The organism is Vibrio sp. R11-SG3-ISO3-SZ (assembly GCF_059834345.1).
The window spans coordinates 1-55,899 of record NZ_JCBDGX010000018.1; the positions used below are offsets into that span (position 1 = coordinate 1).

Sequence of the window (55,899 nt, forward strand, 5' to 3'; positions counted from 1 at the left end):
AGAGCGCAGCAATCTCACCAAAGGCCAACCACAGGCGATAATGGCACCGAGTAAGGTCAGAGAGAGGCTGTAAAGACTGGAAGACCAACTCCAACCAATCACCAAGCCAACATTCGCATCGTAGAGGTCACCAAGGCTTGCCGATACCGCTGGCATCAACTGCTTCGCGAGCACCATGCCAAAGGCGTTACCACACAGCCAGCTCACCAAGACTAGCGCCACTAATTCAATGCACAGCGACGCTGCCAATTGAACGCCACTGACACCGGTTTGACGAAGTACACCCACTAATGGCTGGCGTTGAATTAAAGAGAGCGACATCGCTTGATAGAAAATAAACAGCCCCACTACGAACGCCATCATACCCATTGCACTGAGATTGACGTGGAACGCCTCCGTGAGCGCTTCGAGTTCAACCCGAGAGTTGCGCGTCAAGTTCATGCCGTTGGGCAAGAGCTCTTTCAACCGCTCGACTTTCTCGAGCGGCATCTCACCACACGCAATGACCGACAGACCAGAACTGCGTTCAATCATTCGTACCAACGACATGTCCGCGACGATACGAGTCCCGTGGATCAAATTTTGCTTATCAACGATGATCGGCCCTAATTTACTGCCATCGCCAAGTTCGACAAAGTCGTTATTATGCCAACGCATGTGTTCAGCCAACTCAGCACTGACCATAATTGGGTATGGCGGCTTCATCAGTTCAAGAATTGAAGCGCTTTTTAAGCGCGTCGCCGGGGTATCTTTGAGCATGAACATAGGATCCATACCCACAACGACGAGATCGCGGTAATCTTTGGTTCTAACGCGAACGAAATCAAACGGCGCACATTGATGAAAGCCTTCTCGGCGCAGTTGAATGTAAAAACCTTGAGGAATTTTGTTGGTCGCGTGTTTGGGGCGGATGCGATAAGGCAAAGGATTAGAAAAGAGTTTTTCGCCATGCGCGTAGCTTTGTCTCGCATGCTCATTGATCGCGGTTACGCCAACCAATAACGAGACGCCCAGTGTCAGGCCAAGCCAAACAAGCAGAATTTGAAAAGGATAACGTCGGTAATGCCCCAGTAATGCCTTAATGACGGGCCATAACATGGAGTAGCCCTCCTTGCAGACGTACCTTTCCTTGCATGTGTTCAGCAACGCGTTCACTGTGCGTCACCAACAGCAGAGTGCAATCTAGTTGGCGGCTCAATGAGGTCAAAAGTCGCATCACGGCTTCGGCATTGCGCTCATCCAAGCTTCCTGTTGGCTCATCAGCAAGCAGCAATTTGGGCTCCATATAGAGCGCACGAGCAATCGCGGCTCGCTGCTGCTGACCGCCCGATACCTCTTCAGGGTAACGACCAAGCAGCGGCATGAGATCCAACGCCGATAAAATTTGTCGCCACAATCCGGCGTCTTCTGGTAAGCCTTTCAATTGCCGGCAGAAGCGGATGTTATCGGCAATATTAAGAGTGGGTAGTAAGTTATACTGCTGAAAGATAAGACCAATGTTATTGCGACGGTAGAGGGTGCGCTCGCTTTCAGTTGCGCTGTCCATCGACATATTAGGGAAGCGAATGATGCCAGAATCAACGACATCCAGCCCAGCAATCAGATTGAGCAGGGTACTCTTGCCAGCCCCACTCTCGCCCATTAATGCAATTTGCTGCCCCTGGTTTAATAACAACTCAGCACCTTGTAAGACAGGGTGAAACTCACCGCCGTCGACATAGCCTTTACATAGGTCTGTAAGTTGTAGCATTAACCGTCTCACCTTTGATAGAAATGGGACTGTGAATCTACACTAAATTGTGATGAGTAGAAAGTGTTTTGGAGGGGAGATCACAACATATGCATCAAACCCCACCACTTCGCTGCACGATGTCTAATTTTCGATCAAATTTCGAATCCACTTTTTACTTTTGGTACGGTATATGGATCCAAACCACTTGATCGCTTCTTCGGTTAGAAACAGCAGATAAATCCACTGAGGTTCCATCCCAAGGCCGATAGCAGCAAACGCGGCCAAAGGAATCCCAATCAGCCACTGCGCGACAAGATCTTGATAGAGGCAGAACTTCACATCGCCCCCCGCACGCAATACACCTACGATCAGCATCATGGGGACAGAGCGAAGCACAATCCCTACACTCAAAATCACAATGAACTGATCGGCCAACGCGCGGGTCTCATCGGTGAGAGCACTGAAGGCACCAAGCACCGCCCCTTGAACCATATAGAGTAAGATAGCCACGATCACGCTGACCGCTACATTCAATATCGTGACGCCAATCGCTTGGTAATAGACTTCTTTATACGCTTTAGCACCTATTTGATTGCCGACCAACACGGCCGCTGCATTGGACATACCAATCAACAAACCGAGAGAGATCGACTCAACCGGCGTCATCACCGAGAGCGCCGCCAAACCCTGCACGCCAGATTGTCCCATAATCGCGTGATAGACAAACAGTCCTCCAGCCCAAGCAAGAAAATTAAAGGTCGTCGGCAGAGAGAGTTTTAAGAAGCGCACGACTTTGTCTAGCTTTAGGATAGCCTTGATGTCATCGACACCAAAAGCCAGTAAGTGTTGACGTAGATAGAGATAACCATACAAGGTGCCCACTTCAATCGCACCACTGAGCACGGTAGCAATCGCCGCCCCTTTGATGCCCATGGCTGGCATGCCAAATTGACCAAAGATAAGCACCCAGTTAAGAAAGATGTTCGCAACAATGCCGATGCCACTAAAGAAAGTACTAATGCCGGGGCGATGCATGGCGCGCAAACCCACAGACATACTGGCTACGCAGGCCACAGCAAACATACTCACCGAGGTTAACACCAAGTAGTCGCTGCCCAGTTGATTGACCTCTTCAGAATCCGTTGTCAGCGCCATAATCTCACTCGGAAAGAGGAGGAAAAACGCTGCGGTCAACGCCGCAAATACCATCGAAACAAGCCAAGTTAACGCCGTACTCTGCCTTACCCCTTGCTGATCACCGGCGCCCCAATACTGCGCCGTAAGCAGTGCGCCTCCGGTGGTCACCCCAACCAGCATAATGGTGGTCACGAATGTCGCACGCGCGGCCACACCCACCGCGGCGATCTCCGCTTCACCTAACTGACCCAGCATGATCACATCCACCAAGCCTCGGCTAGAGAACATAATGCTTTGCAAGGTGATGGGCAGCGCAATAGCAATAAGGCGACGAATAAAATCGCCACGAGTGTGCGACAAAACCTGAGAAATGAACAAGAGCACGTCCTTTTTGGTAAGGTGATCAAAGCGTTGAGCGGTGGGTTTGGGCAGAGCTGCCACTTGTCGCTATTATAGGTGTGAATCACTTTGTTGCTCAAGACCATAAGGAATGTCGATGAAAAAAGTGTTGGTGCTGGGCGGATCTGGCTATGTCGGGTCACAACTGCTTCCTCAGCTGTGCGAACAAGGTTACAGCGTCACTTCTGCTTCGCGAGATGTTTCGGCATTGAAGGCGCGTATCCCACCGCATCCCAACCTCACCTTGACTTACTTAGACCTGGCAGATCGCGCAGAGACCATCAAACTAGTGCGCGCCTTTGATATCGTCCTGTTTTTGGTACACGGTATGGCCCACGGTTCAGACTTTGTCGATTATGAAATCAGCTTGGCAGAACATTTTCGCGACGCACTTCGAGTGAGCCAAGTGAAACATGTGATTTATTTAAGTGCGCTCCAACCGCAAACAGGCAACTCACAACACCTTAAAGCGCGTTTGATGACCGGAGAGATCATCCGTCAAGCGGGTGTCCCTATCACCGAGTTACGTGCTGGCGTCATCATTGGTCCTGGCTCGGCGGCGTTTGAGATCATGCGCGACTTTGTTTACAACCTGCCTATTCTCATCGCGCCTAAATGGGTCGATTCAAAAGCGAATCCCATCGCATTGGCGAACCTTAATCACTACCTACTCTGCCTGATCAAAGAGCGAGTGACTCAGCATCAATGCTTTGAAGTGGGCGGCCCAGATGTGTTGACCTATCGAGAACAGTTTCAGGTTATCGGTCAAGCGGCGGGCAAACGGGTTCGACTTGTCAGCACTGCGCTGCTCACGCCTAAGATGGCCTCGCGTTGGCTCGCCTTGGTGACCTCTGTTCCTGCGTCGGTCGGCTCAGCGCTTCTGGCGGGGCTGTCTCATGACTTTGTCGCGGATTCAGCCGAGATACGCACTCGCTACCCACAGACCTTAATTGACTTTCAAACCATGATTGAGCGCGCGATAGAGCAAGAGGGAGAATTCGTGCGCAGTAACGTGTGGGGGTATGACCCTGCGGCGCTCAATCGCTGGCAACCGGGCTATGGCTATTACCCGAAACAGGCAGGCGCAACGATAAAAACGCCACTCACTTCCGACGCGCTATGGCAAATCATTCAAACCATCGGCCAACCCGATCAGGGTTACTTTTTCGCCAATGGCTTGTGGCGAACGCGCGAATGGCTTGACGTCTTGTTTGGCGCTGGAGCGCCGATTCGGCGTCAACCTCTCGGACCAGAGCTTAAAGTGGGTGATTTTATTGACTCGTGGAAAGTGATCCGTTGTAAACCAAAGCGTTTTCTCTCATTGCTGTTTGGTATGAAAGGGCCTGGTTTAGGTCGTTTGGAATTTTCTATTGAGGATGATGGTACCCAGCGCACACTCAGCGTTACCGCTTGGTGGCACCCGCAAGGTTTTTGGGGATTAATGTATTGGTTTGCCATGATGCTGCCTCACCTGTTTATCTTCAAAGGCATGGTGAGAGCTATTGTGAGAAAGGCGGCGACATAGAGCGCGAAAAACAACGCCTTGCGTGTCAGCAAGGCGTTGTTTTTATGATTAAGAGCTCAGGCTAAGCCGTCAAGCTAAGGGGAATTTCGGGCAACTGCGTTCCACGATTGGCAGGAAAAATCAGATATTCACCGTGGTACTTCACATTCGACTTGTAGTCGGTCACCTTGTGCACCAAAAAGCCTGCGGCTGTGGCTTTCTCAACGAACTCGGCGTGATTACCGCGAACAAACCAACTCATCGGCTTAACTAAAGCCTCGCCTTCAAAGCAAGCGTCACATTGATCCGCGCACAGTGCCAAGGAGTTTTGCCCTTCCGTAAAGAGTTGCACCTTACCCACACCCACTAAGGGTTCTGAGGTAGAGACTTCCCAATCCGCGTTCTCCATCAGATCCAGGAACTGCTCAATATCACTGTCTTTCAGCGTTCGTTCCTCACCACTAAAGAAGGTACCGTACAGCTTAGCGATGCGTTTAAACGTGAACAACAGCCCTGCTTCGTTGCCTTTTGAGCGCCCCATTTTTTGCCAACGTGTTAGGTCATTACCAACCACGCGATGAAAACGCTGCTCTTTAAGCGCTCGGGTCACCCAACGCACTAAATAGTGATTGTTGGCGACCGGAGCGTCGGTCAGCTTTCCTAAACGATGCTGCGCATCGAGCTCTTCTAGCGCAAGTGTGACTAACTTGCGCATCTCAATTGTGTATTCAGACATTACGCCTTTCTTCCAAAAAATCCATACAACGCGGCAGAGAGTATCGAACATGCCGTCATGGTCGCTATCATCGGCCAAGTCGCATCACTTGGCAACATCGCAACCACCACGCCAATCACGGAACCTGTACCAAAACGCAGCGTGCCCGCCAATGATGACGCCGTACCCGCCATCGACGGATAGCCGCTCAACAGCAGCCCCATACTGTTACTGCCGATAGTCGATAACGTACCGATAAACAGCACCACAAAAGGTACAGTGCCCCAAAGACCAAGATCCAGCATCCAGGTTATAAACATCCCAATGCCGGCGAGCAATTGCACCGCAAGGCCAAACCTCAGCATCGTGTGCGAGCCGACTTTACGTACCAAGCGGCCATTGATGCTGGTCATAATGATCATCGCAACGATGTTCAAACCAAACAGATAACCAAAGTGATCTGGGCGTACGCCATAAATATCAATGTAGACAAACGAGCCTGCGGTCAAAAAGGCAAACATACCGGCGAATGAAAACGCACCGGAAAAAATCAACCCCATCGCCACAGGGTTGGCGCACAATCGGGCATAGTTTTGCATCGTGGTGCGAAAACGCAGCGGCTGACGCTTCTCCACTGGCAAGGTTTCTGGAATTTTCCAAAGCACCAAAGCGATCACGATGGCTGCAAAAATTGCCAGGATCCAAAAAATTGCTCGCCAGCCAAACCAAATGGCGACGTGACCACCGATCATCGGTGCCACCAAAGGCGCTATGGTAATCACTAAGGTCACAAATGACATGGTGCGCGCGAAATCCTCACGATCAAACATGTCACGGACAACAGCTTGAATAATGACGGCCGCCGCAGCGCCCGCAAAGCCTTGCGCGGTGCGCACCCAAGTGAGCGCTTCAATACTTGTGGTGGTTGCACTCACCAATGAGGCCAAACCAAAAAACAGCACGCCAAGGATCAGCACCGGGCGACGACCATAGCTGTCCGCCAATGGACCATGAATCAACTGACCAATAGCAAAGCCCGCGGTATAAGCCGTAAGGGTGATTTGCACCGCGCCACTTTCGACACCGAGATCGGCAGCGATGGAGGGCATCGCGGGCAAATACATATCAATCGCCAGTGGCGTTAAGGCACCAATGGCGCCCAAAACCAAAAACAACAAAAAGCTCAACTGAAGCGTGTCGGTTTTGGTCATAGCAGTATCAGACATAAGTCTCCTATCCGATAGCGAAAAAACGAGCCGCAGAAAGGCGGCTCGTCAAAAGAAATGAAGTTAACCGGACTATATTCAACCGATTGAGCCCAAATTACTAGTTCCTATTAGGAAATAAAGCTCTTCCAAATTGGGGTATTAATTCCAAATAGAATCAATTTCTGCTTGAGTCAAGTAACGGTATTCACCCGGTTCAAGCGAATCATCCAGCGCTATAGCACCGATGCGTTCACGGTGAAGATGCTCAACCTTATTGCCCAGTGCAGCAAACATGCGTTTCACTTGGTGGTACTTGCCTTCAGTAATCGTCAGCAGCACTTCGTGCTCATCCGCGTTGACTATCTCTAGTTTCGCGGGCAGCGTCGGCTCTTTCTCATTGCGCAGTTCGATACCGTGGGCGAGTTTTTCTGCATAGTCGTCACCGATAGGATCGGCGAGCCACACTCGGTACGTTTTCTCACACTTATGTTTCGGTGAAGTGATGCGATGCGACCACTGGCCATCATCGGTAATCAACACTAAACCTGTGGTATCGACGTCTAATCGCCCAGCAAAATGCAGGTTTTCAATCTTCACTTCATCTAGCAGCACAAACACTGTGTGATTAAAACCGTCTTCATGAGAGCAGACAAATCCCTCAGGTTTGTAAAGCATGATGTATTTTGGTCCTGGTTTGCCGATTTCACGACCCTGCCACTCGACGACGCACGTGTCGGAAACTTTAACTGCACCGCTTTTTTGCACCACATCGTTGACCGTCACTTCGCCACTTTTGATGATTTTCGTGGCTTCTTTTCGCGTCGCACCTAAGGCATCGCAGAGAAATTTGTCTAAACGCATTTTTACCTCACTCTGTGTTCGCCGCGCAGTATACAGAGTTCACTGCGCGCTGCGAACCCTTTACGCTTGCGCCAGCAACTCAATCACCAATGAGCGGAGCCACTGATTCGCTGGGTTATTATCCAGCTTCTTCGGCCAATTGACCCATAGCGCGACCTTGTTGATCTCATAAGGTACAGCCATGATTTTTACAGGAAGAGCCTCTTGAATGCGGATTGCTGCATTTTTCGTACAGATGCCAATTGCATCTGTATGTGCAATGGTGTGCAACATCGAGTACAAAGAATTATGTTCGCTATGGATTTTACGCTGTGGGATCGGCTGTTTAGCCAAAGTGTCGGCGGCACGTGAATTGAAGCGCAATAAATTTAGAAAAGCATGGGATTCCGAAAAATACTCATCATAACTAATCGTATCACCGATACGGGGGTGATTCTCGTTAACCACGCACACCATCGGCTCCTGATGAGCCAATATTGACGCAACACCACCAAGATGAGGGGCCACAAAGTCGACTACCAAGTCAACCTCTCCCGATGCCAATGCATCGTATGTTTCATCCTGATCCGGAGGTAATGCCACGCAGATAACCTGAGCTCGTCCCTTGTTTTTTTCCGCTAAACGCATAATAAGATCAGACATATACACATCGGGCACAAAAACTCGGAAGGTACGATCCGTCTCACTTGCCGAAAAATTCTCATAACCCAGTATTGTCCGCTCTATCGCATAAAACGGCGTCGAGACTTGTTTGAATAAATCATGCGCAACATACGTCGCTTCAACACCGACGTGTTTGCGTTGGAACAAGGTTTCTCCAAGTTGGGTATTGAGTCGCTTAATCGCGTGACTTACGGCAGAGGGGGTCAAATCCAACTCTTCTGCGGTTGTCGTATAAGAGCGACTTTTATAAACACTCAAAAATACTCTGAGCAGATTGAGGTCAAAATGGGTTGCCTTAGGCATTACCTTACCTTCTGAAGTCAGAACAATGAGTTCAATAAAGCAAAAAATGCCCCTGCATAGCAAGGGCAAAATATATCAGTTGTGACAAGCGATCTTAACGGTTGATCGGTGACACACCTGTTTTCGATTTACCAAAGCTGTATGGGCTGTGGTCTTGTGGTAATGCCATCTTGAACCAGAACTCAAAATCATCTAGGTAAGAGGTCAATGCACCCATCTTGCTGATATCACCCGTCACTGTGGCTTTACCTGACTTCAACAGGTCTTGAAGTGTGGTTTGCTGAAGTAGCATTAAAGTGATATCGCTACGGTTCACTGTTAGTATGAAATCAGCATTTGGCGCATCGAAACCTTCAATATTACTCATACGACCGTTGCGCGCTTCAATCGCATATTTAGTATTTTCGTCAGGAATCACCAGGTTCGCGTTCATATTGAAGCCATCCATTGCCGCTTTAGGGCCGTTGAAACGTACAGCCATAAAGTTCAAGAAATCACGCGTAGGCATCGCTTGGATCAAATCCGGTGTTGCCGCTTTAGTTGATTGGACTGGTACAATACCTTGTCGCAACTCAGCCGCGCCAGCTAAGAAGACATTTCGTTCGCCAGATGATTCAGATTGGTAACCTAACTGCTCAAAACAGTCCGCTTGAAGGTAACGACCTTGCATGTTTTCTGGGTTCGCAAACACAACATTGTTGACCACCGTTGCACACCAACGATATTCACCGTTATCAAACGCTTTCTTACCTTCTGCAAGAATCGCTTCTTCGCCCATCATCTCTGTGTACTTCTTCGCTTGATCAACAGAGTTAAGGTGTAATAGTGTCGCTGGGTTCATGTCGAAATAACCAATGTACTTGTTCGCTACGGCTTTCGCGTTACGGTGGTAAGAGCCGTGATAGCCACGAGTGTACCATTGATCAGCCAGTGGTTTAGGTACGAAGAATTCATCTTGAATGTCTGTGATGCTGACACCATGGTTAATCAAACGTAGCGTTTCATCATGCAAGTAACCATACATGTCGCGCTGACCACGCAGATAATCTTGGATATTTTCGTTGCCCCAACGTGGCCAACCGTGTGATGCAAACAACAGTTCGGCTTCACCACCAAATAGGTAGAGCGCTTCGTTGATAGAATCAGCCCATTGCAGGGTATCACGCACGAACGCACCGCGCAGTGTATAAACGTTGTGTAAACCTGAAACCGTAGTCTCGGCCCCCCAATACGCTTTGTAAGCAGGAATGTAAGTGTTCATTTCTGATGGCGCTTCCGTGTCTGGCGCGTTTTGAAACACCATTTCTAGGCCATCAACGGTAATAGTTTCGATATCTTCTTCCACTTGATGTGTTGGAAGGATCAGAGACAAGCCACCATTTGCAACACCTTTACCAATCGCTGCATCGACTTGGCCAAGCTCACTCTTCTCTAGTGTGTTGCCGTATTGATAAACAACGCGACGCGCCATCACGTTACCTGCAAGTACGTTTTCAGAGATCGCAAAGTCTGAGAACGCACGAGGCGCAAGAATTTGCACTTCACCGTTATCCACTTGTTCTTGAGAAACAATACCTTTCACGCCACCAAAGTGGTCACCATGAGAGTGTGAGTAAACAACCGCTTTAATCGGTAGCTCACCGCCTTTCGCGTGCGCTTTGAAAAGCTCGTAAGCCGCAGCTGACGTTTCAGGAATCGTTAGAGGATCGAACACAACCCAACCGTTGTCAGAGCGAACAAAGCTCACTTGCGCCAAGTCGTAACCACGAACTTGGTACACTTTACCAGGAAGAATCTCAAACAGACCGTGCTCCATGTTCAATTCAGCTTGGCGCTGCATGGATGGGTGGATAGAGTCGTAGTCTTTACCTTGCAACAGGTAATCATAACTCCCAAGTTCCCACACTACGTTGCCTTTTGCGTCTTTGATCTCTAAGTCATCAACACGTGCGATAAAACCTTTACGAGCCAACTCCCAATCTTCTTGGTCAGCAAAAGGTAACGCTTCACGCAGTTCCTTTTGGAACACAGCGGTATGCGCGCTCGCAGGCTTTTGATCGGGAGTAAATGTAGGGAGTGATGCTGATGCTGACACTGCGCCAGACATGGTCGCTGTGATCACCATCGCTAGAGTAGAAAGTTTCATACGAACCTCTATTTATATGAGTAAATTGGATTAGGCGAATGCTTTTGTCATAAGAGCGGTAAACTCTTGTGATGTATCTAAGTTAAAGAACAGGCCAAGTTTGTCGGCGCTAGCAAAGTCTATTTGTCCGCGGACTAGTGCGGTCATCACGTCAATATCGGTCACTATGATGCCTTGATATTCCGACTTCGGTACTTCATGCGCCAGCACGTTGATCTGATCGCCATCGGCCACAAAACGATAGAAATGTTGGCCAGAGGCTTCAAAAAGAGTGATATCGAACACTTCGCCTTGATAGTGCGATTGCAGTTTTTGCATCAGAATGAACTGAACGGTCGACCAGTTGCTGTTTGCATAAGTTTGCACGTCTCCACGCTGCTGAGCTTGTTGAAATGCAACGGCCACCTCAAATGTGCCTTGAGGAATCGCAAACACAGCACCATCTACCGCGCCATCAGCCAAACACGCGTAAGCCTGTTGACCTGCCAGCATTCCAGCCATGATTCCTGCGATAAGCTTAAGCTTCATGATGCGTCACCCTTTTGATTCGTTGAAAGCATCATATCAAGCAGATCGATGAATAAGAACCAAGCTAACCCAGAGTGAAAGGTGAATTAAATTCACATCAAACCACCCTCTCCGCTTCGCAACACAAGATGTGTATAATCGTTCAAAATTTCCAAGCTGTTCGACGCCATGTACACCCTCAGACCCTACCAAGCAGACTCCGTCAAAGCGGTAATCCATTACTTTCGCGCCAATCAAACCCCTGCGGTGCTTGTGTTGCCAACGGGTGCAGGGAAAAGCTTAGTCATCGCAGAATTAGCGCGTTTGGCAAAAGGGCGCGTCTTGGTGCTGGCACACGTCAAAGAGTTGGTTGAACAAAACCACGCCAAGTACGAAGGTTACGGGTTAAAGGGTGCGATTTTCTCTGCCGGACTTGGCCGCAAGGAGACCGATCAGCAAGTGGTGTTTGCCTCAGTGCAATCGGTTGTGCGCAATTTGGACGCGTTCAGTCACCAATTTTCGCTACTGGTGATCGATGAATGCCACCGCGTACCAGATGACAAAAACACCAGTTATCAAAAAGTTATTCACCACTTGAGCGAGCTTAACCCGGGCATTAAAGTGCTTGGGCTCACCGCCACACCCTATCGCCTGGGTATGGGTTGGATTTACCAGTACCACACACGCGGCTTAGTGCGCAGCGATGAACCGAGGTTCTTCCGCGATTGCATCTTTGAACTGCCTATCCAATATTTACTTGATGAAGGATTTCTAACACCTGCCACGCTGCTCGATGCCCCGGTACTGAGCTATGATTTCTCGCAACTCAAACCCGCTAGTACCGGGCGCTATAAAGAGTCAGAACTTGATATGGTGATTGACAATGCCAAGCGCGCTACGCCACAAATCGTCGAGCAAATCATCCAGCACGCTGAGCACAGGCAAGGCGTAATGATATTCGCCGCCACGGTGAGACATGCGCAGGAGATCTTTTTGCTTCTCCCTAGCGATCACACCGCGCTGGTCATCGGCGATACGCCTACTCCGGAGCGTGACAGTATCATCGAACGCTTTAAGCAGCGCCAAATCAAATATCTGGTCAATGTCTCGGTGCTGACGACGGGCTTTGATGCGCCGCATGTGGATCTGATTGCCATTCTTCGCCCAACGGAATCGGTCAGTTTGTATCAACAGATTGTCGGTCGTGGGCTACGTTTATCACCGGGAAAAAGCGATTGCTTGGTACTTGATTACGCAGGCAACAGTTACGATCTCTATCAACCCGAAGTGGGCGACCCTAAACCAGACTCGGACAGCGAAATCATCACCATCCCCTGTCCGGCTTGTGGCTTTAACAACAACTTTTGGGGCAAGCTCGATAGCAATGGCTTTTTAATTGAACATTTTGGCCGTAAGTGCCAAGGGTATTTTACCGATGAAGAGACGGGCGCGCGTGAGCACTGCAACTACCGCTTTCGCGCAAAATACTGCGGTGATTGCGGCGCCGATAATGATATTGCCGCGCGTATTTGCCATGAGTGTGACGCCACCTTAGTCGACCCAGATAAGAAGCTTAAAGAGGCGTTAAACCTTAAAGATGCTTTAGTGTTTGAGTGCTTGGCGATGGACTTTTCGCTACACAAAGATGGTCAAGGTAAAAACCAGCTCCGGGTCAGCTACGTGGGTGACAACGATGCCAAGGTGCATGAATTTTGGTCTCTCACCACGCCTAAACAGAAAAAGACCTTCAAAGATCGCTTCGTTCGTCCGCATTTGGCGGACAAGCATCGCCCCTTTGATACCCTATCACCGAGTAAAGTGGTCGATAACCAACACCGCTTTCGCCCGCCGCAGTTTGTGATTGCGCGTAAGGTTGGGCGCTTTTGGAAAATGCGCGATAAAATCTTTGACGATGAGCTGAGCGGATAATTCACTCAAGGTTCATCTTGTTGCGTGTATGCTCATGTTGATTCTGAACAGAGGAATATACTGATGAATACACTGAGAACACCCCGTATGAGTCAATTTTTACCGGCTTCCTTTCTTCTTGCTAGTGCCGTCTTCTTTTCGCTGCCCAGTGCGGCGCAAGACGGCCACGCCCTAGTTCAAGATGAGTACCACCCGGGAACCCGCGTCGATCTCGATGGCGATCAAGACGAAGTGTATAGAGCGGTGCAAAATGGCGACATTCGACCCTTTTCCGAGATGTACGCAGCGGTCGAGCGCGACTTACATGGTAGAATCATCCAAGTTGAATTGGATCAAGATGATGGCATTTGGATTTATGAGCTCAAACTCAACCAAAATAACAACATCATTAAAGTTGAGTACAATGCAGCCAGTTTAGAAATGCTGGAAATTAAAGGCCGACACTTTCGCGACGCGCTTAAACCCACTGAATAAGGAGCCTCGGTTACAATGAAAATATTGGTGATTGAAGACGACCTTCGCCTTGGGCAACAAATTCAAGCGTCTTTTGACGATGCAGATTGGGTCAGTGAGTGGTCTGCCGATGGTGAGGATGGTCTCTATCGTGCCACCAGCGAAGAGTGGGACGCGATTGTATTGGACTTGGGCCTACCCAAACTGGATGGGCTTTCGGTGTTGAGTGGCATTCGCGCCAACAACATCAATACCCCAGTGGTGATACTCAGTGCCCGTGACGCGCTCAGCGAGCGAGTAGAAGGACTGAATGCTGGCGCCGATGATTACCTCACCAAACCGTTTGAGATGGTCGAGTTGATCGCCCGCGTGCGCGCCCAGCTTCGCCGAGCCTCTGGTAATGCTTCACCCGTCATGCAGGTGGGTAACCTGAGCCTCGATACCCGCAGCTCTACCGTACTCTGGCAGCAAACCCCCGTCACACTAACGGCGCTAGAATACAAAGTCGTCGCCTACTTTATGCACAACCCAGACAAAGTCATCTCTCGCACCGAACTGGTCGAGCACATCTACAAACAAGATTTTGATCGTGATTCCAACACCATTGAGGTCTTTATTGGCCGTATCCGCAAAAAAATCGCGCCTGACGTCATCAAAACCGTGCGTGGGTTAGGATACCAGCTCAATGCCTAAGCTCCGAGTCGCCAACCTTAAAAAGCTCAGCCTAAAAAGTCGCCTGGTCTTTGCCGCTATCATCTGGCTCACGGCGATGATCATCGCCGCCGGCGTGACTGTACCGACCCAAGTTCTGCACTATATGGTTGAGGACAGCCGCGATCAGCTCTCTATTTATATGGATGAAATGGCGGGTGCGCTTAACGTCAATGACCGAGGTGAACTCTCGCTCTCTTCGAGCTTATCCGATCCTCGCTTTACTCGCCCTTATAGTGGTTTCTACTGGCAAGCGAGCACTGATAGCGACACGCTGCGTTCGCGCTCTCTGTGGGATCAGACACTGACCTTCAAAGGCGCAAAAAAACACAAAGGCAAAAGCGCTGTATTTGGGGCAAAAGGCGAGAAACTCATCACCATGGATTCGGCCCTCTATTTCCCCGATTACAACGGCCCTATTCAAGTGACGATTGGCATGGATGAACAGCCCATCGAAGCGACCGTCACCGAGTTGATGGGTCAGCTGTGGCTGATTCTCGGCTTACTCTATCTTGGGCTTCTGACTGTCATTATGCTGCAAGTAGAGTGGTCATTAAGCCCACTGGGCAAGATGAAGAAAGAGTTGGCCGAGCTGCGCCGTGGCGAAAAAAATCGCCTTGATGAAGCCTACCCCAAAGATGTAGCTCCGGTGATCAGTGACCTCAACGCGCTGCTGTTTCACTATCAAGAGCTTCTCGAACGCGCCCGTCATCACGCTGGGAACCTCTCGCATGCCTTAAAAACGCCGCTGTCTGTGCTCAAGAATGAAATCCGTCAATTGGGGGAGGTAGAACAAGCGAAGCTGACCCCAGCCATCGATCAAATTCAGCACCAAATTGATTATCACCTCGGACGCGCGCGCATGGCCGGCGCCAAAAACATTCTCGCGGTAAAATCCAATCCCGCCGAGCGCGTCGATGCCATCACACTCGCGTTTGACAAAATATACGCCAGCCGGGGCTTAACCGTCATCAATGAACTGGATTCCGATATTGAGCTTGCCGTGGAACAAACCGACCTCGACGAGATGCTGGGTAATCTTTTGGAGAACGCCTATAAATGGGCCAGCAGCATGATCAGAATCTACAGTGTGGATGTCATCACTGATGAGGCAAAACGCGAAGCCGACGACGGACATCAACTCTCCATCGTGATTGAAGATGATGGCCCCGGAATTGCCAAAGAGCACATTCAGCAAGTGCTAAAACGCGGCGTGCGCTTGGACGAGCACACCCCTGGCTCGGGGCTAGGTTTGAACATTGTACAAGAGATGGCACACAGCTATCGCGGCGCACTGAGCTTAGAAGCGGGTGCTCAAGGTGGATTGAAAGCCATCCTCACCATGCAACGTGCGAGTGCAACCAAGAAGCACAAGCGCTAAGCCGTTGAAACAAAATAGGCGAAATTGTCGCGCGCACGGCGAATATCTATTGCGAGAAAACGGTATGGATGGTAGTATCCGCGCTCGTTTTAAGAGTTACGACCAATTTCTCTAAAGCGCACACCACATCTGCAAGGTCGCATTGCGAGATGTGAAGTTAATTTTTTCATATTTGAGAGTAATTACTATGAAATTTGAAGCAGTAGTACGTACTGAACTAGGTAAAGGTGCGAGCCGCCGCCTACGTCACGCTGGTAAATTCCCTGCTATCGTTTACGGTGGCGAAGCTGCACCAGTATCGATCGTTCTTAACCACGATGACATCGTTAACCAAATGGACAAGCCTGAGTTTTACGAAGGTATCGTTCTAGTGATCGACGGCGCTGAAGTGAAAGTTAAGCCACAAGACGTTCAACGTCACGCTTTCAAGCCAAAAGTTGAGCACATGGACTTCATCCGCATCTAATTCCTCCTACCAAGGAATAGCCGGATTGTAATCCAGCCTTTTGCATAAAGAATATCGGCCTTACCAACCGAGACTTCTAAAAATTCGAAACCCCGATGCTACCAACATCGGGGTTTCACCGTTTTTGGAACAAATAAAATCGTTGCTGTATCCCCTATCGCACTCTGATCGCTAATCCAGTATTATCAACGCGTCTACCCAAACACTTGTACACCATGCTGAACAAAGAACAACTGCGCACCGAGCTCCTAGAGATCCTTTTCACTCAACGCCAAAATGCATTAGATGCGGCGGATATCGCCCATGATCTTGCTACGCATGAACAAAGTGTTGCAGAAACACAGTACGATACCGTTGGACTAGAGGCCGCGTACTTAGCACATGGCCAATCGCAGCGTGTGGCTGAATTTGATATAACCATTAATCGCCTTAAGTCCCTGCCGCTTGTTGATTTTGACGAAGAAGATGAGATCAAACTCGGCGCGATAGTGACGCTCTCAGATGACATGACGTGTTGGTTTTTACCTGCATGTGGTGGCTACAAACTCGATAACGACCGCGTTGTTGTCATCACTCCTCAGTCGCCACTAGGAAAAATGCTTGATGGAGCGGAGATTGAAGAAGTCCTGCAAGATGGTAGAGAAATAAGAGGTATCCAGTAAGAGTTTCATCAGATTTCCTTTGAGCAACTACCTCTTTACTATTTGATGCCGCATTTCAACTAACTGATGTTCACCCACAATCTCCACTTCTTTGATGAACTCAAAGCCAAACCTTTCATAGTAATTTCGAAGATAACTATGAGCGTGGATCACAATAGACTCAACACCATTACTCTGCGCATAACCCATCAAAGCCTGGACAACTTTTGAGGCAACTCCAGCCCCTCGATATGCTTTTGTGACCGCTACCCTAGCCAAAGTACACGTACTGCCCTGTTTCACTGTTAGGCGAGCAGTGGCGATGGGTTTATCTTGTTCCACAACTAACGCGTGGATTGACTCTTCATCTAGTCCATCAAGGTCTAATTCTTTAGGGATCTGTTGCTCAAGTGTGAACACCTGATAGCGGATAGTTTGAGCTCTCTTTATCAACTCGGCATCATTCCCAATAGTGACTTCCATTGCTATGTATCTCCAACAACAAACACATGGCCTAACCAAATGTGAAACTGACAACCGCATAGTAAAAATGCCACGCGGGATGAATCCCTCTTGAACAATTTGTCGTATGCCTAGCTTTTACCTATACTAACTGCGCATCATTAATACGCATGGAAACACTTCATGAAAAATATATATAGCACACATGCACCTAAAAAGGCGACAAACCTTAGTTTAAACAGTGAGTTACTTGCCGAAGCTAAGCGCCTAAACATCAACCTATCAGCAACAATGGAGAAGGCTTTGGAAAAAGAAGTAAAGCAACAATTGAAAGCCGAATGGTTAGAACAAAACGCCGAAGCAATTGAAGCGTGTAACGACTTAACTGCAAAACACGGACTATTTTCTGATTCATACCGAGTATTCTAATGTCACAATTTACACTTTATAAAAACAACGATAAGAGCGCCGCAAGCACTTACCCGTATTTTGTTGATGTTCAAAGCGAGTTGCTCGATTCACTAAATAGTCGCTTGGTCATTCCCTTAACTCCTATCGAACGGCTAGAGAACAAAGCCCCTAGCCATCTGTGCCCTACGATCCATATTGATGAAGGTGACTTTGTGATTCTTACTCAACAAATGGCTAGTGTACCAACTCAAATCCTCACGACCCCAGTCAACGATCTAAGCACATTTAGAAACGAAATTATCGCTGCTATCGACTTTCTGATTACTGGTATATAACGCTAATTTGACCGTTAGATGCGAAATTATCTCACCCCTCAACAACCACATCACTCTGGTCGAATTAAAAGCCACTACAATGCAGCACATTTTAAGAGATGAAACATCAATGACTGCTTCTTGAAGCCAATGGTCAAATTCCATAAGTAGACTACGTCTTGCTCAACTTACAGAAAAGATCACTCGTTCACCCGATGCATGATCATCCAGATCCAAAATCACACCTGAAAAAGTTTTGTCTTCTAACGCGGCTAAGATCACGTCTTTCTGTGTGGTCATGATGCGGCTTAAGAACGGTTTTATAGCAATCGTTGCTAACGCCAATGGAACACTCACCGTACTTTCTTTCACTTCGTTCGTGTAGGTCTCGATTCTGAACATTTTCATCGCTTACTCCATAATCAACCAGTGCCATATCAAGATACTGCAAATTTTGGAAAGTCGACTTGATGTATCTCAAGTACTGCATCGGCCACTCAAACCGTATCTTGCGTCAATCTCTCTCAAGCATAACGTTGGAGTAGCCTATAGCTTTACGAGCTTATTTGTTCATTGGCAGAAGGTTTCAATATAGAGCGCTTCAACCTTGTCTCTTGCCCATTGAGTTCGGCGTAAGAACTTCAGCGACGATTTGATGGAAGGATTGTTATAGAAACAGTTAATTGGAATCTCTGCATCCAACCCCTCCCAGCCATAGTGCTCTTGTAAACGTACAAGTATTTTCTCAAGGGTTAAACCATGTAACGGGTTATTGGGTTGCTCTTGGCTCATTGTCAGCGATTCCTAGTCAGGTAAAGGACGAAGAGTTTAGCAGATTAATGTGAACCGGTGTTCCTAACTCTAGATCCGATTAACCGTGATATCTGATACATATCCATTGCCTACCTGTTGCAAGGCACTATGTATCATCTCTGCTACCTCGTCCGGATGCATGAACGAATGAGTATCTAGCGATTTCCCACTTGTCGGCCAAAACTCAGTATCCATTCCGCCAGGATAGACAGCGACCACCTTCATCGGCTTGCTTTTTAACTCCAGCCTGACCGATTCAATCAAACCTTTCACTGCCCACTTTGCCGCACAATAGGTGGATTCACCGGCTTTCGGTTGAAGAGCTGCAGTAGACATCACCATTACAATTGTCACCGGTTTATCTTGATACCGACGCACGGCCTCTCGTAGCACATTGATCGCCGAGTGCAGATTGTTATCAATCAGTGTGCGGATTTTATTGGGCTCTTGATCATCAATCGCTCCAAAGTAACCAGAACCAGCACAATGAATAATGGTATGAGGCGGCGTCTTTATATTTGAAAACAGCGACTCTGTCTCAAAATGATCAGTGAGGTCGCAAGCATAACAGGCTGATGTGGTCGGTATGCCATCCAATACGCTTTCGAGTTTTTGCTTGCTCCGGCCAGTAATGAGAACGCGCTCTCCCTGCAACGCATAGCGCTTTGCCAATGACGCACCTAAACCGCTGCTCGCTCCTGTTATCACTATCATAAAAACTCCTGTTTAATCTTAGAAAAACGTGTAATCAGCTATTTGTGTGGCCATTCACGCCGAAAACCGTTCATCATGGTTGCGATCAATTCCTTTAACGTTTCGTCGTCACTGCGACGTGAGTATGCTCTAAGACCTGTGAACTGGATCTGGAACCATTGTGCAAGGTGCAGTGGGTCTTGCTCTTCTACCTCACCGTTGGCAATCGCTTGTTCGAACAATGTGACAAGAAAAGCTTCAAATTGATTCGCTAAGCCCTGCGTTTGCGAGCGAAGCGTATCAAATCCTTCGTCAAACTCACTGGCCGATTTAACTAACATACAAATGGCACTGGGATTTGTATGGCGCTGCGTGATCACTACATCTAAAACAAACGCTTCTAACGCGGACAAAACCGCTGAATGTTGCGCTAAGTGATCCTCAAACTGGGCCTGAAGATTCGCGACGTACATCTTTAATGCTTCACAATACAAGCCTTCTTTAGAACCGAATGTCGCATAGATGCTACCAGGGCGAAGGTTCACATTCTCTTGTAAATCTCGGGTAGACGTCGCGTGAAAGCCTTTCTTCCAGAATAGATCGGATGCGACCTTCACAACTTCCTCACGTTGAAATTTTTTTGTATTCGCCATGATTAACCACCATTTTTGAACATGTGCTCAATTTTATATTGAGCGACCGCTCAAAATCAACTATGCTGACTCTGTCGAACTTAATCAACATCACTACCAGGAGATGAAACATGGCAGAATTTAAACTATACACCGCAGAAAACGCGCCAAAAGAGTCCAAGCCTCTAATCGAAAACTCAGTGAAAGCATTTGGGATGCTACCCAACCTTCATGCTGTGATGGCTGAATCTCCAGCACTGCTGGAGGGGTATCAGGTATTACATGGTCTGTTTCAAAGCACCTCATTCAACGCAGAAGAATTGACGGTCGTTTGGCAAACCATCAACGTCGAACATGGCTGTCACTACTGTGTACCAGCTCATAGCGCGATTGCAGCGTCAATGAAAGTGGACCAAGAGATTGTCGATGCGTTGGTTAACCAAACCCCACTGGCGAACCAAAAACTAGAGACGCTTCGCGAAACAACACTGCAGATGGTGCGTCAGCGTGGCGTGATTGACGATACGCAGATCGAACAATTCTTTGCGGCTGGTTATAGTCAGCAGCAGCTGTTGGAAATCGTACTTGGACTTGCACAAAAAGTAATGAGTAACTACACCAATCACCTCGCTGATACACCGATCGACGCGCCTTTTAAAAAGTTCGTCAAATAACCCGCATTCCATTAGTAGCGCTGGTTCTGAATCACAAAACCAGCGCACATTTCTGCTGATGTAAAAAATGCGGCAATTCACCTCGCCATTCTTTTCCGTTTTTCTTCCTACATTAACCTTTAAAATAGCGGCTGAAGCATCGCAACCCAAAGCACCCAGCTTGGAGGCTAATTATGGATCCTCACGCCCAGCACTTACTTCAACACCTTTGCCAAGAGTACGACTCGCTCTCAGAACTTCATCAAACGACTCCATTTCCCGAGTTTTCCGCCACCATAAGTCATGAACACGGACATTGCTTGGTTCACTGCCCGCTCGGCAGCCAGAGACTCTCCATTGTTTCGGTAAATTTTGCCCCCTATGTTCGTGGTCAAGGTGTGTTAAAGCGGTTTATTCGCTACATTCAAAGCCACCCTTACCAATATCGAGGTGTTGAGGTGGCCACCATACAAAACCAGAGCCTAGCAAAACGGCTATTAAATCTTGGGTGGCAGTACAAATCACTATTCAACAAAATGTTTAGACGCCAGGCGCCAACGTTGATCTGTGACTTCGACCAAATGACTTGAGCGCATCTTCTGTACATAGCTCATGATGAAATTGAATAAGGCTGGGTTTTACTCTAAAGAAAAAGTGATCTACATTGGGACTTAGGAAATTTAGAAGTATAGATGGCTAAAAATGACAACATTGACGATTCTTGATGGAGGAATGGGAAGAGAGCTCAAGCGCATTGGCGCACCTTTTTCTCAACCACTTTGGAGTGCTCAAGCCCTAATTGAGGCGCCTCATTACGTGAAACAAGCCCACGAAAGCTTCATCGATGCAGGCGCTGAAATCATCACAGTAAATAGCTACGCGTGCGTACCGTTTCACCTGGGTGAAACCTTGTTTTCAGAACGAGGGCCCGAGCTGGCCAAGTTGGCAGCAAAGCTCGCTCGACAAGCCGCTGACGAAAGCAAACGTGACGTTCTTGTCGCAGGTGCTATTCCGCCTTTCTTTGGCTCATATCGGCCTGAATTGTTCGACGCCGAGAGAGCCGGCGATTTGACTCACGCGTTGTATCACGCTCAAGCGCCTTATGTTGATCTCTGGCTGGTCGAGACGATTTCAAGTTTGGAAGAAGCGCGCGTGATAGCAAAGGCAATGAGTATCAGCGACAAGCCCGTCCACTTTGCTTTTACGCTTATCGATGAAGTCACTGAGGAAGCAAAACTTCGTTCTGGTGAGTCGGTAAAAGAGGCGGTGACTCTAATGCTAAGCCGCCAAGCAGATGGTCTGTTTTTTAACTGTTCGATTCCCGAAGTGATCGAACAAGCACTTATCGACACGACTTCGGTCATCAACGCCCATAATACTACGATGACGCTAGGGGTTTATGCCAATAGCTTTTCGCCTATTCTATCGGGGCACCAAGCCAACGGTACACTCCAACAAATGCGACACTTTTCACCGCAAGAGTACTTACAGCTCGCCAAAGTATGGGCGAAACGTGGCGCGAGCGTCATTGGTGGCTGTTGTGGGATTGGACCTGAGCACATTGACCACCTCTCAGAGTGGCAGCATACTCTGAGGTATCGCTAGGTGGGTTCCAACGCCCACCTGTCGACAAACAATGTGATAGCGATGTGAGATAGCCTAGCTTTAGCCTCTGCACTGAGGTGTGCTATCACTCGACACTCTGATTCAGTTCTTCAATCGGCTCTTCGTGCAGGTATGCCTCGATCGGTTCAGGCCTACCCAATCCAAAACCTTGCAGATGAGAAGCGCCTAACTCTTGCATAAAAGCTTGCATATCCGCACTTTCAATCCCCTCAGAGACAAGGCTCATTCCTTTGTCTTTGCATAGCTGAACCAGATAAGTCACCAAGTTTCGGCAGGACGCATCGTGCTGACAATCTTCAACTAAGCTTTTATCGAGTTTAATTTGATTCAGTGGTTGTCGAAATAAGCTTATGATTGAGCTGTAACCTGCGCCAAAATCATCCAGAGATATCTCAAATCCCGCCTGTTTTGCTTTTGAGATTTGGTCATGACACACCGTACTACTATCGAGAATGTGAGACTCCGTCAACTCCAATACGATCCTCGAAGTCGGCACCTTGTATTGATTTGCAATCGACACGATATCGGTCACGAAGTCTGGATCTCTCAATTGAATCACCGACACATTAATATTGACCTTAGGTCGATTATCACTATCAATGGGGCAACGACGCACAAACTCACACGCTTTACTAAAGACTAGCTTTCCCAATGCAGAAATGAGACCACGCTGCTCGGCGAGTGGAATAAATTCAACCGGCGACACATAACCTAAGTCATGATGTGTCCACCTGGCGAGAGCCTCATAACTGATGACTTGATTCGTTACACTGTCAAAAATCGGTTGCACAGCGATGGTGATGTCTTCATTTTCTATCGCCGATCGAATCGAATCTTTGATAACAAACCAGCGGTCAATAGCATTTTTCACATCCCCTTGATAGACGGTGATCCCGCCATTATCAGACGCATAATCGGTAATCTGATAAAGAAGACTTAATGGGCTATCGCGATCCAAATCGCATTCATACAAACCGCCGACTGCAACATCATCGGTCAGCAGATGCTCATCGACATAGATCTCGTCATTGAACGCTTCAAGCAATGATTTCAACGCCAGAGTCAATGCCTCAACAGATAATCCAGATAGCGTTCTTAATACAAATTGGGTTTCGGAAACTCGATAGATTTCGTAGTCACTTTGTTGTTCATTTACCCATTTGACTAACCGCGCAACGACTTCTTTCGCGAAGCTGCCACCCCAAAGTCGATCGTAATCTTTGAAATTATCCACAGACACAGTGATAAGCACAGCACCATCCTCATTATGTTCGATATCCTCGATCCATTTGAGTCTGTTGTACAACCCTGTGTCCCCATCGTGATAGGCGACACGATAGAAATACTCTCTTAGCAACTTTTGTTCACTGATATCACGGTGAGAGCCGACCATATAACTGCCTCCCTCATCGGCAACAATGACGCCCGTTGCCTCAAGCCAAATGTACCCATTGCTCTTTGTTTTCACGCGGTACTCGGTGACCATTTCGCGAGAGTCGCCTTGCTCATGCTCGTCCACACGTTCACTCAACAGTGCTTTGTCGGTAGGATGAACCAATGACAACCACTGTTCCAAAGTAATCTCATCGGAGGGCAGATCAAACTGACTATAAAAGTGCTGGTTGTAGTGTCGAATCACTCTATCCCTTCCCATAAACCATGAACCATCTCGACTCATATCGAAAATATGGCTCATTTTGCTTAGCAGCAATTCGATCTCTTTTTCTTTCATTCCGTACTCCATCAACGCTTCAACCAGTCTCTCGACGTCATTTTTCGCTGCGTGCCATCCTTGACCACAACAGACTTATTATAGTTGTCAATACGTTAGGTTGCCTAATATCGTCAAACACTTACCATAAATAAATGAGAAATGTGACCGATTAACGAATCGACGACAATTTTTCATATATACGGACTTCATGGATAAAAAGATGACTGTGAACGGAGCAATGTTTGTAGGCATCATTCGCGCTGGATGTGACTGACATGCACAAGGTTAGTTAGCTTGATAGCCGGTTTAATAAGCAACTGGGCACTACCGACAATAAATAACCAAGTACCACCCAACATAAGTGCATCGTTTAAGAAAAAAATACTACCGACCAAAAACCAAATCGCTATGAGTAAATCGTTGACTGCCCCGAGGGCGTCATAACGCCTTTGAACAACAAGGTGACGCTTTCCCAGACCCAAATCGAGCTCATCCACATATTCATTCATGCTCACCTCCTCGGCTCAGTGTTGGCCAGTCGACCAATTGGACACGCTCTCTCAACAAGTTGACACTGACGAGCAAAGGGACTGCAACCAAAAATCCGATCCCCCCCCAGAGCCATCCCCAGAAGGATAACCATACGAAGATAACCAGTGGATTCAAATTGAATCGTCGGCCGAGCAGCGTCGGCGTGACGAATTGGCTCTCAACTAAGTTCAACACTAAATAAAGCGAGGTCGCCGCCAACACTAAGCTCAAGGAATCAAACTGCAAGTAGCCCACAAGAGTAAAACTTAAGGCTGAAATGAGCGGTCCGACATAAGGGGCAAAATTCAGCATGCCTGCCAATGCCCCCCAAAGAAAGGGGTCAGTCATCCCTAATATCCAGAACACTAAGCCCACCGCGACACCCAACCCTACGTTGACCAAAGTGATGGTACTGACATAACGCGAGAGATCGCTTTGCAACGCTTTAACTAACCCCACGACTTGTTTTTGCTGCGAAAAGCTATCCAGACAATGTACCATCTGCCTGTATAAACCACGTCCGTGATTAAGCATAAAATACACCATAAACAGCACCATCATCGCGTTAATAACGATGGCGGGCGTTGCCGTTGCTAAGCTTTTCAGCAACGAAAAGAGCGTACTGTCACCCATGTCATCCATATCACCGGCTATCGATAGCGACTCTCCGGTTTGCTGTTCTGTGGTCTTGGCCACTTCGCTCACTTCCTGAGTGACACTTTTTACGATATCAGGCAGTTGTGACCACCACTGCTTGACGGGCTCTGACATAGCCGAAAAACCTACCAACGACACGCCCACTAAGCAAGACAGCACGAGAACAACGACTAAGGTTCGAGGCATCCCCTTGGATTCAACGTAGTTGATAAAAGGACTACACATTAGTGCAATAAAACTACTGACAACCAGCGGCATCAAAAACGCTTTCGCAAAGTAAAGAGCCGGCACTACCGTGACAACGACAAGCAGTACCGATAGGACGAGACTCATGGAAATGGTGATACGACTTTTCATCGAACTATCTACTCCCCGCGAGGCGTGGTAACACAGACCGGACAACGAGTCGACTGAAGGACCTCGAAAGTGACGGACTCAGAATGGCTTGATGTGCCACAGCTGCACCGTAAAGCGCCATTCCACCAAAGGCAAAACAAGGGTGCCTATCAATGAAACGAGCCGTTAAGTGCCGACATAATCGGTAATGCAGTAAACACTGATTGAGTGCCACTTTACTCTCCATTCGAGTGAGCTCGGTTTCCTTTTTCAACTGCTTGAGTGAGCGCATCCCAACCCTCCTTAATTTGCTGTTTAGTGTGTGTATAGCCCACAAGCCTCAGTAACTGATTTTGTCGCCATATCAGCAAGATAAGGCTCAAACCAAGTGAACATAGCGCAGTCAAAACCGCAAGCGGGAGTTGGGATGTCCACCAATAAATGATGATGCCGAGTGAAACCGAAAGACTAAAAATAAAAAGCACCAACAACAGCACAAATAGGATCGAGCATAGCAGCGCCGATCCCAACGCTCTTGCACTCAATTGACTTTCTAGCCGAAATAGCTTCGCGCTCGACAGCAGCCAAGAGCGAATGAGGACGCTCAAGCGTTCTGATTCTGCTGCGATGCCAGCCAAGTCGTCCCAGATCTCCTGAGGCTGTGATCGATGAGGCTCGCTCAACTGCGCTTTCTCCATCTCTGAGTCGATACCTACACTGTCACTGTGTTGTTCGTCTTTTGTCATTCGGTTACTCACTGGTTATGCTGTTTAAACAGGTGGATTCAAACGCGCAACGTGCCTGTTGCGCGCATCAATCGTTCAGTATTTGTCTCAGTGCTATTTGATCAATTTAGATACTGCCCAACCAGCTAAAAACGCACAGCCGATACTCAACAGTGGCCTCTGCTTAATGACATCGCCCGCTGAATGAGCGACCTGCTCTGCTTGGTGACTGCTTTCACCCCACTTTTGTTGTGCTTCTTGCTTGATCGCATTAACGGCTTCGAACGCCGCTTTTTCTGCGAGTTCGTACGCCTCTTCCAACTGCTCTTTCGATTTCTCTGCTGTTTCTTTCGCTGTTGTTTGTTTTGCTGTTGTTTGTTTTGCTGTAGCCATGGAAATCTCCTAACAATGAGTAATGAGTTCAAAGTAGAACAAGCGAGAACCGTGCCACCCATAAACTTATTTCCACACCTCATCAAATAATGACTTTAAATGCTCTCATGGTTGAATGTTAATGTAATTTTTTCTTTGTTAAGCCAAAAAGTCGGTAAATTTTTCATGGCATATAGAGAAAAAATAAAAATATCACCATAAAGAACAACACTAAACAAACAACTCGTACTGGCATATTACCTGCACCAATAAAACAGATGATTTTTAAAAATTGAAATGTGAGAAATAATATTGATGAATCATGAGAGGTATCAATGAAGTTAACTACCCATACGCTAGAGAATATGCTGACCTCTATTATCCATCATCATGCCCGTAGTCTAACTCTGCTTAAAAAACGGCCCAACAATACATTAACGAGAAGTGCTCATCGCTTTGTCGTTGTAGAGCAAGCGCTAATGAATCGAGTCGCCAAGCTGCTTTTCAAACAGAAGTCTCAGCAGGTATTGTCACGCCTTGCTCACGCACAACGTTCTCACTCAAAAGATGACCAATCGTTTGATGACTATCAGCACATGTATCATGCGAATACCCAACTGATCATAGCTCTTCGCACTCATTTGCGAGAGATAACGGATCGTTCATTGACCCTGCAAATTTCGTATTGGGTCGCGGCGATGCAGATGGAAAATGATGAAATAGAAAAGCAGCTCCAACTCTAATTAAGTTCAGCTCCCATGTGATGAAGATAATAAGATAGGTAAGGGCGTTCCCTCTAGGGAAATAAATTTATTCTAGACTAAAAAAGGGAGGTTAACCCTCCCTTTTTGCTTACTAAAAATTAAGAAAAAGATTAACAATCTTCATCTTCAGCCTTCAGCTCTTCTTTAATATTCTCACAGCTGTCTTCAATGGCATTTTGAGTATCTTGTACGGCCTCATCCATTTTTTCACCGGCTTTTTCCATCGGGCCTTCTTCACTGCAAGCCGCTAAGGTAAACATTAATCCCAGTGGGATTACCCATTTCATAATAGAGTGATTGTTTTTCATATTTCGCCTTCCTATGTCAGTTATCAATTTTTATTAACGTCTACTTGTAAAGTACATCACCAAAGAAACAATCAGAGACAAAACAAACAAATAGAAGATAAGTTGTGCGATAGTGGCTGCAGCACCTGCAATGCCTGTAAACCCTAAGAGTGCAGAAACCAACGCCAACAGCAGGAAAATAAATATCCAACGAATCATCACAAACTCCTTATTGGAACGTATTGCATTAACGTACGGGATTTGAATGCGATGACGTTTCTATTGAACAATTTCTAGCTTGTCGATAACGCGTGTCACATCATTGGTGTTGCTGGCAATCAAGATAGCCAGATCGTGTTCGGCGTCAGAACTCACTTGTCCGGCGAGCGTCACTGCTTGCTCTTGCGTGGTAACTTCTATAGCACTGCCACTGACGTTGGTATCCAACAGTAAGCGGGTTTTGACAATTGCGGTGATTTTTGTGTCTGTCATCGCTTCGAGTGTCTCTGAAGTAGCGTCGGCAGGCGTCTCAGAAACCGTGAGCTTATTTTCTACCGATTTGACACCATCTAGACCAGAAACAAGCTCCTGTGCGAGGGCCTTTTTCAAATCGTTGTTAACAGAACCTGTGAGCGTCACCACACCTTCATTAACATCCGTGTTGATATCAAACGAATTGAGGTTGCTATTTAGAAGTAGTGTTGTTTCTGCCTTCCCATCCAACCAAGCATCTTTTGCCTCTTCTTGCCAATTATTTTCCGCATATACGGCTGTTGGAACGGAAATCAATGTCGTTAAAGCGATCGCTGTGGCTAATTTATTCATTGTTACTCTCCATAATTGACGTTGCTAATGAGTGTTCACTTTTGCCACTGTCACGTTGCAAACCTCACGCCAAAAACGTAACCATCTGAATGTTAACGATTTAGATTATTTTCCTAGCAATACCATCTTTCATAAGTCGAAAGGTTTTGAATTATTTACACACCGCACATGTAACATTTTAGTGTTCACTTTCACCAGCGATCGTTTACTGCACAAGTCGTTGAACTCAACTCATATTGTTTCTGGTTCGGTTATTTTCGTGTATTTGAATGAATGATGACATTCGCATTCCTTGTACCTATACAATAATGCGCGTACATTGACTCTATCAAAGTAAAAAGGACAACGTTTATGTCGCTACCCCACCTGCTTATCCAGTTGTCTGATCCTCAATTAAGCGACATGATTCATTCCAGCTCTGAGCTGTCGAATTTTAATGTCACCCTCTGCTCTCACACAGACGATTGGATTACACTACTCGAAAATAAACAGCCCGATGTCGCATTGATTGAAGTCACGCAGCTTAACCATGACGACTACCAACGTCTTCGTACTCGAGATCTGTTCGACTCGATGGAGATCATTTTGATTAGCTCAGGCGATCCGCATGACAACATCGATGCCCTCCCTCATCTAGGCGCCGTTTTCCATTATAGAAAGCCGGTTAATATGTCTGTCTTAAATGAAACTTTGAGTGAAATCAGCCAGTTCTATCAGCAAAGTCAAACCAAGGGCGAAGCCATTACCACCAGCGACTTAGACCAGTTTGGTCTGTTGCTCGGCTCCTCTTCGCAAATGCACGACCTGTACAGGACACTGCGTCGCGTCGCTCGAACCGAAGCGAATGTCCTTATCGTTGGCGAAAGCGGCTCTGGTAAGGAGCTGGTCGCTCAAACAATTCACCTTGCGAGCAAGAGGAAGCAGCAACCGTACGTTGCCATTAACTGCGGAGCAATTAGCCCAGAGCTCGTCGACAGTGAGTTATTTGGGCATGTAAAAGGGGCGTTTACTGGCGCAAATAAACCGCATGATGGTGTATTTAAGCAAGCACAGGGCGGTACCTTGTTTCTTGATGAAGTGACTGAAATGCCGATTGAGCATCAGGTTAAGTTATTGCGCGTCCTTGAAACAGGAGAGTATCGTCCCGTTGGAGACAGCAAAGTTCACATCGCGAATGTACGTGTCATTGCCGCCACAAACCGTGATCCTAAAGAAGCCATCGAGCAGCAACTCTTTCGCGAAGATCTCTATTTTAGGCTTTCTCATTTCCCCATTTACGTCCCACCACTTAGAGAACGTGGGAATGATATTGTCGGCCTAGCGAAGCATTTCATTGCTCACCGCAATGCAAATGAAAACCAAGTAAAAACCATTCTTGACAGTGCGCTTGATAAAATCGCCGCTAGCCAGTGGCCTGGTAATGTGAGAGAGCTAAAACATACCATAGAGCGCGCTTTCATACTGGCCGATGACGTCATTGGTGAAGAGCACCTAGTGTTTGATGCGCCTCCACTAGAAACAGGGTCCCCCATCGAAAACCTCGTCCCCGCAGGCGTTGCACTGGAAACGCTAGAGAAAGCTGCTATCTTGAATACGCTTGAAGAAACTGAGGGCAATAAAACTGAGTCGGCAAACAAACTCGGTATCAGTGTCAAAACGCTCTACAACAAGCTTGAAAAATATCAAGATGAGTAAAACAACATGCTTCCCCAACCACATTTTCTCTCTTAAGGGACTTATAGCGGCTTAAACATTGTTAAGTGCTTTGGCACCAATACGTCGCTTGTGTTGCTCATTTTCTCCAAAGCATCGGCGCGCGATACACCATTAGCGCCAGCAGAATCATTCCACAGCCAATTTGGTTGGAGAAAGTCAGCCTCTCTCCGTACACGCTGACACTTAACGCCACAGTCCACACAGGCTCCAAAATCATGATGAAGGCGGCACTCGCCGTCGCCATGTACTTTTGCGCCGTTGTCTGCATTAAGTATCGAAGGCTGGTCGCTAATAACGTGCTCGCTGTGAACCACGCCCAAATATCCGCATCGACGGTATCTGGCCAAACCTCGAACCAAGCACTGGCAATCCCGGCCATCACTCCCGTGACAAAAAGCTGCAAGGTCGTCAGAAGCAACGTTGGTACTTCACGTGCAATTCGACTGTTAACGTTAAAGTGAAGGGCCAACATGAGGGCTGCACAACCAAACCACATTTGACCCTGTGACAACTGCCAAGACTCACTAGGATCGTGCGCCAATAACGCAAGACCCAACACTGCAAACGGAAGTGCGAACCAGAACCACCGCTCGGGACGTGTGCGAAACAGTACCCAAGCTGTCAGCGGGACCAAGAGCATGGAGAGACTCATGATAAAAGCCCCTTGACCCAGCGCATGACTGATGTCAATCGCGTGAATCCAGCACAACAGTGCCGAACCCAATAACACCCCAACGCCAGCGGATTTCCCGCAGGCCGCTAACGCTGTCTGCTTCCATGCTTTGTAGCAAAACGGCATCAAAAACAGAGACGCCAAGATAAAGCGACTACTGATAAAAGCAAATGCAGGAAGGCCGCGCACTGTCTCTTTGGAAAAAATCCATCCTAAAGCGGCAAGCATAGTGGTCAGAAGTAAGAGGTAGGCGGAATATTTCTCAATTTTCATGGTGGCCCCATTAACGAGCATCGTTCAAGAGTTGCAAGACATGGTCGACGGTTTGATCCCAGGTGTGAGATGGCAACTCCAACGCAGAAGAAGCGGTGATCCCTTCATAAATGAGCATCAATAAGGCCGAAAGGTGAGGTCGTGATACGCCATCTTGCTGGAGTCTAGTGTCAAAATCCTCGCTAAGGCGGCGCTTATAATCGCGGACATAATCTACGATGTCATCATGTTTCCCTTGATACTCAGCCAGAGCATGTAGGTAAAAACAACCACCGTGATCTTGCTGCTTGTGCCAATGGCGTAACGCAAGAAAAGGGACTAAGGCCTTAAAGGAATACTCTGCTTGCAGCTCCACTTCTTGTAGGCAGGCCCAATAGCGCGCTTCCCTTTCCTTCATAATCGCGAGGATCAACGCCTCTTTGCTCGGGAAATGCTTATATAACGTACGCTGGGTAGTATTCGCGCATTGGGCAATCTTGGCAACGCCAGTTCGATGAAAGCCCTCGTGATAAAACAATTGCTCAGCAGCGTTCAGCACATCGTCTCTTTTTGACATTGACACTCCAAGATGAAAGTATAGTGATCACTATACACACAATATCAAGTATCGATCGCATTGCAAGAAAAAACAGGGGAGCGACCTATGGAGCCAGAGAAAACCATGAAAGCCATCGTCACTACCGCTCAAGGTGGTTTGGACAAATTGGAGTACAAAGATGTACCGATGCCGACACTTCAACCCGGCGAGGTACTGGTCAAAGTGCTTGCCGCCGGCGTAAACAACACAGAAATCAACACACGTATGGGTTGGTATTCACAAGACGTGACTGGCTCAACGGACGACATGGCGAACCAGAAGCAGTTTAGCTCACTGTCTGATGGAGGTTGGAGCGACGCCACACCTTTTCCATTAATCCAAGGGACGGATGCATGTGGGATTGTAGTCGACGCCTTCGATGTAACGAATCAATCACTGCTCAACCAACGCGTTTTGGTTCGTCCCTGCATCCGAAAACACGGTTTTGACAGCCTAGACAACATCTGGATGGCCTCGGATTTTGATGGTGCTTTCGCTCAGTACGTCAAAGTACCCGCCACTGAAGTCTTTACCGTTCAATCCAGTTGGAGTGACGTCGAACTGGCAAGCATTCCCTGCGCCTATGGTACTGCGGAGAATATGCTGCATCGTGCACAAGTTTCGCGCTCTGATACCGTGCTTGTAATAGGAGCCTCTGGTGGCGTAGGTTCAGCCGCTGTTCAATTAGCAGTACGTCGTGGTGCTAAAGTCATCGCGGTCGCTTCAAAAGCTAATCATTCTGCCATCCGGGCACTGAAGGTTTCTCAGGTCTACGACCGAAACGCAGACTTACCAAGCATTCTTGGTGAAAACAGCGTTGATGTTGTGATTGATAACGTCGCCGGCGACAAATTTGGTCAACATTTAGCGCTGCTCAAACGTGGCGGCAGAATCGCTACCTCAGGCGCAATCGCAGGACCTATCGTCAACATAGATTTACGTAAGCTCTACCTCAAGGACATCACACTAATAGGCACGACAGCATGGGATGAACCTGTCTTCGCAAACTTAATTGGTTACATTGAGCGAAATGAAATTCAACCTTTAGTCGCGAAGACGTTTCCGCTTAAAGAAATTGCCAACGCACAGACGGAGTTCTTACGCAAACGACATTTTGGTAAGTTTGTGTTGATCCCATAAACACCACCGCTCACCCGAGCCATTGCCGCGGTGAGCGTGATGCTCCGCATCGCAGCGGATAGATATCTGATGCGTTTCTACGCCGAGAATCGTTCAAGTGAAAACATTGAAATGTCGTATTGCGTCTGCCCATTGTAGGCAAGCTCACTTAACATCTCCCCTATCACGCTCGCAAATTTGAACCCGTGACCAGAAAAGCCCGCCGCAATCAGTACATGAGAATGCTGAGGGTGCCTGTCGATGATGAAATTCTCATCTTCTGTCATACTGTACATACATGTTTTTCCGTACATTAAATTGCCAACATCTGGCATCACTGCGGCTAAGAAACGCTCCAAATCATGGCTATCATGCACACTGTCATAAGGCTCTATGTCCAAGTTAGGATCTTGCGCTTGCCCACCATCATGACGTCCAACTTTGAGGCCCGCTTGGTCAATACTCGGGAAACCGTAATAGATGCCTTCTGGTGAATCAAAAGAAAACGCTGGAAAATGATCTTGTCCATACTTTGTCTCCTCAGCTTCAAACCAAGCGAAGGTTTTTCTGGTCGGTTGCATCGGCAAGGTCAAATTGAGTTGACGAAGTATCTCTGCTGACCAAGCGCCTGCTGAAACAATCAACCGGTCAGCAGAGATCACTGTCTCTCCAGAAGTGAGTGTTACGCCTGACTCATGGATGTCTATACTATCAACGCCGTGGTAAGTCAGTAGCTCAGCACCGTGCCCAATGGCTAGGGTCCGATAGGCGCGAATACACGCTTCACAGCGCAATACGCCCGATGTGGATTCGAAACAGCCGATATAGTTGTCTGGTAAGGTAATGCCGGGGAAGCGTTCACTTACTTGCGAGGCATCAAGAATATCGAGAGGTAACTGGTACTTAACGGCACTGGCAATAAGGGTTTGAATAAATGGAGAGTCCCGCTCTCCCATATTCAGAACGCCGGTGTTAAGAAATAACGACTGGTTGGATTCTTGCTCCAACTCCTGCCACAAGTCTTGCGCTCTAAGCGCGAGAGGCACATAAGCCTCTCCTTCACCATACGCGTGGCGAATAATTCGGGTTTCACCATGATGGCTGGCATTGTGGTGGGGAGGATCCCCGGCATCCAACAAAATGACTTTCTGTCCTTTTTTCGCCAGAAAATAACCAGCGGCCATGCCCATAGAACCTGCCCCGACGATAGCAACGTCATACTTCACTATTCACTCCTTGACGCGCGCAAAGCGGCTTTGTAGACGCATGCGCTGTTTGTTATGCAAACCATTGTTTCAGCCAATGAGTCAAACATCAAGACAAGGAACCTTAACCTACACTGGTGATGAGCGGCGAAGACTTACTTGCCGTGCTGTAACAACCAGTTGTAGTTGTGCAGCAACGTTGGCTAGCAAGAGACCGATTGCTCTTTTGCTCCACGCAGTCCAAAACCATGCCCTCCGCGCTCAAAAAGGTGCATCTCAACCGCGACGCCCTGATGCCGTAGTGCTCGCCAATAGTGAAGGCTGTTGTTGACAGACACTGAGTCACATCGCTGACACTCAATCAACCTACACCGAGGCTCAATCCTGTGGTGATTTTGCCATCGCTTTCTCAAGATCACGGACGATAGCTTCAGCTGCTAAGATGCCTCGATTAAGCGACCACACCTGCGGAGAAACCTCGATAGCCTGCTGATTACCGCTAATATTCAACAACCTAAAGAGCGGATTATCTTGCCATTGGTCAAGTAGCGTTGTTGTCGAGCGTTTACTGAAAAACAACCAATCTGGATTGACTTTCAACAACAACTCAAAATTTGCCTCGACGAGATGGCTCTCGGTCAGTTCAGGCATTGCGGGTTGTAACCCGAGCTCAGACAACAAGCTACCGGTGTAGGACTGAGGGCCATGTAACCACATCCCTCGATCATTCACGTTAGCGAACTGTACGTTACCTTGCCCTTGAAAACGCCCTCGATGGGCCTCAATGAACGCGCGATGTTGAGCGAGCCTTGCTTGCATCTCCGATGCTTTACCAACAGCCTGCCCAATGGTCAACGCCGAGTTCAAACTATCTTGGTAACTTTCACCGCGACTTTTTAACAGTAAGGTTGGCGCGATGGCATTGAGATCATCTAAACTGACTCGGTGACGGTGCGCATCCGCGATGATCAAATCCGGTTTCAATTGGGCAATCACCTCTAGATTGGGTTGAGACCGTATTCCAACCGATGTCCAAGGCTGAATACGTTCTCTCACTTGAGGAATAATTCGCTCTGGATCATGATCATCGGCAATCCCAACGGGGGATATTCCCACCACCGCCAGTGCATCCACAAAAGAATACTCCAATACAACAATCCGCTGCGGGTACGCCGCTGCATTGGTGCCTCTGACATTTGCTTGTACTGTGCTCACACACAGTACAAACAACACACCCATTATATTGGCCAATCGCATCAGAATTGACCCGTTAAGCTCAGTGTCACTTCGCGAGGATCACCTGCGTAAATACGATGGCTGTCCGTGCCTCCAACGTAGTACGTTTCATCAAATACGTTGGCGAGATTGAGCGATACTCGGTAATCCGTCATCTCATATTGAACACCGAGATCCACGGTGACATAAGCAGGCAACGCCACTCTCGAGCTCGGATCTTCGCTAGTGTATCGCGCACCTTCATAATTCGCGCCGAGTGTGGTTCCCACGACACCGCCCGCAATCTGATAAGGGAAGTTATATTTAGTCCAAACATAGGCGTCGTGGTAGGCCGACATCGGCGTGCGATTCCCTTCTATCGTCTCATCAGCATTCGCTGCAATTCTTGAATCAACATAGGCATAACCAAGCTTGACTTGCCAGTTGTCCACGGGCTGCATTAGCAGTTCCGTCTCAATCCCTGTACTACGTACTTCACCAAGCAATTCATAATCGCCGTTGTCGTTTTTCTCAACCACGTTCGATTTTTCAATGTCAAAATAGGCCAGCGTCCATTGGCTGCCCAATCCCATCAAGTCGGTTTTGAGACCAATTTCGTATTGACGCCCCTCTTCAGGATCAAACGCCTCATCACTGGCGCTTTTCTTTTCAACACTATTGGGATTAAAGCTCTCTCCATAACTCGCGTATAGCGATGATCGAGCCGCTAGCTTATAAACAACGCCAGCTTGCGACACCCATGCATCCGTGGATTGAGTATCTTGAGTTGACTTACTGATGTAATCGAAGTCTACGTCTTGGCGCATGTAGCGCACGCCCGCCATCAGCGTCCAGTCGGGAGTAAGGTAGACAGTATCTTGAAGATAAGCACCGTAGTTGGTGTAGTCGGTAATGCGATGATCCACGTTATACGCACTCTCATCACGCTCTGTGATATCGATGGGATCGAAAAAGTCTACACTGCTCGTCGCGTAGGTTTCACGCAAAAAATCGCGCTTTTCTAAGCCGATATTGGTACCAATCAGCAGTTGATGCTCAATATCGCCAAGCCAAATACTGCCTGTGCTCCTCGCATCAATAAAATGATATTCACGCTTATTGACTTGATCTCTATCTCTCACGGTAACCGACTGTGACGTGTCTTTTACATCACGTGTCTCGTAGAGATGACGTGAGTCTTCATGCCACACACTGCGCCAGTCAAGGGTAAGATCAAAGGCGCGAGTCAATGCGGTATTAAAAGTGGCGAACGCCACAAGTCCCTTATCTTCGTCTGTGTCATCCGCTGATTGATAATGGGTATCCAGCGAAGCAATCTGTTTGATGTCGTTATTGAGGACAGCCAGTCCGTTGTCTGCCACACGCTGCTCAGACTGAAGCTCTAAGCCAAAGGTGAGCGCTGTGGCCGTTGACGGTTGATAGGTTAAACTGGGGAACAGATAATAGTTGGTCTGATCGACGTCTTGACGATACGAGTCGGACTGCTCACCACTCACAATCATTCGATACAACCATGTTTTGCTGCTGTTAAGTGGCCCTGTCGAATCGAGCGTACCGGTAAATCCATTATTCTCGCCAACGCCACTGACCTCTGTGAGGTAACTACTTGCAGATACGTCGTACGTAACGGAAGCAACCTCTTGCGGTTTCTTAGTAATGATGTTGACCAGCCCACCCGGCTGTATTTGCCCATAAAGTATCGAAGCGGGGCCTTTGAGGATTTCAACACGCTCAACGTTCGCCGTTGTAGGAGAGCCGAAACGAGACGCTAATCCAGGCAGGCCATTCACTTGAATGGTATTTAAATCTGCGGGCATACCTCGGAGTGTAAAGCTATCTGCGTCTACCCCAGAGCGGCTTAACCCTGTGGTATAGCCATAGGCATCATCCAGCGTATTGGCGCGGATATCTTGAAGAAATTGTTGGTTGATGATGTTAACCGTATGCGGCGTTTCCAACGGATCCACATCGGTTTTGGTCGCGGTGTTGACGCTAGGGTCGAGATACGAATTTTGTTGACCGACGATGACCATAGTGTCGAGTTCAGCTGTCTCGTCGCTAGAGCGGTCTTGTGCCATCGCAACCGAGGTAACGCCTAGCGAGAGGGCCAAGCATTGAGTGATAGTATTTGCAGCAAATTTCATAGATGAGATAAAAACCTTACATGTACGCGCTTATGCGCTTTTTGTTGTCGTGATCGTGCTCGACTGGCTCGTCAGCCGGCAAGATATGCGCATGGTAATTATTATCATTAGCATTTCAACTCAAAATACAGCTTTTATAACTATTTTTTATTTATCTAATGATGAAATTGATTGTAATTATCATAACGGTTACACTTCCGCGCTTCGTACAATCGTCAATAGAATGGAGTCACTCCCCATGTTGACTTCTAAGCAGTTGGTTTGGCTGTGTTTTTCGCTCACCTTGTTGAGTGGAGTGAGCTACTCTGTCATCGCGTGGTCTAGTTTCCCTCTCAGCGTGATTGACCTTTGGTATTCCATGAGCACCAGCCCATCACCGAGTATTGAGCAACAAATCATTCGAACAATACGCATCCCTCGCGTCTTATCTGGCATGGTGATCGGCGCAAACCTCGCTGTTGCTGGACTGCTGATGCAAGGAATAACGCGAAATCGACTCGCCTCTCCTTCTGTACTAGGGATTAACTCTGGTGCGGCTTGCGTCATGGCACTTGGTGCCCTCAACCTACCTATACTGTCTGAATTTCCCAGTATTGTGCTAGCAGGTATCGGCGGTATGCTAAGCGGTGCAACCGCCATGTTGTTAGGTGGCGTGTTTAGCTCTCGCTCCAATCCCCTAAAACTGGTGCTTGCAGGTATTGCGCTTAATGCCTTGCTGATAGGTCTCACGCGTGCTTCTGTGATACTTGTCGACGATAACGCTTATACGATCATCACTTGGCTTGCGGGTTCCATCTCCTCTTTGGGTTGGAAGGAATGGCATACTCTATGGCCAATCAGCTTAGTTGGGCTCACGATGGCCGTAACGGTGAGTCGTCACTTAAACCTTATTGCCCTAGGTAACGAGTCAGCGATCAGTCTCGGTATCCACATCCCTAGGACCCAAGCCATCACGAGTATCGCTATCCTATTGCTCACCGCATCAAGTGTTGCCGTCGCAGGGCCGATTGGATTTGTTGGCTTGCTGATTCCACACATAGCAAAACGCTTAGTCGGCAGTAACTACGTCGTGTTAGTGCCCGCTTGCGCACTGCTCGGCGCAGCGCTAGTCACATGGGCAGATGCTTTGTCACGCTCTATCGCTTTTCCCGCAGAAACGCCCGTTGGCGCTATCACAGCACTGATTGGTACACCCTGCTTTATCTACCTCGCTATTCGTCACTCAGACTCATGAACAGACTTGTATTTTTTACTCTCTCTGCCATCTTGATTAGCTTGATCGCTGTCAGCCTAATTGCCGGCGCAACGCATTTATCCGCTGTTCAAGTGGCGCACACTCTGATCTACGGGGGAGAGTACGACTTTGTCGTTAACCAATATCGATTGCCTCGTGTCATTTTAGCGATCGGTGTCGGCGCGGGCTTGGGGTTGTCGGGTGTCTTGGTTCAAGGGATCATTCGTAATCCATTAGCTTCTCCTGACCTCATGGGCATCAGTGCCGGAGCGGGGCTCGCAGCGACCGCATTGATGGTATTTTTTCCTCAGGCGCCTAATCACTTGTTATCTTTATCTGCACTGTTTGGTGGCATAAGCGCTGCGGCAATCATCTACATCATCAACACAACCACTCAACCCACACCAACAAAATTAGCCCTTATTGGCGTGTCGATCAGCGCTTTCCTTGCCAGCTTGATCGACTTTTTGATGGTGGTACATCCAATGGAAATCAATACTGCTATGGTTTGGCTTACCGGCAGCTTGTGGGGTCGGAACTGGACACACGTTCCCACTATTTGGTTCACATTAGTGGTGTTGGTCCCCTATGCATTTTGGCTCGCTTGGCGACTCGATATTCTCGGTTTAGGCGACGACAGTGCCACCTCTCTCGGTGTCACTCCCACCAAACTGCAGTGGAGAGCACTGCTCTGCGCTGTCGTTTTGGCAAGTCTTAGCGTATCCATCTGCGGTACCATCAGTTTTGTCGGCTTGTTGGCACCCCACCTTGCGAAAATGCTGTTTGGTCATCAGCATAAAGCCTTGATTCCCGGCGCAGCACTCATTGGCGGCACACTTGTTCTTGCCTCTGACACACTGGCCCGCGGTCTGCAGCCACCGATAGAGCTACCCGCAGGTGTCTTAACCTCTTTGATTGGTGCGCCTTATTTCATTTATTTGTTGCAACGTTACAAGGGCTGGTAATGATTACAGTACACAACCTGAGCGTCGGATACGGCGACACCACGATAATCAACAATCTGAACCTTTCGATCCCCAAAGGACGCATCACTGCCCTAATTGGTCCAAACGGTTGTGGAAAATCCACGCTGTTAAAAGCACTGGCGCGCATACACAAACCCATGCACGGTGAGATATTACTGGACGGAACCACTTTATCATCGTTTGGGGAAAAGTCTCTGGCACAGCGGCTCTCACTACTGCCGCAAACTCTCCAAAGTCCCGAAGGGATAAGCGTTCAACGACTGGTTGAATATGGCCGCTCCCCCTACCTTTCACATTGGGGCAGACTCAATGCCCATGATAAAGCGCTGGTTCAGCGCGCAATGGAGCAGACCGGCATTTCAGACCTCGCGCCTGTGCCTCTTTCAAGCTTATCAGGAGGACAACGACAACGTGTCTGGATCGCTATGATCCTTGCCCAAGACACCGATGTCGTGATGTTGGATGAGCCGACGACTTACTTAGATTTATCCCATCAGATTGAGCTAATGAAGCTGATGAGAGAGATGAACAACCAAGGGAAAACAGTGGTTGTGGTGCTGCACGATCTAAATCAAGCATGCCGCTACTGCGACCATTTAGTGGTGATGCACCGAGGTGAGGTCGTCTCTCAAGGTTCACCGAAGGATATCTTCACCCCTGAGTTACTCAAAAACGTATTTTCACTCAACGCACACGTCTTACCGGATCCTATCGCTCATACGCCAATGTGTGTCGCGTGCTAAATACGCCAACAATATCAATATAAAAACAATAGACCGATATAACACAAGTACACGCCACCATCACCAATGTCGTCGCTGTGAATAAAGCAGCCAAAAGGAAATCGCTATGTCGTCAAGCTCGTTAGAAGCGAAGAGCGCTCAATCTCATCACATTAAATCACGCTACTTTATGACTTGGCGTTGGCATTTTTATGCCGGGCTTTTTGTCATCCCATTTTTGATCATACTCTCGCTCACCGGTCTCATTATGCTGTTTGATGAGGAGATCGAATTCGCGAGGTACGAGTCAATATTAGCCGTTGTACCGGAACATCACACCACCTCTCTCACCCAGCAGATGGCCAGCGTCAACGCCGCTTTTCCTGATGCAACCATCACCCAATTCTCGCCTGCTCGCAGCGACGATACCGTCAATCGTTATTCGCTTGAAACACAAGATGGTCGCTCATTAATAGTCGCAGTGAATCCATACTCAGGCACACTGCAAGGTACGATTGAACGCAACCGGAGCGTGTACCAATGGGCAAACCGCATACATGCAAACCTGCTGATCGGTGACGTCGGCGATCGACTGCTAGAGATCGCTGCTAGCTTAGGCATCTTATTGGTTGTGACGGGCGTGGCCTTGTGGTGGCCAAATGATCATGCAAGACGAGCCGGTTTTCTAACGCTTCGCTTGGGTCAAGGCCGTCGAGTCTTGTTACGTGACTTACATGCCAACTTGGGCGGTGTGTTGTCACTTGTGTTGCTGTTTTTCTTAATTTCAGGTCTCGCCTGGACTGGGATTTGGGGCGCCAAATTAACGCAAGCTTGGAACACCTTTCCCACCTACTACACATGGGGAGAAAAGCCGAATTCTCAGCTTACGCATCAAGACTTAAACCCAACTGGCCACAAACAGATGCCGTGGAATCTTGAACAAACCCCACTTCCTCAATCTGAGGAGGGTCCAACCCACGATCACACCAATATGACCACCCAGATGCCAGCGGCGACACACTCTCATCTTGGTAGTATTACGCTCGACGAGGTGGTCGAGCAGGCACATCAACTCGGCTTTACTCGCTACCATGTTTATCTGCCACTTAGTGAAAAAGGCGTTTACACGATTGCTGCCAATTCGATGAATGGCGACAATTTTGACCCTCGCCAAGACCGGACACTCCATCTCGATCAATACTCCGGGACGCCCGTTCTCGATGTAACGTGGCAAGACTACACCATATTTGCCAAATGGATGGCAGCTAGTGTGTCACTTCATCAAGGCGATGTCGGGTTGTGGAACAAGGTATTCAATGTTTTGTTTTGCCTTATTACGCTGTTTCTCTGTGTTTCAGGCACGATGATGTGGTGGATACGCCGCCCTCAACGCGCTCGATTAGGTGTACCACCAACCTTTCAAAGTGATCGAGTTTGGAAGGTTGGGCTAGTGACACTGTTCATCATTGGGCTACTCTTTCCGCTCGGCGGGATGACCATCTTGGTTGTGTTGGCCATAGACGCTTTGATCATTCAACGGGTTGGTAAGCTGCGCCAGTGGTTTCAGTAGTCACCAGCAAGACATTGCGTCTAACCAGTAAATTCTCTAGATTACATCCATGACCAAGGAAGAGAGTCCACCACTATGAAATCACTGCTTATCGTCAACGTCGGTTCTGCGCCCCAAAATCAGCTCGAAAAATATGGTGATTTTGAACTTTGGGCTCAAGAGGCGATTGGAACCACACCCCTGCCCATTCGCTTTCATGATGGTATCCACGGCCTCTTTCCACCTTATGATGAATTAGCGGGTATGATCATTATGGGATCGTTGTCGATGGTGACCGAGCAGACGGCATGGATGACATCACTGAGTCAGCATATTCGAGCGCTGCATCAGCAGCACATACCGATGCTCGGTATCTGTTTTGGCCATCAGCTGATCGCCCATGCTCTGGGTGGCAAGGTGGATGTTAATCCCCAAGGATTGGAGCTAGGCACGGTGGAAATATCTAAACACCCAGAGCACGATCCAATCTTTTCTTCCCTACCGGATACCTTTCCTGCTCAAGCCATCCACTACCAATCGGTGCTCACACTGCCTGTTGGTGCTCACCGACTTGCCGCCAGCAAAATGGATCCTCACCATGCTTTTCGCGTGGGCGACAACACCTGGGGCGTACAATTTCATCCTGAGTTTTCTGCCGCTATCATGAACGACATGATCGCAGACTTAAACACACAACTGGGCGATAAACTCTGCAGTGACCTGCAAACCAAGACCTGTCAAACACCGCTAGCGACGAGTATACTGCCGCGCTTCGCCAAGCACTGTCTCGACAACGTATTAACGCAGGAGCAAGCATGAAACTGGTCATCGCCAACGATCACAATGGGGTCGATTTAAAACGTCATCTCGTCGCGCATCTCTCTCAATTAGGTCATGAAGTCATTGATCTTGGCAGCGATACTAAGGAAATCACCCATTCGGCTTTTTATGCCGTTGAAGCATGCCAGTATGTAACGCAAGGTGACGCTCGTTTTGGCATTCTCATCTGTGGTACGGGAGTGGGCATGTCTATTTGCGCGAACAAGGTCAATGGTATTCGCGCAGTCTTGGGCAGTGATGGCTACACGGTCAAGCAGTCCCGTGAGCATAACGATACCAACATACTCGCTCTTGGTGCATTAACGACCGACAGAGTCAAAGCAGCGGAACTCGTTACGACTTGGATCCACACCCAGTTTGATGACAGCGTGAAAAGGCGGCTTCGTTTAGGGTTCATTCAGGATATTGAAGCCGATCAAACACTTCGTCGCTCCTGACTTGTCACATTCAGAGAAAAAATGTCACATGTATTATTATATCTTTTATGCTATGGTTGCATCGTCTTGGTAGACAACCAAAGACAACTAGCCATTTGACGATACTGTGCGTTGTACTATCCACAGGTCAACGAGCTAGCCCTCTTTTGGCTAGCTCGTTTTATTTTCCCGCTTTACGGTCAACTCTCATTACCACTTTTCGCTCCTCATTATTGACGTATCATATGCAAAGCGTAGTATTGCTCTACGCTTATTGATATGAACCTAGTCCCACTTATATTCCGCTCTGTGGGCAGAGGACAACACGTCACGGAGGGAAACCATGTTGAGAGGTTGGCAATGGGTTTGGCTATGTGGGTTGCTGCTCACTCCTTCTGTCTACGCGCACGACTCGATACGAGAAGTTGCCCTCGCCATTGGTGAGTTTCCGCCTTATACCTCAGAGTCTCTTCAACATCACGGTATCGCCAGTCAAATCGTCACAGAAGCCTTTGCGCAAGTAGATATAGAGGTGACGTTCGCCTTTTTCCCGTGGCCGAGAGCCTACAAACAAACTCAAGTAATGAACAACATATGGATAGGCACATTTCCTTGGATTTGGACACTTCAGCGTGATGATGACTTTGTCTTCAGTGACCCAATCATTGAGAGCCATGACTACCTCTATTTTCTCGACGGTTACCAAGAAAGCTATCCCAATATGGAAGCGTTGGAAGGTACGATCCTTGGGGCACCGATGCATGTTAGCTATCCGTTATTAGAGAAAATGGAGGCAGAGCAGCGTCTAACCATCGAGCGAGTGGGCACCTACGAAGATTTATTCAGACGGCTACTGTATAGACGCATCGAAGTGATCTCTTTAGAAGAGCACGTGGGTCGCTACTTCATGCAGGCCCTGCTCGATGGTGAAGAAATGACTCGAATTTCCAAATCTCGTTTTCCGACTGAAGAGCGTCGTTACCACCTGATGATTTCAAAACGGCATCCCCAAAGCAGGCTCATAGTTGAAAAGTTCAATCAAGGGCTTGAGCAACTGCATCGCTCCGGACGCTATGAGGAGATACTCAATACGTTGCAATTGCCCGATCCGGATAGCGGTTTGTGAGCCCTGCAAAGCTTTGCTTACTCTCTCATATACCATCAGAAAAATAATCGCTACATTAACAAACGAATTACAACAATAACGCTGGTTCCCCCCTACATCTCAAGCCAGCATCAAAAAATAATGTGGAGCATGGTTATGCATTTAAAAAGTCGCGGGAAATTGCTGTCAATTACTATTATTCCCCTCGTACTGATTACCGTTTTAGTAACTGGGATCTTCTATTGGAATGGCGTCCGAGATCTTGAGGAGCAATCCAAACTGTATCGTCAGGAACTCATTGAGTCTCGTCAAGATGAGCTAAAAGCGTATCTATTGATGGGGCGCACGGCAATTCAATCTCTCTATGAGAGTGATAAAAATGGTGAAAATATTCCGCAAGCAAAACACATTCTTGAAAGTATGCGTTTTGCGGATGATGGTTACTTCTTCGCCTACAACTCCCAAGGCGTTAACACGATGCACGCCATCAAGCCATCGTTAGAAGGCAAGAATCTCTATGATTTAAAAGATGATAATGGCGTCCCCGTCATTGCTGGACTTATCGACGCATCTCAAAAAGGTGACGGCTTTCTTTACTTCTCTTGGCATAAGCCATCCATTGATGCACAAGCACCAAAATTAGGTTACGCGGAGCACCTACCCAAATGGGACTGGGTATTGGGTACAGGGATTTATATCGACGACGTCGATCAGCTCGTGGCTCAATATCGTGTCGAACGTGAAGCAAACATAATGTCGGATATCGGCTTTGCCGTTATGGTTTCAGTGTTAGGTCTTATTATCACTATTATTATTATCAGTTTGGTTGTAAGCAAAAGCTTGTTACCACTGACCAATATGGCTCAACGACTTCATGACGTAGCACAGGGGGGTGGTGATTTAACCCGTCGTTTGGAAACGAAAGGACACGATGAGGTTGCTCAGCTAGGTCAAGCGTTCAACACCTTTATGGATAAAATGCAGCCATTAATTAAAGATATTCAAAACAGTTCTGTTTCCGTGATGCAAGCAGCCCACGATTTAGATGCTCATACCTCAAAGTCGAGCCAAACAATGCAACATCACAGTCAAGAAACGGAAAAAGTCGTCACGGCAGTAACGGAAATGGCCGCGACCTCTCGTGAAGTCGCGAACAACACTAACCTTACCTCTGACTCGATAAACGAAGCAAATCAACAAATTCAAGATGCCCAGCAAGAGGTGGCTGAAGCGATGAGGAGCATCAACGAATTAGTTGCTGAGGTGAATATTGCCTCTGATGCCATTGAGTCTTTGAGCGATCAAACCCATCAAATCACCAGTGTGATAGAAGTGATTGGCGGCATCGCAGAACAAACCAACTTGTTGGCACTGAACGCAGCTATCGAAGCGGCGCGAGCAGGCGAACAAGGTCGTGGTTTTGCTGTCGTGGCAGACGAAGTCCGTTCATTGGCGAGTCGAACGCAATCGAGTACAGAAGAGATTAATGAGATGCTCAGAGCGCTACAAAATGGCGTTAAAAAAGCGGTCTCAACAATGTCCGCCAGCCAGCAACGTGGAGAAAAAACGGTACAAGATTCTTCTGTAATCCAGCAACGCTTGGGTGGCATTGAAACGTCAGTCCGCACGATTCATGATATGGGGATACAAACCGCCGCCGCCGCTGAGGAGCAAAGCGCCGTTGCGGAAGATATTAATCAAAACCTCGTCGCGATTCAGCACATCGTTGAAGAGCTAAGTGCTGATTTACAACGTGCTGAGAAAATAAGTTCTTCATTGGCTGTTTCCGGAGAGCACGTTAACGATCTCGTGGGCAACTTCAAAGTTTAGTCTGGTTACACAACCGTAGACTTAAAAATGAGTCCAGAGTCACGATACTCTGGGATCATTTTTTGACCCAATTGTCATCCTTTTATCGTCGATCATTGGATGTTCCTTCACAATGGTCAAATCGGCGGCTATAAACAGGTTAAGTTCATGCTTGAGCGTTTGCTGCCTAAATCACTCAACCTGCTTAATCGCGGTTCCACCAACATTGAACTGATTTTTCTCTTGATGATCAAAAACGGCTTATTTGACAACGCCGTTCGCGCCGACTGTCTTTATCCGCTGTTTGGATGGGAATATGGCCCTAGCCTCCGAGCCTCTTGATAGCAAAACCTAATGGGATGCGGTTCCAGTGCAAACCATCACCAAAATTAACGGCTGCCAGCAAACCCGGATTCCGATAGGGCACTGTGTGCAGCGATAAAACCGACCTCGAAGAGGCACCCAAGCCGATTCCCGAAGTGGCCAATTTTAGTTGACCACTACATAGAAACCTTCTATAGGACGAGGCTTATGGCGCAATCTTCACCGTCGCTCAGCGTTCAAAACTGATCATTCATCGCATTAACGCACTGAAGCAACGTCTCAATTTGTTGGGCCTCGAGTCCTTGAGTCAATTCGTTCACCAATTCAAGATGAAGCTGATTGTGGCGCTGATGAATCTCTTGCCCTTGCTCGGTCAAACGAACCACAATCGCTCGGCGGTCGTCAGGGTGCGGGCATCGCTCAATCAGATCTGCGTTGACCAACTTATCGATTTGCACGGTTAGCGTCCCCGTTGTGATTCCAAGTTTTTGCGCCAGTTCTTTCATGCGCAAGGGCCCATTAACCCCCAAGGTTTCAATGGTATGCACTTGGGCTAAGCTATACCCCGTCTCTTTGACGACCGACTGCTCCCAAGATGACAGTTTGTCATAAAATTCAGTCAGTGCGTGATTGAGTTGCGATAACGTGTTCATTGCGGCTCATACTGTACTTCTAACGTTAGGTGATGAATCTTATCAAACTTCTCTAAATGCTGCTTGATCTCTTCAGCCGTCTGCCCGTTAGAGACCCTGAGTGTGATCGCGGCACTGTGATGATGGCCACTGATTTTCCAAACATGTAAGTCCACCACTTCACCGTGACGCACCAGCTCTGACTCCACCTCATCCAGGTAGTGATCATCGATGCTTCCATCAAGTAAGATTGGGCTAGTTTGATGAATCAAGGAGAGCGTCCATTTGGTGATCACCAAGGCTCCGACGATACCCATCAAGGCATCAAGCCAATGCCAACCATAGAATTTACCAAACAGCAGCGCCACAATGGCAAGAATAGAGGTCAAGGCGTCGGTCAACACGTGTAAGTAGGCGGCGCGCAAATTGTGGTCATGATGATGGTCGTGATGGTCGTGATGGTCGTGATGGTCGTGATGGTCGTGATGGTCGTGATGGTCGTGATGATGATCGCCCAACAACACCATACTGGCAAGATTGACCACTAAACCTATTACCGCGACCAAGATTGCCTCATTAAACTGAATCGGTTGAGGATTGATCAAACGATGAACCGATTCCACTACCATCAGTAGCGCAACAATGCCCAGAGCAATGGCGCTAGTGTAACCACCGAGCACGCCGACCTTACCGGTACCAAACGAGAAACGACCACTATTGGCATGCCTTTTCGCATAGCGATAGGCAAATAGCGTGATGCAAAATGCGGCGGCATGAGTACCCATGTGCCATCCGTCCGCCAGCAAAGCCATCGAGCCATAGACTGTCCCTGCAACGATTTCCACCACCATGGTGACGACCGTCAGCAGTAAGACATAGAAAGTGCGGGTTTCCCCTTGATGATTGTGGCTGGAAAAACCGTGAGATTGGCAAGATGATGACCGCATATTACTTTGACCTTCAAACTATTTGACTGTTAATTTAGTTTGATTATCAAACAGTGTCAATAGATTCGTGTGATGCGTTTCTCTCATTCTGGCGTTAATGAATAAATAGCCAATACCCCATGGTCGTCATCGCCAGTAGCCCGAGAAGTAAGGCAACCATTTGCACTAAGCCATCACGCTCAAGCAAACCCAGCCCCATAAAGATCACCACCAGGGCAGGCGCCAAATTCGCCAAGGGTACCGGGATCGCAATAATCACTCCTAATACAGCCACAATACTGCCGTTCAATCGATCGACAATGGGCGCTTCGGTAAATCGCCATCGTGGGCGGATGTAGCGCTCTATCGCTCGCACTTTAGGCTCAAAGGTTAACAGTGCTTTTTTGACCGCAGCGGCGGGCATCGCACGATCAAGAATCCAATCTGGAAGCCAAGCACGACGTCGCCCTGCCACCATCTGTAAGCCCAAAACGATGATGGTGAGCCCTGCAAACAGAGAGACAAACGGCACGATGCTAAAAATGGCCATCAGCACCAAAAACAAGCCGAAGGTGCGATCGCCAAAGCGTTGCGTCAAGCTACGCAAGGTAATGGTCGATTGACTGGCTTGTTCTGCTAACGCGAGGATGACATCAGAGGTGCGCGTTCGGCGCTCGTGAGGCACATCAAAAAGAGAATGGGGATCTTGAGGCAATCCGTGCAATGTCGCACTCCAAAGGTTTTGCGTTCTCGTGGCTAGACATTAGCAGCGAACGCGTGGGGTGTATAGCCATCACCTAACGAAATAACGACGCTTTAACAGGGTGGCGACACGCTGAGTAAGGCGTGAAACCATCACGCCGCTTCGATGGTTTTTAAACGCTCAAAATAGGTAGGATAGGTATTTTTGATGTGACGCTGCTCTTGCACCATATGTTTAAATGTCGGCCCTTTTTTCAGTTTAAGGACGACCTCTCCACCATCAATACGCAGCACGGCTCCCTCAATGGCTACTTGGTTGTCGCAGTGTAGATCCAGAATACCGGCAAGCGATAGTCCCTTATATACCGAGGTAAAATTATTCATCACGACACGAATCCCCCCTTCCGAGACCTCAGTGACGTGAAAACGCTCATCAGAAAAGCGCACACTTGGTCTCGCTCGGCGAGGATATTTTAAGCGATAGTATTGTCTTTTTTGTTCCATGTCGTTCATGGCTGGCTCCTATTTCGGCCTTAACCCACTCTAACTAGTATAGTTATCGGCAGATAAATAGGAACCTTTACCCTTGATTTATGAGACCTTGCCGCACCCATAACCACCCGCTCTGTTTACGCTGAGCCGCGACGCTGCTCTCGTTTTCCACTTAGCATTAATTCAATTCACACTCTGTTCATTCCCACATCTTCAACTAAACTTTAGATGTAAGTTGTCTAGGGATGAGAAAACTCCATGTTGATATGCTTTGTCGACTGACATTGTTGACTTCCTGTGATCGGGTCGCGTGATGCGACCTTCTTTTTTTGCCACCCATCTTACCTCAACGAAAAAGCCTGAACGAAAAAGCAGCCCGAGTGGGCTGCTTAGAGTTAGGTTAAACAGAAAAATGACGATTGGAGCAAGGCTTTAATGTTGCCGACCTTCGGGATCCGGTGCAAAGTCGACTTGCTTGTAAATATCGGCCAGAGTTCTATCTTTCAATTTTTTGCTCCGTTTGGCGCGAGCTTCATAGCTTTCATCTTGATGACGAATGGCTTGCTCATGCTCCTTCGCTGATTGAATGAACTCCGGGTCTGACAACGCCTTTTGACGTAGGCGGTTAACGCGTTCAATGGTTTCCCATATCATATTCCACCTCCTTGACTGTTTATACATACAGTATAGTCGATGATCATCAACCGTCAAATTTTACTGGTTATATCCTCAGTGTTTTTTCTCGGCGCCCCATAAATAGGTGGGTAAAAGCCGTGCCATTATTGCAAATACGCGTTTAGCATCCATAGCAGTTTCTCTTGTTCACGGATGTAATCTCCCATCAGTGCCGCCGTGCCCTCATCCGCAGCGTCACCCGATTGCTCTAGGATCGTGCGTTGTTTACTCAGGAGCACACTGAAGCCGTCAACCAAACCTTTGATACACTCGCTCCCTTGTGTCGCGTTTTTGTGCTCTTGAATCGTACTGCCTTCAAGGTATTGGGTGAAGCTGTGGTCTGGCGTGAAACCTAACGTCAAGATTCGCTCTGCCAATTCATCGATTTTGGTTTGCAGATCAGTGTAGATCTCTTCGAATTTCACATGCAGCTCAAAAAATTGCTGGCCTTTGATGTTCCAGTGGTAACCACGGGTATTCATGTAAAGCACTTGATAGTGTGCAAGAAGATCGTTGAGCTCAACGGCGAGTTGCTGTGCTTTGTCTTTATCTAGACCAATAAGATTAATTTGTGATGTCATAGTTTTGCCCTCTAAAACAACGTGTCTAACCACTTAAGTAATTAAAAAACTGAAGTGTTTGAGAATGACTTACGCCCTTTTTCTTACGGTGCGTTGTCGTGATAGGTTTAATGTATCGCCACAGAGTAAATCGGTAAATCCGCTTAAATCTATTGATTTAATAGTTTAAAACAATTGATCCAGTTGTTCGATTTGACCTATCCCAGCAATTTGCATAAACGATTTACCAACACCGACCCATTTACGTAATCTGGTAAGACCTGTTGAATGAAATGAGTTGAGAGAAAGCATGAAAGCACTGGTTGTGGAAGGCGGCGCGATGCGCGGAATCTTCGCCGCAGGCGTATTGGATACGTTTATCCACCAAGACTACTACCCTTACGACTTTACGCTTGGTGTGTCGGCTGGCTCCACCAATCTCATCGGTTACTTGTCTAAACAGCCCGAGCGCAGCTTTAATGTCATCACCCAACTCGCCACCGACCGTCGCTTTTACGATCCGAGACGCTTTTTAAAGGGGGGAAATTTGGTCGATGTCGGCTGGCTTATCCGCGAATCAAACCGTCGTTATCCGATCAATGAAACCATGATGTTTGGTAACATGCCGCTGATTGCAGCCGCGACCAATATTGATACCGGAGAAGCGGACTATTATCAGGTCAAACCGCATAACTTAGAGCAAGTGATTGAGGCGACCTGCGCTCTGCCTATTGCGTACAAACATACGCCCTGCTTTTCTGGCAATTGCTACACAGACGGCGGCGTGTCCGATTCGATCCCTGTCGCAGAGGCGCACCGACGCGGCGCCAGAGAGATCACTGTGATTCTGTCACACCCGCTGAGCTATCGAATGCCAAAAGCAAAACATCCTTGGCTAATGAGGCGATTGCTGGCCAAATATCCCGCCATCGCCAACGCGATGGCCGTGAGAGCAGAGAACTACAACCGCTCGCTCGACTTTATCCGCAATCCACCGAAAGGCACGCAGATTAGAGTCATCGCACCTGATGAGACGTTTCAAGTGAATCGCCTCACCATGCGTCAAGACCGATTGTTAGATGGCTATAAAATGGGGCTAAGAGAAGGCAATAAGCACCTGGCGAGTCGTGCCGGCATGTACGGTCTAACCCGAGAAAACTGTCACTTTTGCCTTTGAGGGCGCTCGCGGAGGCCGTAGCGTTAGCGCGCAATATCGAGCTGGTTGCCCTGCACGCCGTTGACTCGAAACCACCCAGCGATACTGTATCGTTCCGCTTGGGTGGGCAGTACCTCATGAGGAAATTGCTCAGAGAAAAACACCAGCAAGCGACCCGCTTTCGGCGCGACCTTCTCAATCATTTGATCGTTGAGATCGTAAATCACTAACTCGCCTTGGTCGGCTTCATGCCACTCTTCATTCATGTAAAACACCGTCGTTAAGCGGCGGTTTTCATTGCCTTTAAAGCTGTCGAGATGCTTTTGATAAAAGTCACCGCGCTCATACTTAGCAAAGTGCGCTTCATATTCAAAGAGGCCGAGGAAAAAGTGCTGGTTGGCCGCCAGACGAATACGCTCCATCTTGTCTAGGTAAGCCTGAACAGGTTCGCCCATCGCAGGAGACAACCAGTGAATTTTGTCGCTTCGAATCGAGGCAGCGCGAACCGTCTCTTCATTGCGGCCAATGCGTGCTTTTTTCCAGGTGTCCGGTAGGCAATCACGAAGCTCCGCCACTTCGTGTTCTGAAAGAAAATCATCCCAAATATAGTAACCGTGTGTAAAAAGTGCATCGATTAGCGCGTTCATCAGCCGTTGGCGCTCCATGAATTAATAGGAAAACGCCTTATACCGAAGTGGTAATGCAATCGGCAATTGCGACTTTTTGTCGTAACGATTAATTAGGGTCGTTAAACGTCTAATCCGTGTTCAACGGCATACTTGGCCAATTCTGCGGTACTGTGCAAATCGAGCTTATGTTTGATGTTTTGACGGTGGGTCTCAACGGTTCGAAAACTGATATTGAGCAGCGCCGCGATCTTTTTGCTGCTGTTGCCTTGTGCCACCAACTTAAGCACCGCTTCTTCCCGGCGACTCAATGGATTGGGTTTTTGCGCGGCGGGAATCACCTCTTGGGAAAAGAGGGTTTGCGTTACTGATTCACAGAAGTAGGTTGAGCCTTGATAGACGGTTTTGATAGCCTGCACCATACGTGTGGCACAAATTTCTTTGAGCATGTAGCCGACCGCCCCAGCCTGCATCACCTTCATGATGTATTCGCGGTTATCGTGCATGGTTAACATCAGCACTTTGACCTCGGGCATTTCTTCTTTGATAAGGCGGGTCGCATCAATGCCGTTCATCAGCGGCATACTGACATCCATTAAAACCACATCTGGATTCAGTGCCTTGACCACATCAATCGCTTCTAAACCATTACTGGCACAGCCTACTACTCGAATCTCTGGCTCTTGTTTTAACCGTGCGATGAATCCATCCAGCACCACTTGGTGATCGTCCACGATCACCACTTCAATTGGTTTATCCATACACTAATCCTTCCAGTTCGAGTAAGACAGTGATTTCAGTACCCAGCCCGGCGTCACTCTCGATTTCAATCTCTCCGCCAATAAATTCTACGCGCTCGCGCATATTCCTCAGTCCAATACCGTTTTTTCTCAACGCGGACGTCACATCAAACCCGACGCCGTCATCTCTAATGATCAACTGCAGCATGCTGCCCATCTGCTGCAATACTAGGGTGACGTTTTTCGCCTGTGCATGTTTCTCGATGTTGGTCAAAGACTCCTGAGCAATACGATACAAGGTCGTTGCCACTTCTGATTTTAGCTTGCCTTTCTCAGTGTGGATCGACGCTTCAACATCAATCCCCGAGTGCAGTTTGAAATCGTGCAGCAGGGTTTTCAGAGCAGCCTCAAGGCCGATGTCATCTAATGCGCTCGGGCGCAATTGGTGAGAAATGTGTCTGACCTCGTTGATCGCCGTCAGCAGCGAATTTTGCGACTGAGTGACGTATTGCTGAAGGACGGCGTCATCAAGTTTATTTCCGAGCAGCTCAAGATGGCACTTGCTAGAGACCAACAGTTGGTTGATGCCATCGTGCAGTTCTCGGGCAAGATGCTTCTTCTCATCCTCTTGAAACATCACCGTTTTATGTGCCAGCTCCTTCAAGCTTTTATCCGCCAAACGGTGCTCGTGAAGATTGACTGCCAAGGTGATGACAACAATCACCGCGACCGTGACCACCACAATCACAATCACAGAAAAAAAGGTCGTTTCGATGTTTTTGTTCACTTCAGAGCGCAAATTGGCCACTTCTTGGGTAATGTCTTCGATGTACACCCCAGTGCCGATCATCCATTGCCAGCGATCCAGCCAAGCCGCGTAGCTAAGCTTGGGGACATTTTCCCCCGTTGACGGTTTTTGCCACAAATAGCGGTGGTAACCGCCGCCGCTGCGCGCTTGCATCAATAAAGAAGCAATCAAGTGGTCGCCGTTTTCATCTTGCAGATCGTAAAGGTTTTCGCCTACAAGATGGGGCATCACAGGGTGGACTAAGTTGGTCCCTTCGCCATCATAGGCAAAAAAATAGCCATCTTTGTCTTTGCCATAGCGGAGCTTATTGAGGATAGATTTGACCTCTTGTTTGGCCACCTCTTCCGGCAAATGAGGGTCATTATAGATGTAGGCGATCGCATCAAACGCGAGATCCACGCTGTCTTTCAGCGCCGACTCTTTTGACTTGATTAAGCCACTCTCAAAAATCTCAATTTCTTGCTCACCTAGGGTTTTCGCCTGATGAATTGAAATCCAACTGGTGATGGCCGTCACCAGAAGCAAAGGCACAAGGCTAAGCAAAATCAGCTTGGCTTGTAACGGCATTCCTTCTCCCCATTTAACACAAAGGCCACCCGATTTGGGTGGCCTCCACTTTAGCAGGAGTTGTTAATCAACTGTAATCGAGTGATCACATTCCGTAAAATTGAGGGAAGACCAACAGTGACGCCAGTACCAGGATTTGAATCACAATAAACGGCACCACGCCTCGGTAGATATCCGTGGTGGTGACCCCTTTCGGCGCCACGCCCTTGAGATAGAAGAGACTGAAACCAAAAGGCGGCGTTAAGAATGAGGTTTGCAAGTTCATCGCAATCAAAATAGCAAACCAAGTCATGTTGATCCCTAACAACTCCGCCACAGGCGCGATGATGGGTACGATGATGAAACAGATTTCAACGAAGTCGATGAAAAAGCCCAACACCAAGATGACCAACATGGTGATGATCAAAAAGCCCCATTTCTCGCCAGGAATTTGCAGCATCCACTCTTCGACCAAGTAGTCACCACCGGTATAGGTGAACGCCATCGAAAAAGCGGTGGCACCCAACAAGATAGCAAAAACCATCGCGGTCACTTTAACCGTCTCTTTTGCCGCGTCATACACCATGCCCCAGCTAAATTGCTTATAAAGCAGAGCAAGAACGATAGCACCCGCGCCACCAAGCGCTGCCGACTCCGTCGGTGTCGCCACGCCAGCAAAAATAGACCCAAGAACGACCACAATTAAGGCCAACGGTGGGATCACCGCTTTAAGCGCCGTGATCACTTCTTGCTTACGACTGATGCTGCCATCACTTGGAATCGGTTGCGCCGCCTCTGGGTTGAGTTTCGCATAAATCAAAATATAAATGACGTACGCACCAACCAAGACTAACCCCGGCCATACCGCCGCTTGAAACAGATCGCCGACAGGCACACCCAGCACATCACCGAGCAAAATTAACACGATAGATGGCGGAATGATCTGGCCTAGTGTGCCAGACGCACAGATGGTGCCGCAGGCCAATCCCTTGTCGTAATTATATTTAAGCATCACAGGCAGTGAAATCAGCCCCATCGCCACCACCGAGGCCCCCACGACACCAGTAGAGGCCGCAAGCAACGCTCCCACCAGCACGGTGGAGATCGCGATACCTCCGCGAACGCCACCAAATAAGCGCCCCATAGACTCAAGCAACTGCTCCGCCAGACGCGTCTTTTGCAGCACCAAGCCCATAAAAACAAATAACGGCACAGCCATGAGCACCGTGTTTTCCATAATGGATTGGATGCGATAAGGCATAAAGGCAAACATATCCATGCCTTCGGCCCACACACCAAAAATCAATGCGATACCGCCAAAGGTAAAGGCGACGGGAAAGCCTAGCAGCAGTGCAAACAAGGCGACAAAAAACATTACAATACCGACCATCTTCTTGTCTCCTAGTGTTGATCTTTGCTGTTAACGTACAGCAGCTGTGGGTTAAAAATCTTATTGAGGGAGTGGATCAATAATCCAATGCCACTGATAGCCATAAAGAAGAAGGAAACCGGAATCATGGCTTTGATGATCCAGCGG

General features: G+C 48.1%; 63 protein-coding genes (1 of these 63 only partly in view). 25 read left to right on the forward strand and 38 right to left on the reverse strand.

From position 1 onward, the window contains the following. The 3 genes from AC6R1O_RS02225 to AC6R1O_RS02235 form a co-directional block, all read right to left on the reverse strand. Positions 1-1,098, reverse strand: a 1,098-nt coding sequence (locus AC6R1O_RS02225; RefSeq protein ID WP_500656440.1) for an FtsX-like permease family protein, incomplete at its 3' end; no start/stop codon positions are given. Then, positions 1,079-1,750, reverse strand: coding sequence for an ABC transporter ATP-binding protein (locus tag AC6R1O_RS02230; RefSeq protein ID WP_500633318.1), 672 nt, complete (start codon positions 1,748-1,750; stop codon positions 1,079-1,081). The genes AC6R1O_RS02230 and AC6R1O_RS02225, both read right to left, overlap by 20 nt. A 123-nt stretch (positions 1,751-1,873) precedes the next feature. Further along, a complete protein-coding gene (locus AC6R1O_RS02235) occupies positions 1,874-3,247 on the reverse strand; it encodes an MATE family efflux transporter (RefSeq protein WP_500633317.1) in 1,374 nt (457 codons plus the stop codon). Between the two features lie 118 nt (positions 3,248-3,365). Here AC6R1O_RS02235 and AC6R1O_RS02240 point away from each other — a divergent pair, with 118 nt between their 5' ends. Further along, positions 3,366-4,793, forward strand: coding sequence for a DUF2867 domain-containing protein (locus AC6R1O_RS02240; protein WP_500633316.1), 1,428 nt, complete (start codon positions 3,366-3,368; stop codon positions 4,791-4,793). 61 nt (positions 4,794-4,854) lie between these two features. Here the strand turns inward: AC6R1O_RS02240 and AC6R1O_RS02245 are convergent, their stop codons facing one another. The 6 genes from AC6R1O_RS02245 to AC6R1O_RS02270 all read right to left on the reverse strand — a co-directional run bounded on the left by AC6R1O_RS02245 (position 4,855) and on the right by AC6R1O_RS02270 (position 11,196). Beyond that, entirely contained in the window at positions 4,855-5,508 is a 654-nt protein-coding gene (locus AC6R1O_RS02245) for a DUF2913 family protein (RefSeq protein WP_500633315.1), read from the reverse strand. Beyond that, positions 5,508-6,713, reverse strand: coding sequence for a Bcr/CflA family multidrug efflux MFS transporter (locus tag AC6R1O_RS02250; protein WP_500633314.1), 1,206 nt, complete (start codon positions 6,711-6,713; stop codon positions 5,508-5,510). Before AC6R1O_RS02250 ends, AC6R1O_RS02245 begins: the two co-directional genes overlap by 1 nt. Positions 6,714-6,854: 141 nt before the next feature. Beyond that, on the reverse strand, positions 6,855-7,556 hold the full coding sequence (gene rsuA, locus AC6R1O_RS02255) for a 16S rRNA pseudouridine(516) synthase RsuA (RefSeq protein WP_500633313.1): 702 nt from the start codon (positions 7,554-7,556) through the stop codon (positions 6,855-6,857). A gap of 60 nt (positions 7,557-7,616) precedes the next feature. Then, on the reverse strand, positions 7,617-8,522 hold the full coding sequence (locus tag AC6R1O_RS02260) for a LysR family transcriptional regulator (RefSeq protein ID WP_500628449.1): 906 nt from the start codon (positions 8,520-8,522) through the stop codon (positions 7,617-7,619). Positions 8,523-8,616: 94 nt separating this feature from the next. Further along, complete coding sequence (locus AC6R1O_RS02265) at positions 8,617-10,668, reverse strand: alkyl/aryl-sulfatase (protein ID WP_500633312.1); 2,052 nt, start codon at positions 10,666-10,668, stop codon at positions 8,617-8,619. Between the two features lie 30 nt (positions 10,669-10,698). Continuing rightward, positions 10,699-11,196 (reverse strand): hypothetical protein, encoded by a 498-nt coding sequence (locus AC6R1O_RS02270; protein ID WP_500628447.1) that lies wholly within the window; start codon positions 11,194-11,196, stop codon positions 10,699-10,701. A 168-nt stretch (positions 11,197-11,364) separates the two neighbouring features. On the opposite strand from AC6R1O_RS02270, the gene radD reads away from it, so the two are divergent. The 6 genes from radD (at position 11,365) to AC6R1O_RS02300 (ending at position 16,777) form a co-directional block, all read left to right on the forward strand. Beyond that, positions 11,365-13,104, forward strand: a complete 1,740-nt coding sequence (gene radD, locus AC6R1O_RS02275) for a DNA repair helicase RadD (RefSeq protein ID WP_500633311.1) — start codon at positions 11,365-11,367, stop codon at positions 13,102-13,104. Between the two features lie 63 nt (positions 13,105-13,167). Next, complete coding sequence (locus tag AC6R1O_RS02280) at positions 13,168-13,578, forward strand: PepSY domain-containing protein (protein WP_500633310.1); 411 nt, start codon at positions 13,168-13,170, stop codon at positions 13,576-13,578. A 15-nt stretch (positions 13,579-13,593) separates the two neighbouring features. After that, positions 13,594-14,250 carry a response regulator transcription factor gene (locus AC6R1O_RS02285; RefSeq protein ID WP_500627637.1) on the forward strand — a complete coding sequence of 219 codons (657 nt, stop codon included), beginning with the start codon at positions 13,594-13,596 and terminating at the stop codon, positions 14,248-14,250. Further along, entirely contained in the window at positions 14,243-15,649 is a 1,407-nt protein-coding gene (locus tag AC6R1O_RS02290; RefSeq protein WP_500633309.1) for an ATP-binding protein, read from the forward strand. The genes AC6R1O_RS02285 and AC6R1O_RS02290 overlap by 8 nt, the downstream gene beginning before the upstream one ends. A 187-nt stretch (positions 15,650-15,836) precedes the next feature. Continuing rightward, positions 15,837-16,115 (forward strand): 50S ribosomal protein L25, encoded by a 279-nt coding sequence (gene rplY, locus AC6R1O_RS02295; RefSeq protein WP_334552334.1) that lies wholly within the window; start codon positions 15,837-15,839, stop codon positions 16,113-16,115. Between the two features lie 215 nt (positions 16,116-16,330). Further along, the gene (locus AC6R1O_RS02300; protein ID WP_500628650.1) at positions 16,331-16,777 is read left to right on the forward strand and encodes a hypothetical protein; all 447 of its coding nucleotides are present in this window, start codon (positions 16,331-16,333) and stop codon (positions 16,775-16,777) included. Between the two features lie 27 nt (positions 16,778-16,804). Here the strand turns inward: AC6R1O_RS02300 and AC6R1O_RS02305 are convergent, their stop codons facing one another. Then, positions 16,805-17,239, reverse strand: coding sequence for a GNAT family N-acetyltransferase (locus AC6R1O_RS02305; RefSeq protein WP_500633308.1), 435 nt, complete (start codon positions 17,237-17,239; stop codon positions 16,805-16,807). Positions 17,240-17,401: 162 nt separating this feature from the next. Here AC6R1O_RS02305 and AC6R1O_RS02310 point away from each other — a divergent pair, with 162 nt between their 5' ends. Both AC6R1O_RS02310 and AC6R1O_RS02315 read left to right on the forward strand, forming a co-directional pair. Then, entirely contained in the window at positions 17,402-17,647 is a 246-nt protein-coding gene (locus AC6R1O_RS02310; RefSeq protein WP_500628652.1) for a type II toxin-antitoxin system CcdA family antitoxin, read from the forward strand. Then, on the forward strand, positions 17,647-17,964 hold the full coding sequence (locus AC6R1O_RS02315) for a CcdB family protein (protein ID WP_500633307.1): 318 nt from the start codon (positions 17,647-17,649) through the stop codon (positions 17,962-17,964). Before AC6R1O_RS02310 ends, AC6R1O_RS02315 begins: the two co-directional genes overlap by 1 nt. Before the next feature lie 162 nt (positions 17,965-18,126). Here AC6R1O_RS02315 and AC6R1O_RS02320 read toward each other — a convergent pair whose 3' ends face one another. The 4 genes from AC6R1O_RS02320 to AC6R1O_RS02335 all read right to left on the reverse strand — a co-directional run bounded on the left by AC6R1O_RS02320 (position 18,127) and on the right by AC6R1O_RS02335 (position 20,102). Then, complete coding sequence (locus tag AC6R1O_RS02320) at positions 18,127-18,351, reverse strand: hypothetical protein (protein ID WP_500633306.1); 225 nt, start codon at positions 18,349-18,351, stop codon at positions 18,127-18,129. Between the two features lie 162 nt (positions 18,352-18,513). Then, the gene (locus AC6R1O_RS02325; RefSeq protein ID WP_334552347.1) at positions 18,514-18,735 is read right to left on the reverse strand and encodes a VF530 family protein; all 222 of its coding nucleotides are present in this window, start codon (positions 18,733-18,735) and stop codon (positions 18,514-18,516) included. A gap of 69 nt (positions 18,736-18,804) precedes the next feature. Beyond that, positions 18,805-19,470 (reverse strand): SDR family NAD(P)-dependent oxidoreductase, encoded by a 666-nt coding sequence (locus tag AC6R1O_RS02330; RefSeq protein ID WP_487903780.1) that lies wholly within the window; start codon positions 19,468-19,470, stop codon positions 18,805-18,807. Positions 19,471-19,508: 38 nt separating this feature from the next. Next, positions 19,509-20,102, reverse strand: coding sequence for a TetR/AcrR family transcriptional regulator (locus AC6R1O_RS02335; protein WP_500633305.1), 594 nt, complete (start codon positions 20,100-20,102; stop codon positions 19,509-19,511). A gap of 110 nt (positions 20,103-20,212) precedes the next feature. Here AC6R1O_RS02335 and AC6R1O_RS02340 point away from each other — a divergent pair, with 110 nt between their 5' ends. The 3 genes from AC6R1O_RS02340 to AC6R1O_RS02350 all read left to right on the forward strand — a co-directional run bounded on the left by AC6R1O_RS02340 (position 20,213) and on the right by AC6R1O_RS02350 (position 22,339). Further along, the gene (locus AC6R1O_RS02340) at positions 20,213-20,755 is read left to right on the forward strand and encodes a carboxymuconolactone decarboxylase family protein (RefSeq protein ID WP_500627629.1); all 543 of its coding nucleotides are present in this window, start codon (positions 20,213-20,215) and stop codon (positions 20,753-20,755) included. A 173-nt stretch (positions 20,756-20,928) separates the two neighbouring features. Next, the gene (locus AC6R1O_RS02345) at positions 20,929-21,324 is read left to right on the forward strand and encodes a hypothetical protein (RefSeq protein ID WP_500633304.1); all 396 of its coding nucleotides are present in this window, start codon (positions 20,929-20,931) and stop codon (positions 21,322-21,324) included. Positions 21,325-21,436: 112 nt separating this feature from the next. Then, complete coding sequence (locus AC6R1O_RS02350) at positions 21,437-22,339, forward strand: homocysteine S-methyltransferase family protein (protein ID WP_500656441.1); 903 nt, start codon at positions 21,437-21,439, stop codon at positions 22,337-22,339. A gap of 85 nt (positions 22,340-22,424) precedes the next feature. Here the strand turns inward: AC6R1O_RS02350 and AC6R1O_RS02355 are convergent, their stop codons facing one another. The 5 genes from AC6R1O_RS02355 to AC6R1O_RS02375 all read right to left on the reverse strand — a co-directional run bounded on the left by AC6R1O_RS02355 (position 22,425) and on the right by AC6R1O_RS02375 (position 26,716). Continuing rightward, complete coding sequence (locus AC6R1O_RS02355) at positions 22,425-24,092, reverse strand: EAL domain-containing protein (RefSeq protein WP_500633302.1); 1,668 nt, start codon at positions 24,090-24,092, stop codon at positions 22,425-22,427. A 233-nt stretch (positions 24,093-24,325) separates the two neighbouring features. After that, positions 24,326-24,583, reverse strand: coding sequence for a YrhK family protein (locus AC6R1O_RS02360; RefSeq protein ID WP_487903787.1), 258 nt, complete (start codon positions 24,581-24,583; stop codon positions 24,326-24,328). Next, positions 24,576-25,619, reverse strand: a complete 1,044-nt coding sequence (locus AC6R1O_RS02365) for an AI-2E family transporter (RefSeq protein ID WP_500630453.1) — start codon at positions 25,617-25,619, stop codon at positions 24,576-24,578. The genes AC6R1O_RS02360 and AC6R1O_RS02365 overlap by 8 nt, the downstream gene beginning before the upstream one ends. Positions 25,620-25,834: 215 nt before the next feature. Beyond that, positions 25,835-26,344: a hypothetical protein gene (locus tag AC6R1O_RS02370; protein ID WP_500630452.1), complete on the reverse strand. Its 510-nt coding sequence runs from the start codon at positions 26,342-26,344 to the stop codon at positions 25,835-25,837. A 93-nt stretch (positions 26,345-26,437) separates the two neighbouring features. Continuing rightward, positions 26,438-26,716, reverse strand: coding sequence for a hypothetical protein (locus AC6R1O_RS02375; protein ID WP_500633301.1), 279 nt, complete (start codon positions 26,714-26,716; stop codon positions 26,438-26,440). Positions 26,717-27,030: 314 nt separating this feature from the next. Between AC6R1O_RS02375 and AC6R1O_RS02380 the strand changes: the two genes are divergently transcribed. Then, positions 27,031-27,438 carry a hypothetical protein gene (locus tag AC6R1O_RS02380; protein WP_500633300.1) on the forward strand — a complete coding sequence of 136 codons (408 nt, stop codon included), beginning with the start codon at positions 27,031-27,033 and terminating at the stop codon, positions 27,436-27,438. Between the two features lie 131 nt (positions 27,439-27,569). Here AC6R1O_RS02380 and AC6R1O_RS02385 read toward each other — a convergent pair whose 3' ends face one another. The 3 genes from AC6R1O_RS02385 to AC6R1O_RS02395 are packed head-to-tail and all read right to left on the reverse strand — an operon-like array spanning position 27,570 to position 28,571. After that, positions 27,570-27,767, reverse strand: a complete 198-nt coding sequence (locus AC6R1O_RS02385; protein WP_500628664.1) for a hypothetical protein — start codon at positions 27,765-27,767, stop codon at positions 27,570-27,572. Between the two features lie 33 nt (positions 27,768-27,800). Beyond that, positions 27,801-27,965, reverse strand: coding sequence for a DUF1328 family protein (locus tag AC6R1O_RS02390; protein ID WP_334552359.1), 165 nt, complete (start codon positions 27,963-27,965; stop codon positions 27,801-27,803). A 60-nt stretch (positions 27,966-28,025) separates the two neighbouring features. Further along, a complete protein-coding gene (locus AC6R1O_RS02395; protein ID WP_500656442.1) occupies positions 28,026-28,571 on the reverse strand; it encodes a BON domain-containing protein in 546 nt (181 codons plus the stop codon). 351 nt (positions 28,572-28,922) lie between these two features. Between AC6R1O_RS02395 and AC6R1O_RS02400 the strand changes: the two genes are divergently transcribed. Continuing rightward, positions 28,923-30,266: a sigma-54 dependent transcriptional regulator gene (locus AC6R1O_RS02400; protein WP_500633299.1), complete on the forward strand. Its 1,344-nt coding sequence runs from the start codon at positions 28,923-28,925 to the stop codon at positions 30,264-30,266. Between the two features lie 97 nt (positions 30,267-30,363). Here the strand turns inward: AC6R1O_RS02400 and AC6R1O_RS02405 are convergent, their stop codons facing one another. Together AC6R1O_RS02405 and AC6R1O_RS02410 are read right to left on the reverse strand one after the other, a co-directional pair. Then, positions 30,364-31,233, reverse strand: a complete 870-nt coding sequence (locus AC6R1O_RS02405) for a DMT family transporter (protein ID WP_500633298.1) — start codon at positions 31,231-31,233, stop codon at positions 30,364-30,366. Between the two features lie 10 nt (positions 31,234-31,243). Then, positions 31,244-31,789 (reverse strand): TetR/AcrR family transcriptional regulator, encoded by a 546-nt coding sequence (locus AC6R1O_RS02410; protein WP_500630447.1) that lies wholly within the window; start codon positions 31,787-31,789, stop codon positions 31,244-31,246. Between the two features lie 87 nt (positions 31,790-31,876). Between AC6R1O_RS02410 and AC6R1O_RS02415 the strand changes: the two genes are divergently transcribed. Then, positions 31,877-32,950 (forward strand): alcohol dehydrogenase family protein, encoded by a 1,074-nt coding sequence (locus AC6R1O_RS02415; RefSeq protein ID WP_500630446.1) that lies wholly within the window; start codon positions 31,877-31,879, stop codon positions 32,948-32,950. 77 nt (positions 32,951-33,027) lie between these two features. Here the strand turns inward: AC6R1O_RS02415 and solA are convergent, their stop codons facing one another. The 3 genes from solA to AC6R1O_RS02430 form a co-directional block, all read right to left on the reverse strand. Beyond that, the gene (gene solA / locus AC6R1O_RS02420) at positions 33,028-34,155 is read right to left on the reverse strand and encodes an N-methyl-L-tryptophan oxidase (RefSeq protein WP_500633297.1); all 1,128 of its coding nucleotides are present in this window, start codon (positions 34,153-34,155) and stop codon (positions 33,028-33,030) included. 357 nt (positions 34,156-34,512) lie between these two features. Further along, entirely contained in the window at positions 34,513-35,349 is an 837-nt protein-coding gene (locus tag AC6R1O_RS02425) for a Fe(3+) dicitrate ABC transporter substrate-binding protein (protein WP_500633296.1), read from the reverse strand. A gap of 41 nt (positions 35,350-35,390) precedes the next feature. Continuing rightward, positions 35,391-37,514 (reverse strand): TonB-dependent siderophore receptor, encoded by a 2,124-nt coding sequence (locus AC6R1O_RS02430; RefSeq protein ID WP_500633295.1) that lies wholly within the window; start codon positions 37,512-37,514, stop codon positions 35,391-35,393. A 238-nt stretch (positions 37,515-37,752) separates the two neighbouring features. Here AC6R1O_RS02430 and AC6R1O_RS02435 point away from each other — a divergent pair, with 238 nt between their 5' ends. The 9 genes from AC6R1O_RS02435 (at position 37,753) to AC6R1O_RS02475 (ending at position 46,517) form a co-directional block, all read left to right on the forward strand. Further along, positions 37,753-38,748, forward strand: coding sequence for a FecCD family ABC transporter permease (locus AC6R1O_RS02435; protein ID WP_500633294.1), 996 nt, complete (start codon positions 37,753-37,755; stop codon positions 38,746-38,748). Next, positions 38,745-39,713 (forward strand): iron chelate uptake ABC transporter family permease subunit, encoded by a 969-nt coding sequence (locus AC6R1O_RS02440; protein WP_500633293.1) that lies wholly within the window; start codon positions 38,745-38,747, stop codon positions 39,711-39,713. Before AC6R1O_RS02435 ends, AC6R1O_RS02440 begins: the two co-directional genes overlap by 4 nt. Next, on the forward strand, positions 39,713-40,477 hold the full coding sequence (gene fecE / locus AC6R1O_RS02445) for a Fe(3+) dicitrate ABC transporter ATP-binding protein FecE (RefSeq protein WP_500633292.1): 765 nt from the start codon (positions 39,713-39,715) through the stop codon (positions 40,475-40,477). Before AC6R1O_RS02440 ends, fecE begins: the two co-directional genes overlap by 1 nt. Positions 40,478-40,583: 106 nt before the next feature. After that, a complete protein-coding gene (locus AC6R1O_RS02450) occupies positions 40,584-42,026 on the forward strand; it encodes a PepSY-associated TM helix domain-containing protein (RefSeq protein WP_500630439.1) in 1,443 nt (480 codons plus the stop codon). Between the two features lie 75 nt (positions 42,027-42,101). Beyond that, positions 42,102-42,824, forward strand: a complete 723-nt coding sequence (locus tag AC6R1O_RS02455) for a glutamine amidotransferase (RefSeq protein WP_500629747.1) — start codon at positions 42,102-42,104, stop codon at positions 42,822-42,824. After that, positions 42,821-43,282: an RpiB/LacA/LacB family sugar-phosphate isomerase gene (locus AC6R1O_RS02460; RefSeq protein WP_500656443.1), complete on the forward strand. Its 462-nt coding sequence runs from the start codon at positions 42,821-42,823 to the stop codon at positions 43,280-43,282. Before AC6R1O_RS02455 ends, AC6R1O_RS02460 begins: the two co-directional genes overlap by 4 nt. Positions 43,283-43,604: 322 nt before the next feature. Next, positions 43,605-44,387, forward strand: a complete 783-nt coding sequence (locus AC6R1O_RS02465; protein ID WP_500629749.1) for a substrate-binding periplasmic protein — start codon at positions 43,605-43,607, stop codon at positions 44,385-44,387. 135 nt (positions 44,388-44,522) lie between these two features. Further along, positions 44,523-46,196: a methyl-accepting chemotaxis protein gene (locus tag AC6R1O_RS02470; protein ID WP_500629750.1), complete on the forward strand. Its 1,674-nt coding sequence runs from the start codon at positions 44,523-44,525 to the stop codon at positions 46,194-46,196. A gap of 99 nt (positions 46,197-46,295) precedes the next feature. Then, on the forward strand, positions 46,296-46,517 hold the full coding sequence (locus tag AC6R1O_RS02475) for a hypothetical protein (RefSeq protein WP_500633291.1): 222 nt from the start codon (positions 46,296-46,298) through the stop codon (positions 46,515-46,517). Positions 46,518-46,735: 218 nt separating this feature from the next. Here AC6R1O_RS02475 and AC6R1O_RS02480 read toward each other — a convergent pair whose 3' ends face one another. The 6 genes from AC6R1O_RS02480 to AC6R1O_RS02505 all read right to left on the reverse strand — a co-directional run bounded on the left by AC6R1O_RS02480 (position 46,736) and on the right by AC6R1O_RS02505 (position 50,507). Beyond that, positions 46,736-47,152, reverse strand: a complete 417-nt coding sequence (locus AC6R1O_RS02480) for a MarR family winged helix-turn-helix transcriptional regulator (protein ID WP_500629752.1) — start codon at positions 47,150-47,152, stop codon at positions 46,736-46,738. After that, on the reverse strand, positions 47,149-48,078 hold the full coding sequence (gene dmeF / locus AC6R1O_RS02485) for a CDF family Co(II)/Ni(II) efflux transporter DmeF (protein ID WP_500656444.1): 930 nt from the start codon (positions 48,076-48,078) through the stop codon (positions 47,149-47,151). The genes AC6R1O_RS02480 and dmeF overlap by 4 nt, the downstream gene beginning before the upstream one ends. Before the next feature lie 94 nt (positions 48,079-48,172). Continuing rightward, on the reverse strand, positions 48,173-48,781 hold the full coding sequence (locus AC6R1O_RS02490; protein WP_500630434.1) for an exopolysaccharide biosynthesis protein: 609 nt from the start codon (positions 48,779-48,781) through the stop codon (positions 48,173-48,175). Positions 48,782-48,912: 131 nt separating this feature from the next. Continuing rightward, positions 48,913-49,272: a PilZ domain-containing protein gene (locus AC6R1O_RS02495; protein ID WP_487901231.1), complete on the reverse strand. Its 360-nt coding sequence runs from the start codon at positions 49,270-49,272 to the stop codon at positions 48,913-48,915. A gap of 411 nt (positions 49,273-49,683) precedes the next feature. Further along, on the reverse strand, positions 49,684-49,905 hold the full coding sequence (locus AC6R1O_RS02500; protein WP_334552389.1) for a hypothetical protein: 222 nt from the start codon (positions 49,903-49,905) through the stop codon (positions 49,684-49,686). Positions 49,906-50,030: 125 nt separating this feature from the next. After that, positions 50,031-50,507: a Dps family protein gene (locus AC6R1O_RS02505; RefSeq protein ID WP_500630433.1), complete on the reverse strand. Its 477-nt coding sequence runs from the start codon at positions 50,505-50,507 to the stop codon at positions 50,031-50,033. A 289-nt stretch (positions 50,508-50,796) separates the two neighbouring features. Between AC6R1O_RS02505 and AC6R1O_RS02510 the strand changes: the two genes are divergently transcribed. Further along, entirely contained in the window at positions 50,797-51,663 is an 867-nt protein-coding gene (locus tag AC6R1O_RS02510) for a patatin-like phospholipase family protein (RefSeq protein ID WP_500630432.1), read from the forward strand. A gap of 23 nt (positions 51,664-51,686) precedes the next feature. Here AC6R1O_RS02510 and AC6R1O_RS02515 read toward each other — a convergent pair whose 3' ends face one another. The 5 genes from AC6R1O_RS02515 to AC6R1O_RS02535 all read right to left on the reverse strand — a co-directional run. Next, a complete protein-coding gene (locus tag AC6R1O_RS02515; protein ID WP_500630431.1) occupies positions 51,687-52,289 on the reverse strand; it encodes a 2OG-Fe(II) oxygenase in 603 nt (200 codons plus the stop codon). Between the two features lie 101 nt (positions 52,290-52,390). Then, positions 52,391-53,029: a response regulator gene (locus AC6R1O_RS02520; RefSeq protein WP_334552393.1), complete on the reverse strand. Its 639-nt coding sequence runs from the start codon at positions 53,027-53,029 to the stop codon at positions 52,391-52,393. Beyond that, positions 53,022-54,383 carry a cache domain-containing protein gene (locus tag AC6R1O_RS02525; RefSeq protein WP_500656445.1) on the reverse strand — a complete coding sequence of 454 codons (1,362 nt, stop codon included), beginning with the start codon at positions 54,381-54,383 and terminating at the stop codon, positions 53,022-53,024. The genes AC6R1O_RS02520 and AC6R1O_RS02525 overlap by 8 nt, the downstream gene beginning before the upstream one ends. 85 nt (positions 54,384-54,468) lie before the next feature. Then, complete coding sequence (locus tag AC6R1O_RS02530; RefSeq protein WP_500656446.1) at positions 54,469-55,752, reverse strand: TRAP transporter large permease; 1,284 nt, start codon at positions 55,750-55,752, stop codon at positions 54,469-54,471. A gap of 11 nt (positions 55,753-55,763) precedes the next feature. Then, positions 55,764-55,899: the 3' portion of a TRAP transporter small permease subunit gene (locus AC6R1O_RS02535; RefSeq protein WP_334552396.1), read on the reverse strand. 404 nt of this gene lie beyond the right edge of the window; 136 of the gene's 540 nt are visible here — the last part of the coding sequence; the start codon falls outside the window, past its right edge — the gene reads right to left on this strand; it ends in the stop codon at positions 55,764-55,766.

Bases quoted from the DNA above. Each gene is read 5' to 3' on its own strand.
- AC6R1O_RS02455 (WP_500629747.1), top strand. From the start codon at position 42,102: ATGAAATCACTGCTTATCGTCAACGTCGGTTCTGCGCCCCAAAATCAG.
- AC6R1O_RS02520 (WP_334552393.1), bottom strand. From the start codon at position 53,029: ATGGATAAACCAATTGAAGTGGTGATCGTGGACGATCACCAAGTGGTG.
- AC6R1O_RS02310 (WP_500628652.1), top strand. From the start codon at position 17,402: ATGAAAAATATATATAGCACACATGCACCTAAAAAGGCGACAAACCTT.
- AC6R1O_RS02475 (WP_500633291.1), top strand. From the start codon at position 46,296: ATGTTCCTTCACAATGGTCAAATCGGCGGCTATAAACAGGTTAAGTTC.
- AC6R1O_RS02510 (WP_500630432.1), top strand. From the start codon at position 50,797: ATGAAAGCACTGGTTGTGGAAGGCGGCGCGATGCGCGGAATCTTCGCC.
- AC6R1O_RS02395 (WP_500656442.1), bottom strand. From the start codon at position 28,571: ATGAATAAATTAGCCACAGCGATCGCTTTAACGACATTGATTTCCGTT.
- AC6R1O_RS02280 (WP_500633310.1), top strand. From the start codon at position 13,168: ATGAATACACTGAGAACACCCCGTATGAGTCAATTTTTACCGGCTTCC.
- AC6R1O_RS02325 (WP_334552347.1), bottom strand. From the start codon at position 18,735: ATGAGCCAAGAGCAACCCAATAACCCGTTACATGGTTTAACCCTTGAG.
- AC6R1O_RS02245 (WP_500633315.1), bottom strand. From the start codon at position 5,508: ATGTCTGAATACACAATTGAGATGCGCAAGTTAGTCACACTTGCGCTA.
- AC6R1O_RS02410 (WP_500630447.1), bottom strand. From the start codon at position 31,789: ATGTCAAAAAGAGACGATGTGCTGAACGCTGCTGAGCAATTGTTTTAT.
- AC6R1O_RS02340 (WP_500627629.1), top strand. From the start codon at position 20,213: ATGGCAGAATTTAAACTATACACCGCAGAAAACGCGCCAAAAGAGTCC.
- AC6R1O_RS02320 (WP_500633306.1), bottom strand. From the start codon at position 18,351: ATGAAAATGTTCAGAATCGAGACCTACACGAACGAAGTGAAAGAAAGT.
- rplY (WP_334552334.1), top strand. From the start codon at position 15,837: ATGAAATTTGAAGCAGTAGTACGTACTGAACTAGGTAAAGGTGCGAGC.
- AC6R1O_RS02290 (WP_500633309.1), top strand. From the start codon at position 14,243: ATGCCTAAGCTCCGAGTCGCCAACCTTAAAAAGCTCAGCCTAAAAAGT.
- AC6R1O_RS02390 (WP_334552359.1), bottom strand. From the start codon at position 27,965: ATGATTCGTTGGATATTTATTTTCCTGCTGTTGGCGTTGGTTTCTGCA.
- AC6R1O_RS02240 (WP_500633316.1), top strand. From the start codon at position 3,366: ATGAAAAAAGTGTTGGTGCTGGGCGGATCTGGCTATGTCGGGTCACAA.
- AC6R1O_RS02450 (WP_500630439.1), top strand. From the start codon at position 40,584: ATGTCGTCAAGCTCGTTAGAAGCGAAGAGCGCTCAATCTCATCACATT.
- AC6R1O_RS02530 (WP_500656446.1), bottom strand. From the start codon at position 55,752: ATGGTCGGTATTGTAATGTTTTTTGTCGCCTTGTTTGCACTGCTGCTA.
- AC6R1O_RS02465 (WP_500629749.1), top strand. From the start codon at position 43,605: ATGTTGAGAGGTTGGCAATGGGTTTGGCTATGTGGGTTGCTGCTCACT.
- AC6R1O_RS02430 (WP_500633295.1), bottom strand. From the start codon at position 37,514: ATGAAATTTGCTGCAAATACTATCACTCAATGCTTGGCCCTCTCGCTA.
- radD (WP_500633311.1), top strand. From the start codon at position 11,365: ATGTACACCCTCAGACCCTACCAAGCAGACTCCGTCAAAGCGGTAATC.
- AC6R1O_RS02250 (WP_500633314.1), bottom strand. From the start codon at position 6,713: ATGTCTGATACTGCTATGACCAAAACCGACACGCTTCAGTTGAGCTTT.
- AC6R1O_RS02525 (WP_500656445.1), bottom strand. From the start codon at position 54,383: ATGCCGTTACAAGCCAAGCTGATTTTGCTTAGCCTTGTGCCTTTGCTT.
- AC6R1O_RS02375 (WP_500633301.1), bottom strand. From the start codon at position 26,716: ATGGCTACAGCAAAACAAACAACAGCAAAACAAACAACAGCGAAAGAA.
- AC6R1O_RS02385 (WP_500628664.1), bottom strand. From the start codon at position 27,767: ATGAAAAACAATCACTCTATTATGAAATGGGTAATCCCACTGGGATTA.
- rsuA (WP_500633313.1), bottom strand. From the start codon at position 7,556: ATGCGTTTAGACAAATTTCTCTGCGATGCCTTAGGTGCGACGCGAAAA.
- AC6R1O_RS02495 (WP_487901231.1), bottom strand. From the start codon at position 49,272: ATGAACGACATGGAACAAAAAAGACAATACTATCGCTTAAAATATCCT.
- AC6R1O_RS02480 (WP_500629752.1), bottom strand. From the start codon at position 47,152: ATGAACACGTTATCGCAACTCAATCACGCACTGACTGAATTTTATGAC.
- AC6R1O_RS02435 (WP_500633294.1), top strand. From the start codon at position 37,753: ATGTTGACTTCTAAGCAGTTGGTTTGGCTGTGTTTTTCGCTCACCTTG.
- AC6R1O_RS02315 (WP_500633307.1), top strand. From the start codon at position 17,647: ATGTCACAATTTACACTTTATAAAAACAACGATAAGAGCGCCGCAAGC.
- AC6R1O_RS02415 (WP_500630446.1), top strand. From the start codon at position 31,877: ATGGAGCCAGAGAAAACCATGAAAGCCATCGTCACTACCGCTCAAGGT.
- AC6R1O_RS02270 (WP_500628447.1), bottom strand. From the start codon at position 11,196: ATGAAGCTTAAGCTTATCGCAGGAATCATGGCTGGAATGCTGGCAGGT.
- AC6R1O_RS02360 (WP_487903787.1), bottom strand. From the start codon at position 24,583: ATGAATGAATATGTGGATGAGCTCGATTTGGGTCTGGGAAAGCGTCAC.
- AC6R1O_RS02350 (WP_500656441.1), top strand. From the start codon at position 21,437: ATGACAACATTGACGATTCTTGATGGAGGAATGGGAAGAGAGCTCAAG.
- AC6R1O_RS02355 (WP_500633302.1), bottom strand. From the start codon at position 24,092: ATGAAAGAAAAAGAGATCGAATTGCTGCTAAGCAAAATGAGCCATATT.
- dmeF (WP_500656444.1), bottom strand. From the start codon at position 48,078: ATGCGGTCATCATCTTGCCAATCTCACGGTTTTTCCAGCCACAATCAT.
- AC6R1O_RS02400 (WP_500633299.1), top strand. From the start codon at position 28,923: ATGTCGCTACCCCACCTGCTTATCCAGTTGTCTGATCCTCAATTAAGC.
- AC6R1O_RS02305 (WP_500633308.1), bottom strand. From the start codon at position 17,239: ATGGAAGTCACTATTGGGAATGATGCCGAGTTGATAAAGAGAGCTCAA.
- AC6R1O_RS02260 (WP_500628449.1), bottom strand. From the start codon at position 8,522: ATGCCTAAGGCAACCCATTTTGACCTCAATCTGCTCAGAGTATTTTTG.
- AC6R1O_RS02300 (WP_500628650.1), top strand. From the start codon at position 16,331: ATGCTGAACAAAGAACAACTGCGCACCGAGCTCCTAGAGATCCTTTTC.
- AC6R1O_RS02335 (WP_500633305.1), bottom strand. From the start codon at position 20,102: ATGGCGAATACAAAAAAATTTCAACGTGAGGAAGTTGTGAAGGTCGCA.
- AC6R1O_RS02440 (WP_500633293.1), top strand. From the start codon at position 38,745: ATGAACAGACTTGTATTTTTTACTCTCTCTGCCATCTTGATTAGCTTG.
- fecE (WP_500633292.1), top strand. From the start codon at position 39,713: ATGATTACAGTACACAACCTGAGCGTCGGATACGGCGACACCACGATA.
- AC6R1O_RS02500 (WP_334552389.1), bottom strand. From the start codon at position 49,905: ATGATATGGGAAACCATTGAACGCGTTAACCGCCTACGTCAAAAGGCG.
- AC6R1O_RS02230 (WP_500633318.1), bottom strand. From the start codon at position 1,750: ATGCTACAACTTACAGACCTATGTAAAGGCTATGTCGACGGCGGTGAG.
- AC6R1O_RS02470 (WP_500629750.1), top strand. From the start codon at position 44,523: ATGCATTTAAAAAGTCGCGGGAAATTGCTGTCAATTACTATTATTCCC.
- AC6R1O_RS02505 (WP_500630433.1), bottom strand. From the start codon at position 50,507: ATGACATCACAAATTAATCTTATTGGTCTAGATAAAGACAAAGCACAG.
- AC6R1O_RS02370 (WP_500630452.1), bottom strand. From the start codon at position 26,344: ATGACAAAAGACGAACAACACAGTGACAGTGTAGGTATCGACTCAGAG.
- AC6R1O_RS02345 (WP_500633304.1), top strand. From the start codon at position 20,929: ATGGATCCTCACGCCCAGCACTTACTTCAACACCTTTGCCAAGAGTAC.
- AC6R1O_RS02515 (WP_500630431.1), bottom strand. From the start codon at position 52,289: ATGAACGCGCTAATCGATGCACTTTTTACACACGGTTACTATATTTGG.
- AC6R1O_RS02285 (WP_500627637.1), top strand. From the start codon at position 13,594: ATGAAAATATTGGTGATTGAAGACGACCTTCGCCTTGGGCAACAAATT.
- AC6R1O_RS02365 (WP_500630453.1), bottom strand. From the start codon at position 25,619: ATGAAAAGTCGTATCACCATTTCCATGAGTCTCGTCCTATCGGTACTG.
- AC6R1O_RS02460 (WP_500656443.1), top strand. From the start codon at position 42,821: ATGAAACTGGTCATCGCCAACGATCACAATGGGGTCGATTTAAAACGT.
- AC6R1O_RS02265 (WP_500633312.1), bottom strand. From the start codon at position 10,668: ATGAAACTTTCTACTCTAGCGATGGTGATCACAGCGACCATGTCTGGC.
- AC6R1O_RS02330 (WP_487903780.1), bottom strand. From the start codon at position 19,470: ATGATAGTGATAACAGGAGCGAGCAGCGGTTTAGGTGCGTCATTGGCA.
- AC6R1O_RS02405 (WP_500633298.1), bottom strand. From the start codon at position 31,233: ATGAAAATTGAGAAATATTCCGCCTACCTCTTACTTCTGACCACTATG.
- AC6R1O_RS02380 (WP_500633300.1), top strand. From the start codon at position 27,031: ATGAAGTTAACTACCCATACGCTAGAGAATATGCTGACCTCTATTATC.